The sequence below is a fragment of the Pseudomonas sp. Pse79 genome, from assembly GCF_024519615.1.
Classification (GTDB): domain Bacteria; phylum Pseudomonadota; class Gammaproteobacteria; order Pseudomonadales; family Pseudomonadaceae; genus Aquipseudomonas; species Aquipseudomonas veronii.
The window spans coordinates 218916-274369 of record NZ_JALJRR010000002.1 but is presented as its reverse complement, the minus strand read 5'-3'; the positions used below and the strand labels follow the sequence as shown (position 1 = coordinate 274369).

At 61.7% G+C, this 55454-nt stretch carries 54 protein-coding genes (1 of these 54 only partly in view); 21 read left to right on the top strand and 33 right to left on the bottom strand.

From position 1 onward, the window contains the following. Positions 1-978: the 5' portion of an L-cystine transporter gene (locus NR164_RS04410; RefSeq protein WP_046487851.1), read on the bottom strand. The gene continues 414 nt to the left of window position 1, outside the view; the window shows 978 of its 1392 coding nt (coding positions 1-978); it begins with the start codon at positions 976-978; the stop codon falls past the left edge of the window. 241 nt (positions 979-1219) lie between these two features. Here NR164_RS04410 and NR164_RS04405 point away from each other — a divergent pair, with 241 nt between their 5' ends. Beyond that, positions 1220-2281, top strand: a complete 1062-nt coding sequence (locus NR164_RS04405) for a hypothetical protein (protein WP_046381742.1) — start codon at positions 1220-1222, stop codon at positions 2279-2281. A 139-nt stretch (positions 2282-2420) separates the two neighbouring features. Here the strand turns inward: NR164_RS04405 and ilvD are convergent, their stop codons facing one another. From ilvD to NR164_RS04380, 5 genes are all read right to left on the bottom strand, one after another. Further along, on the bottom strand, positions 2421-4262 hold the full coding sequence (gene ilvD / locus NR164_RS04400; protein ID WP_046381743.1) for a dihydroxy-acid dehydratase: 1842 nt from the start codon (positions 4260-4262) through the stop codon (positions 2421-2423). Positions 4263-4487: 225 nt separating this feature from the next. Further along, positions 4488-5696, bottom strand: a complete 1209-nt coding sequence (locus tag NR164_RS04395; RefSeq protein ID WP_256822348.1) for an MFS transporter — start codon at positions 5694-5696, stop codon at positions 4488-4490. Next, entirely contained in the window at positions 5689-6654 is a 966-nt protein-coding gene (locus NR164_RS04390; protein ID WP_256822347.1) for a diiron oxygenase, read from the bottom strand. Before NR164_RS04390 ends, NR164_RS04395 begins: the two co-directional genes overlap by 8 nt. A 5-nt stretch (positions 6655-6659) precedes the next feature. Further along, positions 6660-7736 (bottom strand): SagB family peptide dehydrogenase, encoded by a 1077-nt coding sequence (locus NR164_RS04385; RefSeq protein ID WP_256822346.1) that lies wholly within the window; start codon positions 7734-7736, stop codon positions 6660-6662. 407 nt (positions 7737-8143) lie between these two features. Further along, complete coding sequence (locus NR164_RS04380; RefSeq protein WP_046381745.1) at positions 8144-9340, bottom strand: class I SAM-dependent rRNA methyltransferase; 1197 nt, start codon at positions 9338-9340, stop codon at positions 8144-8146. Positions 9341-9580: 240 nt separating this feature from the next. Between NR164_RS04380 and NR164_RS04375 the strand changes: the two genes are divergently transcribed. After that, on the top strand, positions 9581-10393 hold the full coding sequence (locus NR164_RS04375) for an HDOD domain-containing protein (protein WP_169884649.1): 813 nt from the start codon (positions 9581-9583) through the stop codon (positions 10391-10393). Between the two features lie 21 nt (positions 10394-10414). Further along, the gene (mutM, locus tag NR164_RS04370; protein WP_017845033.1) at positions 10415-11227 is read left to right on the top strand and encodes a bifunctional DNA-formamidopyrimidine glycosylase/DNA-(apurinic or apyrimidinic site) lyase; all 813 of its coding nucleotides are present in this window, start codon (positions 10415-10417) and stop codon (positions 11225-11227) included. A gap of 122 nt (positions 11228-11349) precedes the next feature. On the opposite strand, the gene NR164_RS04365 is transcribed toward mutM, so the two are convergent. The 5 genes from NR164_RS04365 to NR164_RS04345 form a co-directional block, all read right to left on the bottom strand. Continuing rightward, a complete protein-coding gene (locus NR164_RS04365) occupies positions 11350-11601 on the bottom strand; it encodes a YfhL family 4Fe-4S dicluster ferredoxin (RefSeq protein WP_010564414.1) in 252 nt (83 codons plus the stop codon). 103 nt (positions 11602-11704) lie between these two features. After that, positions 11705-12184 (bottom strand): pantetheine-phosphate adenylyltransferase, encoded by a 480-nt coding sequence (coaD, locus tag NR164_RS04360; RefSeq protein ID WP_003176711.1) that lies wholly within the window; start codon positions 12182-12184, stop codon positions 11705-11707. A gap of 103 nt (positions 12185-12287) precedes the next feature. After that, entirely contained in the window at positions 12288-13883 is a 1596-nt protein-coding gene (locus NR164_RS04355; RefSeq protein ID WP_046381747.1) for a GMC family oxidoreductase, read from the bottom strand. A gap of 36 nt (positions 13884-13919) precedes the next feature. Continuing rightward, on the bottom strand, positions 13920-14465 hold the full coding sequence (locus NR164_RS04350) for a twin-arginine translocation pathway signal protein (RefSeq protein WP_108524869.1): 546 nt from the start codon (positions 14463-14465) through the stop codon (positions 13920-13922). 28 nt (positions 14466-14493) lie between these two features. Continuing rightward, positions 14494-15921 (bottom strand): coniferyl aldehyde dehydrogenase, encoded by a 1428-nt coding sequence (locus NR164_RS04345; RefSeq protein ID WP_256822345.1) that lies wholly within the window; start codon positions 15919-15921, stop codon positions 14494-14496. 146 nt (positions 15922-16067) lie between these two features. On the opposite strand from NR164_RS04345, the gene NR164_RS04340 reads away from it, so the two are divergent. Next, complete coding sequence (locus NR164_RS04340) at positions 16068-16739, top strand: TetR/AcrR family transcriptional regulator (protein WP_017845029.1); 672 nt, start codon at positions 16068-16070, stop codon at positions 16737-16739. Positions 16740-16772: 33 nt separating this feature from the next. Continuing rightward, entirely contained in the window at positions 16773-17627 is an 855-nt protein-coding gene (locus NR164_RS04335) for a sulfurtransferase (protein ID WP_017845028.1), read from the top strand. A 27-nt stretch (positions 17628-17654) separates the two neighbouring features. Here NR164_RS04335 and NR164_RS04330 read toward each other — a convergent pair whose 3' ends face one another. The 4 genes from NR164_RS04330 to NR164_RS04315 all read right to left on the bottom strand — a co-directional run bounded on the left by NR164_RS04330 (position 17655) and on the right by NR164_RS04315 (position 22168). After that, positions 17655-18650 (bottom strand): hydrolase, encoded by a 996-nt coding sequence (locus NR164_RS04330; RefSeq protein WP_046381750.1) that lies wholly within the window; start codon positions 18648-18650, stop codon positions 17655-17657. Positions 18651-18712: 62 nt separating this feature from the next. Then, positions 18713-19330 (bottom strand): 16S rRNA (guanine(966)-N(2))-methyltransferase RsmD, encoded by a 618-nt coding sequence (gene rsmD / locus NR164_RS04325; protein WP_017845026.1) that lies wholly within the window; start codon positions 19328-19330, stop codon positions 18713-18715. Then, entirely contained in the window at positions 19330-20820 is a 1491-nt protein-coding gene (locus NR164_RS04320) for a pitrilysin family protein (RefSeq protein WP_046381751.1), read from the bottom strand. The genes rsmD and NR164_RS04320 overlap by 1 nt, the downstream gene beginning before the upstream one ends. Next, a complete protein-coding gene (locus NR164_RS04315; protein ID WP_232590983.1) occupies positions 20813-22168 on the bottom strand; it encodes a pitrilysin family protein in 1356 nt (451 codons plus the stop codon). Before NR164_RS04315 ends, NR164_RS04320 begins: the two co-directional genes overlap by 8 nt. A 341-nt stretch (positions 22169-22509) precedes the next feature. On the opposite strand from NR164_RS04315, the gene ftsY reads away from it, so the two are divergent. The 4 genes from ftsY (at position 22510) to rpoH (ending at position 26485) form a co-directional block, all read left to right on the top strand. Next, a complete protein-coding gene (gene ftsY / locus NR164_RS04310) occupies positions 22510-23814 on the top strand; it encodes a signal recognition particle-docking protein FtsY (RefSeq protein WP_079444873.1) in 1305 nt (434 codons plus the stop codon). Next, complete coding sequence (gene ftsE, locus NR164_RS04305; RefSeq protein WP_017476533.1) at positions 23811-24482, top strand: cell division ATP-binding protein FtsE; 672 nt, start codon at positions 23811-23813, stop codon at positions 24480-24482. The genes ftsY and ftsE overlap by 4 nt, the downstream gene beginning before the upstream one ends. Further along, positions 24479-25501, top strand: a complete 1023-nt coding sequence (gene ftsX / locus NR164_RS04300) for a permease-like cell division protein FtsX (RefSeq protein WP_256822344.1) — start codon at positions 24479-24481, stop codon at positions 25499-25501. The genes ftsE and ftsX overlap by 4 nt, the downstream gene beginning before the upstream one ends. A 129-nt stretch (positions 25502-25630) precedes the next feature. Beyond that, positions 25631-26485: an RNA polymerase sigma factor RpoH gene (gene rpoH / locus NR164_RS04295; RefSeq protein ID WP_017845020.1), complete on the top strand. Its 855-nt coding sequence runs from the start codon at positions 25631-25633 to the stop codon at positions 26483-26485. Between the two features lie 124 nt (positions 26486-26609). On the opposite strand, the gene mtgA is transcribed toward rpoH, so the two are convergent. Continuing rightward, positions 26610-27332, bottom strand: a complete 723-nt coding sequence (gene mtgA / locus NR164_RS04290; RefSeq protein ID WP_046487827.1) for a monofunctional biosynthetic peptidoglycan transglycosylase — start codon at positions 27330-27332, stop codon at positions 26610-26612. Positions 27333-27406: 74 nt separating this feature from the next. On the opposite strand from mtgA, the gene NR164_RS04285 reads away from it, so the two are divergent. The 4 genes from NR164_RS04285 (at position 27407) to trmB (ending at position 29668) form a co-directional block, all read left to right on the top strand. After that, complete coding sequence (locus tag NR164_RS04285) at positions 27407-27787, top strand: DUF423 domain-containing protein (protein ID WP_017845018.1); 381 nt, start codon at positions 27407-27409, stop codon at positions 27785-27787. Positions 27788-27872: 85 nt separating this feature from the next. Then, positions 27873-28073, top strand: a complete 201-nt coding sequence (gene thiS / locus NR164_RS04280; protein WP_046381754.1) for a sulfur carrier protein ThiS — start codon at positions 27873-27875, stop codon at positions 28071-28073. 65 nt (positions 28074-28138) lie between these two features. Beyond that, positions 28139-28933 carry a thiazole synthase gene (locus tag NR164_RS04275; protein ID WP_256822343.1) on the top strand — a complete coding sequence of 265 codons (795 nt, stop codon included), beginning with the start codon at positions 28139-28141 and terminating at the stop codon, positions 28931-28933. Positions 28934-28942: 9 nt separating this feature from the next. Then, complete coding sequence (gene trmB / locus NR164_RS04270) at positions 28943-29668, top strand: tRNA (guanosine(46)-N7)-methyltransferase TrmB (protein ID WP_017845015.1); 726 nt, start codon at positions 28943-28945, stop codon at positions 29666-29668. Positions 29669-29811: 143 nt separating this feature from the next. Here the strand turns inward: trmB and NR164_RS04265 are convergent, their stop codons facing one another. From NR164_RS04265 to NR164_RS04225, 9 genes are all read right to left on the bottom strand, one after another. Further along, complete coding sequence (locus NR164_RS04265; RefSeq protein ID WP_003176691.1) at positions 29812-30135, bottom strand: DUF3392 domain-containing protein; 324 nt, start codon at positions 30133-30135, stop codon at positions 29812-29814. 19 nt (positions 30136-30154) lie between these two features. Further along, complete coding sequence (hemW, locus tag NR164_RS04260; RefSeq protein WP_046381755.1) at positions 30155-31357, bottom strand: radical SAM family heme chaperone HemW; 1203 nt, start codon at positions 31355-31357, stop codon at positions 30155-30157. Beyond that, entirely contained in the window at positions 31354-31950 is a 597-nt protein-coding gene (rdgB, locus tag NR164_RS04255) for an RdgB/HAM1 family non-canonical purine NTP pyrophosphatase (protein ID WP_026139793.1), read from the bottom strand. Before rdgB ends, hemW begins: the two co-directional genes overlap by 4 nt. Then, positions 31947-32381 (bottom strand): DUF4426 domain-containing protein, encoded by a 435-nt coding sequence (locus NR164_RS04250; RefSeq protein ID WP_046381756.1) that lies wholly within the window; start codon positions 32379-32381, stop codon positions 31947-31949. The genes rdgB and NR164_RS04250 overlap by 4 nt, the downstream gene beginning before the upstream one ends. A gap of 21 nt (positions 32382-32402) precedes the next feature. Continuing rightward, positions 32403-33023, bottom strand: coding sequence for a methionine biosynthesis protein MetW (metW, locus tag NR164_RS04245; RefSeq protein WP_017845011.1), 621 nt, complete (start codon positions 33021-33023; stop codon positions 32403-32405). A gap of 7 nt (positions 33024-33030) precedes the next feature. Further along, positions 33031-34170 (bottom strand): homoserine O-acetyltransferase, encoded by a 1140-nt coding sequence (locus NR164_RS04240; RefSeq protein ID WP_046381757.1) that lies wholly within the window; start codon positions 34168-34170, stop codon positions 33031-33033. A gap of 104 nt (positions 34171-34274) precedes the next feature. Beyond that, entirely contained in the window at positions 34275-34862 is a 588-nt protein-coding gene (locus tag NR164_RS04235; RefSeq protein ID WP_017845009.1) for a YggT family protein, read from the bottom strand. Between the two features lie 39 nt (positions 34863-34901). Then, complete coding sequence (proC, locus tag NR164_RS04230; RefSeq protein ID WP_017845008.1) at positions 34902-35720, bottom strand: pyrroline-5-carboxylate reductase; 819 nt, start codon at positions 35718-35720, stop codon at positions 34902-34904. A 33-nt stretch (positions 35721-35753) separates the two neighbouring features. Then, the gene (locus NR164_RS04225) at positions 35754-36440 is read right to left on the bottom strand and encodes a YggS family pyridoxal phosphate-dependent enzyme (protein ID WP_017845007.1); all 687 of its coding nucleotides are present in this window, start codon (positions 36438-36440) and stop codon (positions 35754-35756) included. Positions 36441-36497: 57 nt separating this feature from the next. Between NR164_RS04225 and NR164_RS04220 the strand changes: the two genes are divergently transcribed. Next, entirely contained in the window at positions 36498-37532 is a 1035-nt protein-coding gene (locus NR164_RS04220; RefSeq protein ID WP_256822342.1) for a type IV pilus twitching motility protein PilT, read from the top strand. Between the two features lie 75 nt (positions 37533-37607). On the opposite strand, the gene NR164_RS04215 is transcribed toward NR164_RS04220, so the two are convergent. Then, positions 37608-38243 carry a C40 family peptidase gene (locus tag NR164_RS04215; protein ID WP_046381760.1) on the bottom strand — a complete coding sequence of 212 codons (636 nt, stop codon included), beginning with the start codon at positions 38241-38243 and terminating at the stop codon, positions 37608-37610. Between the two features lie 250 nt (positions 38244-38493). On the opposite strand from NR164_RS04215, the gene NR164_RS04210 reads away from it, so the two are divergent. Further along, on the top strand, positions 38494-38922 hold the full coding sequence (locus NR164_RS04210) for a TM2 domain-containing protein (RefSeq protein ID WP_017845004.1): 429 nt from the start codon (positions 38494-38496) through the stop codon (positions 38920-38922). Positions 38923-39063: 141 nt separating this feature from the next. Here the strand turns inward: NR164_RS04210 and NR164_RS04205 are convergent, their stop codons facing one another. From NR164_RS04205 to gshB, 7 genes are all read right to left on the bottom strand, one after another. Next, complete coding sequence (locus NR164_RS04205) at positions 39064-40335, bottom strand: dihydroorotase (protein ID WP_057003953.1); 1272 nt, start codon at positions 40333-40335, stop codon at positions 39064-39066. After that, the gene (locus tag NR164_RS04200; protein ID WP_017845002.1) at positions 40332-41336 is read right to left on the bottom strand and encodes an aspartate carbamoyltransferase catalytic subunit; all 1005 of its coding nucleotides are present in this window, start codon (positions 41334-41336) and stop codon (positions 40332-40334) included. The genes NR164_RS04205 and NR164_RS04200 overlap by 4 nt, the downstream gene beginning before the upstream one ends. A 24-nt stretch (positions 41337-41360) precedes the next feature. Further along, positions 41361-41867 (bottom strand): bifunctional pyr operon transcriptional regulator/uracil phosphoribosyltransferase PyrR, encoded by a 507-nt coding sequence (pyrR, locus tag NR164_RS04195; RefSeq protein WP_017845001.1) that lies wholly within the window; start codon positions 41865-41867, stop codon positions 41361-41363. An 84-nt stretch (positions 41868-41951) separates the two neighbouring features. After that, the gene (gene ruvX / locus NR164_RS04190) at positions 41952-42389 is read right to left on the bottom strand and encodes a Holliday junction resolvase RuvX (RefSeq protein ID WP_256822341.1); all 438 of its coding nucleotides are present in this window, start codon (positions 42387-42389) and stop codon (positions 41952-41954) included. Continuing rightward, positions 42389-42958, bottom strand: coding sequence for a YqgE/AlgH family protein (locus NR164_RS04185; protein ID WP_017845000.1), 570 nt, complete (start codon positions 42956-42958; stop codon positions 42389-42391). Before NR164_RS04185 ends, ruvX begins: the two co-directional genes overlap by 1 nt. Before the next feature lie 197 nt (positions 42959-43155). Next, complete coding sequence (locus NR164_RS04180; protein WP_256822340.1) at positions 43156-44061, bottom strand: energy transducer TonB; 906 nt, start codon at positions 44059-44061, stop codon at positions 43156-43158. Positions 44062-44138: 77 nt separating this feature from the next. Further along, complete coding sequence (gshB, locus tag NR164_RS04175) at positions 44139-45092, bottom strand: glutathione synthase (protein WP_017844998.1); 954 nt, start codon at positions 45090-45092, stop codon at positions 44139-44141. Positions 45093-45331: 239 nt separating this feature from the next. On the opposite strand from gshB, the gene pilG reads away from it, so the two are divergent. The 6 genes from pilG (at position 45332) to NR164_RS04145 (ending at position 55190) form a co-directional block, all read left to right on the top strand. Continuing rightward, on the top strand, positions 45332-45739 hold the full coding sequence (gene pilG / locus NR164_RS04170) for a twitching motility response regulator PilG (protein ID WP_010564379.1): 408 nt from the start codon (positions 45332-45334) through the stop codon (positions 45737-45739). Positions 45740-45785: 46 nt separating this feature from the next. Next, complete coding sequence (pilH, locus tag NR164_RS04165) at positions 45786-46151, top strand: twitching motility response regulator PilH (RefSeq protein WP_017844997.1); 366 nt, start codon at positions 45786-45788, stop codon at positions 46149-46151. Positions 46152-46163: 12 nt separating this feature from the next. Then, positions 46164-46688 carry a chemotaxis protein CheW gene (locus NR164_RS04160; protein ID WP_046381763.1) on the top strand — a complete coding sequence of 175 codons (525 nt, stop codon included), beginning with the start codon at positions 46164-46166 and terminating at the stop codon, positions 46686-46688. Then, a complete protein-coding gene (locus NR164_RS04155; protein ID WP_046381764.1) occupies positions 46685-48736 on the top strand; it encodes a methyl-accepting chemotaxis protein in 2052 nt (683 codons plus the stop codon). The genes NR164_RS04160 and NR164_RS04155 overlap by 4 nt, the downstream gene beginning before the upstream one ends. Before the next feature lie 186 nt (positions 48737-48922). Further along, on the top strand, positions 48923-54742 hold the full coding sequence (locus NR164_RS04150) for an Hpt domain-containing protein (protein ID WP_079444868.1): 5820 nt from the start codon (positions 48923-48925) through the stop codon (positions 54740-54742). Continuing rightward, positions 54735-55190 carry a chemotaxis protein CheW gene (locus NR164_RS04145; protein WP_017844993.1) on the top strand — a complete coding sequence of 152 codons (456 nt, stop codon included), beginning with the start codon at positions 54735-54737 and terminating at the stop codon, positions 55188-55190. The genes NR164_RS04150 and NR164_RS04145 overlap by 8 nt, the downstream gene beginning before the upstream one ends. The last annotated feature ends 264 nt before the right edge of the window (positions 55191-55454 follow it).

Below are 55454 nucleotides of genomic sequence, written 5' to 3'. Positions count from 1 at the left end.
GATGCCCAGGCGGCGGGTCTGCGCTTCGATACTCAGCGGGATCGCCGCCGCGCTGGAGCGGCTGGTGAAGGCGAACGTCAGCACCGGCCAGACCTTGCGCAAGAAGCGCAGCGGGTTGATCCCGGCCAGCGACAGCAGCAGGCCATGCACCACGAACATCAGCCCCAGCGCCAGGTACGAGACCACGACAAAACTGCCGAGCTTGATGATGTCTTGCAGGTTGGAGCCGGCGACCACCTTGGTCATCAGCGCCAATACGCCGTAGGGCGTGAGCTTCATCACCAGGCGCACCAGGCGCATCACCCAGGCTTGCAGGGTGTCGATGGCGTTGAGCACTTTCTGGCCCTTTTCCACGTCATCCTTGAGCAGTTGCAGCGCGGCCACGCCGAGGAAGGCGGCGAAGATCACCACGCTGATGATCGAGGTCGGCTTGGCGCGGGCCAGGTCGGCAAACGGATTCGCTGGCACGAACGACAACAGCAACTGCGGGATATTCAGGTCGGCGACCTTGCCCGCGTAGTCGTTCTGGATCACTTGCAGGCGCGCCATTTCCTGGGTGCCGGCCACCAGGCCTTCGGCGGTGAGGCCGAACAGGTTGGTCAGGCCGATGCCGATCAGCGCCGCAATCGCGGTGGTGAACAGTAGGGTGCCGATGGTCAGGAAGCTGATCTTGCCCAGGGACGCGGCGTTGTGCAGACGTGCCACGGCGCTGAGGATCGAAGCGAACACCAGCGGGATCACGATCATTTGCAGCAACTGCACATAACCGTTACCGACCAGATCGAACCAGCCGATAGAGGCTTTGAGGACCGGGTTGCCATCGCCGTAAATGGCGTGCAAGGCCGTACCGAACGCCACGCCGAGTATCAGGGCGAACAGGACCTTCTTGGCGAGGCTCCAGTTCGTTCGACGGGTTTGTGCCAGGCCCAGCAACAGGGCCACGAACACCAGTAAGTTGAGAATCAGGGGCAGATTCATTGAAGCTCCGTTGAGAGTGTTGCCAATCGCGTGAGCCTGCGATTGCGAACCGGGAAGCCTAACAGCTTGATATATATTGATTTAATACCAATATGGAATGGTGTCTGTCGTTTTTGGAATAAGTAGTTGGCGCTCAGGCACATGGCAATGGCGGAATCAGAACGCAAGCGGTCGCGACCGGGCGAAAACTGTCACAGGGATTTGTTAGCGTCGATGTCTTTCACTCAGGGAGACAACGCCTATGAAGCTCGCGCCGAAACTACTGGTATCCGCCGCATTCTGCCTCGCACTTGCCGGCCAGGCGTTCGCCGCCACCGAGTTGAAACACTGGCCGGCCCCGGCCGCCAAGCAACTGAACGAAATGATCGCCGCCAACGCCAACAAGGGTAACTTCGCGGTGTTCGACATGGACAACACCAGCTACCGCTACGACCTCGAAGAGTCCCTGCTGCCCTACATGGAAAACAAGGGCCTGATCACCCGCGACAGCCTCGACCCATCGCTCAAGCTTATGCCCTTCAAAGACACCGCCGAGCATAAGGAAAGTCTGTTCAGTTACTACTATCGCCTCTGCGAAGTGGACGACATGGTCTGCTACCCGTGGGTGGCCCAGGTGTTTGCAGGTTTTACCCTCAAGGAGCTCAAGGTCCAGGTCGATGAGTTGATGGCCTCCGGCAAGCCAGTGCCGGTCAGCTATTTCGAAGGCGACGCGGTGAAGAACTCCGAAGTCCAGCCGCCGAAAGTCTTCACCGGTCAGGCTGAGCTGTACAACAAACTGATGGAAAACGGCATCGAGGTGTATGTGATGACCGCCGCGTCGGAAGAGCTGGTACGCATGGTCGCTGCCGATCCGAAGTACGGCTACAACGTCAAACCGCAGAACGTCATCGGCGTGAGCACCCTGCTCAAGGACCGCAAGACCGGCGAACTGACCACCGCACGCAAGCAGATCACTGCCGGCAAATACGACGAAAAAGCCAACCTCGGTCTGGAATTGACCCCCTACCTGTGGACCCCGGCGACCTGGATGGCCGGCAAGCACGCCGCGATCCTGACCTACATCGACGAATGGAAAAAACCGGTGATCGTCGGCGGCGATACGCCCACCAGCGACGGCTACATGCTGTTCCACGATGTGGACGTGGCCAAGGGCGGCATTCACCTGTGGGTCAACCGCAAAGACAAGTACATGACCCAGCTCAACGGCATGATGGCCAAACACGCGGCCGCCCAGGCCAAGGAAGGCTTGCCGGTGACGGCGGACAAGAACTGGGTGATCGTCAAGCCGGATGAGATCCAGTAACAGGCTGAACACGGTCAAAAAATGTGGGAGGGGCGAATCGTCGCACCGCCCCTCCCACATGTTGATCTCCAGTGTTTTGGAGAATTGCTCCAGGCAAAAAAATGCCCCGCACTTGGCGGGGCATTTTCATGGGCGGGCCTTACAGCCCGTCCAGCATCGCCTTGTTACGCACCGCACCCTTGTCGGCACTGGTCGCCAGCAACGCATAAGCCTTCAACGCGGTAGTGACTTTGCGCGGACGCTTCTCCACCGGCTTCCAGCCCTTCTTGTCCTGCTCGACCCGGCGCGCGGCCAGTTCTTCGTCGCTGATCAACAGGTTGATCGAGCGGTTCGGAATGTCGATCAGTACCTTGTCGCCGTCCTGTACCAGGCCAATCGCGCCGCCGGCAGCGGCTTCAGGCGAAGCATGGCCGATGGACAGGCCCGAGGTGCCGCCGGAGAAACGGCCGTCGGTCAGCAGCGCGCAGGCTTTGCCCAGGCCCTTGGATTTCAGGTACGAAGTTGGGTAGAGCATCTCCTGCATACCCGGGCCGCCTTTCGGGCCTTCGTAGCGGATGATCACGATGTCGCCTTCTTTGACTTCGTCGGCGAGGATGCCGCGTACCGAGCTGTCCTGGCTTTCGTAGATCTTGGCGCGACCTTCGAAGACGTGGATCGACTCATCCACACCGGCGGTTTTCACCACGCAGCCGTCGAGGGCGATGTTGCCGTACAGCACGGCCAGGCCGCCTTCTTTCGAATAGGCGTGCTCGACACTGCGGATGCAGCCGTTTTCACGGTCGACGTCGAGGGTGTCCCAACGGGTCGACTGGCTGAACGCGGTCTGGGTCGGGATGCCCGCCGGGCCGGCCTTGAAGAAGGTGTGTACGGCTTCGTCGTCAGTCTGGGTGATGTCCCACTTGGCGATGCCTTCGGCGAGGGACTTGCTGTGTACGGTCGGCAGGTCGGTGTGCAGCAGGCCGCCGCGCGCCAGGGAACCTAAGATCGAGAAGATCCCGCCGGCGCGGTGCACGTCTTCCATGTGGTACTTCTGGATGTTCGGCGCGACTTTGCACAGTTGCGGCACGTGGCGGGACAGACGGTCGATGTCGCGCAGGTCGAAATCGATCTCGGCTTCCTGGGCCGCGGCCAGCAAGTGCAGGATAGTGTTGGTGGAACCGCCCATGGCGATGTCCAGGGTCATGGCGTTTTCGAACGCCTTGAAGTTGGCGATATTGCGCGGCAACACCGACTCATCGTTCTCGCCATAGTAGCGTTTGCACAGCTCGACGATGGTGCGGCCGGCCTGCAGGAACAGTTGCTCGCGGTCGCTGTGGGTGGCCAGCGTGGAACCGTTGCCCGGCAAGGCCAGGCCCAGGGCTTCCACCAGGCAGTTCATCGAGTTGGCGGTGAACATGCCGGAGCATGAACCGCAGGTCGGGCAGGCGCTGCGCTCGTATTCCGCGACCTTCTCGTCAGAAGCGCTGGAATCGGCGGCGATGACCATGGCATCGACCAGGTCGAGGCCGTGGGAGGCGAGTTTGGTCTTGCCGGCTTCCATCGGGCCGCCGGAGACGAAGATCACCGGGACGTTCAGGCGCAAGGCGGCCATCAGCATGCCGGGGGTGATCTTGTCGCAGTTCGAGATGCACACGATGGCGTCGGCGCAGTGGGCGTTGACCATGTACTCCACGGAGTCGGCGATGATCTCGCGGCTCGGCAGGGAATACAGCATGCCGTCATGGCCCATGGCGATGCCGTCGTCCACGGCGATGGTGTTGAATTCTTTGGCGACACCGCCGGCGCGTTCGATCTCGCGGGCGACCAGTTGGCCCAGGTCCTTGAGGTGGACGTGGCCGGGGACGAACTGTGTGAACGAGTTGGCAATCGCGATGATCGGCTTCTTGAAGTCGTCATCTTTCATCCCCGTGGCACGCCACAGTGCGCGGGCGCCGGCCATGTTGCGGCCGTGGGTGGATGTTTTCGAGCGGTAATCAGGCATTGGAGCACTCCGGGCGGCTAATCAGGTACTTAAGGGGAGTGAGCTTCTATTGACGTCAGGAACACTCAGAAATAGCCGTGTGTCCGGAAGTTGCCGCTCGCGTCGCGGGATCGCCGCACGCCTGGGCCTTGAGCTCATAAACCCGCCGGGGATGACTGGCGATGAATAGGGCCGATTCTACACCGCTGGCGGCTGGAGGGAATGGTTGGGCGTGTATTGGCGGCGTCAACCGACGTCCAATAGTTGCTGGCGACGTGAAATCAATGAGTTCAACACGAGAGCCGTTGTACTCAGCAGCAAAAAAGTCAATGCCAGGGTCATTTGCAAGTTAATCGTGCTTATGTTGATCAATGCGCTAATCAATCCACCCAGTATAAAAATTAAAGTGTTCCCAGCCGATGCCGCCGTACCGGCACTTTCCGGGAACACGTCCATGGCTTTAGAGGTCGCGATGGGCCGACAAATGGTCGTGCCAGTCGTGCAGATAATCATTGGCACCAATACCGTCACCGTTGAAAGCTCAAACACGCGGGACAGAAAAAGCATCAACAGTCCGGAGCAAAAAATCAGGGCCAAACCGAAAATGATCTGAGTCGTGGGCGCGAGCCAATTAGAGAGTATGCGAGCCACAATGCCGCCAGTCACGTAAGCCGCGCCGTAAAGCAGTAAGGTTAGGGAGAACTCATAGGTGGACAGCTTCAGCTGATCCATGAATATGAGCGGTGATATGACAATGAATGAAAAATGACAGGCGAAAGCAATGGCTGCAATTAGCCAGTAACCGACGAAACTTCCGCTGCTCAGTACCCGCTGATAAGCGCGGACGATATTTTGGTTCGGATGTGGCGTTGTAGGATGACCATCCAGAAAAAAGTACGCTTTTAATAAAGCGCCAACGGCCAATGTAATAAAAAGAAAAAAGCTGCCAGGCCAATCAAGAAACTGTTGCAGTAGGCTGCCGAGTAGCGGTGATAGGGAGATAAAAATTCCGCTGGCTGTAATCATCAAGATGCGTAACCGATCCCTCTCTTTACCTTCAAACATATCCTGAACCAAGGCCTGTGACAGCACGAAACAGCCGCAGCCTATGGCTTGAATCATCCTGAATATCAGAAACCATGTGTATTCGTTCGAGAACACACAACCGGTTGCCCCGATGATTGATACAACCATCCCTCCAATCAACAAGCTCTTACGCCCAAGGGTATCTGAGAGTGGACCGATTAAAAGTTGTGATAGGGAAATGCCGATTGCAAAAAGGCTGATGGAGAACGCAATGTCTGCAGGCTTACTCTGAAAGTGCGCAGCCAATGCAGGAAAGGATGGGAGTAGGACATCCAGGGGGAAAACACCGAGTAACACCATCGTCATTAATAGAATGACCGCAGATCTACGCTTTTTTTTGCCTTCGATAGATGTAGATGCATCATTCATCTAAAAGTCTCCTATTAGAGAACATCTGTCGGATTTCAGGTTGTTTGAAGCAGTCGGCTCTTTTCAATGCTTGAAGCGTCGAACTAGCACCTGAGCGCGTGCGAAGAATATGAGCCTGTGGGTCCGCCATCGTAATCAGTATTTGCTGAACAGCGGTCTTGCTCAATTGCACGCTGCGTAAACTTCGTTCGAGCCATTTTTGATCAGATTCAAAGAAAATAAAAAGAATCTCTAAGAGCTGTCTTGCGGACGAGAGACGTACTTCGTCGCTCATTTGAAACCACAAATAATGAAATACCTCGCTAAAATAACGGCTGTGTCTTGCTTCGTCAGCCAGATGGTCACTGAGCATCTCCTGAACGCTGCATACCAGCGTATTTTGACAAACCTCACGCAGATCTTTAGCAATGATCGTTTCCGATACGAAGCCAATTAGAAACCATGTGAGTGCTCTCGGCTTATCCGGGGTTCTGTCGATAAGATGATTGAGCCGCGTTATTCGTCTGTGCGTGGTCGGTCGGTCAGTCATTCCGTAGAAGTCAATAACTTGCTCGGCAAGCTGATTGGAAAATAGCGCATGGTAACCTTCATCAGTATAGAGTTGCAGAGCAGCTGTTTTCATACGCGGCGGTATTGTAAAATCGAGCTCATCATGAATGATTACTTCGACGGAGCGATTAACAATTCGGTGCTCAAGTACTGTTGTGTAGTGAAGGAAATTTACTAGGTGATTAGCGCAAAGACGTTTAGTGATGGCCGGATCGGCTGAGCTGATTTCCGGATGACTGAGGTAAGGAAGGAGAGCGGGGGGAAACCAATCTTGTGATTCCAGTTGTTTTTCTATGTCCGTAGGCAATTTATAGTGGTGATCACTGGTGCGTACCGATGCGTGAGTATTCCACTCTCCAAGAGTGAAGCGGTTCTTCCATATGCCAGGGTCGATGAGCGGCTCGATCATGAATTCTACCCTCGGTTGTTCAACAGTGATTTCAGTTCTTTGCACATTACTTGTCCGTCGCTTTTACCGCACCCAACAAAAAATAAGGCTTGTTCAGGGTTGTTTTCTTCAATATTTAACAATGATTCGACCTGATGGTCTGTCAGCGCGCCAGTCAACCAAGTGCTCAGTCCCAGCGCGGTCGCGACTAATTGAAAGGTTTGTGAGATATGACCTGCTTCGACATAGGCCATCCGATAAGCTCGCGAGTGTTCATATTTCCACCACAGTTTGTCGAATCGGCAAGTGATGAAAAGACCCGCTGGAAGATTGTTGATGAAGTGCTGTCCTGATAGCACATGTCCTAATGACTGATTAATCTGTGGGTTAACGAGGCTCAGCGTGTGCTCCGCTGCGTTATAAGCGTAGATTCCGGGTTGCAAGCCCTCTATATTTTGAGCATACAGAAAACCTTCGCATGCGTTTAATCCTCCGCCGGATGGGCTGCTTCTTCGTGCCTCAAGGCCTTGCGCGACGCTTTCATCAATATTGTTTATTCTTTCTTTTAAATAGCCTAAGCATAGGTAAAGGATCGTACTTATGGCCTGTAAAGGTACAGGTTCGCCCGTGAAGGTGCGGCAGGTTTTTCGGATAAACAAAACATGTTGAAGTGAGTGCTCTGGCAGTTTAAGTGGCGTTGGTAGGCGAATTAAAGGGGGGTCAACGTGCTTGATGGATGTTCGGGCTAGAGGAGGAGGGATGGCTAGTGTTTTCTTACAGTGTTCAAGATAGATACTCGCCCATTCAGCAGCGTTTTCGGGTACGTGGCTACAAGGAATGTTCTTGGTGCCAATATGAAAGATTTTTGATAGTTCATCCCAGCCCCAAATAAGGCGCTCGGGTGCGCGGGTTGTCAATATTCCTGCTGCGAATAATTGAGCGTCTATTGGGCTTGAGTTATCAAAGTTGTCTGGGTTGTTTATCAGTTCGGTGAGCCGTATTGAGTAGGCTAGGTTTAACTCGAACTGTTTATGGCTTTTATAGTTCCACACTACCGTGGCCGGTGTTTGGGGAAGAATGAATATATAAGGGGCTATTTGCATTGCCATGCCTTCCATTTTTTCTGAAAGCGCTGGGTAGCCGGCACTCCCCAGCGTTTCATTTTCTTAGCGGGCTTTCGGTGCTACTACGAAAGCTAAGTTGGCAATGTGAGAAGTTTCCAGATTGATTGTTTTCATTTTTGGATCTCCTTGATTTAGCTTGTTGATTTAGCTTGATTTGAGTTAAATATCACCGACGAAGGTGATAATTAAAATCATAGGAGTTAATTATGGATTTTCAAGAAAAAACTGCGTAAGACTCTTCGGGTTTTTTTGTCGGAGTGGTACTACAAAATGATGCGGGTTCTTCGTTTTATGTTTAATTGACGGCCATTGAAAGACTGTCGATCGTGATGATTTTAGGTAATGAAGTTGGGGATTCCATGTGGAATCCCCATTTCTGATGTCGATCAGCTATTCGGCAACAACCGGCACGTAATGCTCTTGATGTACCGCGTCTCAACAATCGCCGGGTGCACCGGATGATCCGGGCCCTGGCCGCCGCGTTCAAGCATCTGGATGTTGCGGTCCAGGTGGCGGGCGCTGGTCAGCAGGATGTTCTGCAGGTCGTCTTCCGGCAGGTGCATCGAGCACGAGGCGCTGACCAGGATGCCGTCCTTGCTGAGCAGGCGCATGGCTTGCTCGTTGAGGCGGCGGTAGGCGCCTTCGCCGTTTTTCATGTCTTTTTTGCGTTTGATGAAGGCCGGTGGGTCGGCGACGATCACGTCGAAGCGTTCTTCGCTGGCTTTCAGCTCTTTGAGGGCTTCGAAGACGTCGCCTTCGATGCAGGTCATTTTCTCGGCGACGCCGTTCAGCGCGGCGTTGCGCTCTACACCGTCGAGGGCGAAGGCCGAGGCGTCGACGCAGAACACTTCAGTGGCGCCGAAGGCCGCGGCTTGCACGCCCCAGCCGCCGATGTAGCTGTACAGATCGAGGACGCGCTTGCCTTTGGCATACGGGGCCAGGCGTGCGCGGTTCATGCGGTGGTCGTAGAACCAGCCGGTTTTCTGGCCCTGGATCACCGGGGCTTCGAATTTCACGCCGTTTTCTTCCAGCGCGACCCACTCCGGCACCAGGCCGAACACGGTTTCGACGTAGCGGTTGAGGCCTTCGGCGTCGCGCGCGGCGGAGTCGTTCTTGAACAGAATGCCGCTCGGCTTGAGCACTTGGGTCAGGGCGGCGATCACGTCTTCTTTATGCGCTTCCATGGTCGCCGAGGCGATCTGTACCACCAGGATGTCGCCAAAACGGTCGACCACCAGGCCCGGCAGCAGGTCGGAATCGCCGTAGACCAGGCGGTAGAACGGCTTGTCGAACAGGCGGTCGCGCAGGGACAGGGCGACGTTCAGGCGGTGTACCAGCAGCGACTTGTCCAAAGGCAACTTGATGTCACGCGACAGCAGGCGCGCGCAGATCAGGTTGTTCGGGCTCATGGCCACGATGCCCAGGGTCTTGCCGCCGGCCGCTTCGAGGATGGCCTGGTCGCCCGCCTGGAAGCCGTGAAGTGGGGTGGCGGCCACGTCGATTTCGTTGCTGTAGACCCACAGGTGGCCGTTGCGCAAACGACGATCGGCGTTGGCTTTGAGACGCAGGCTTGGCAGGGACATGACGTCGCTCCGGAAAAAAGAGCGGGAGTATACCGTGTTGCATTACATTTCGTGGCTTGGCCTGATGGGTTGCAGGGGGCGCGCGTGCTGTGGCGTCCATTTGATAGGAGTGCCATTTGGTTTTTTGAGGTGTCGGTCAGCTTCCCATCGGGGTTAGAATCCCCCTCTCGCCCAGAGTGTGTACTTATGTCCCAAGAGCTTTCCGCCGAACAGATCCAGCAGGCCCTGCAAGGCATCAGTGTGCCGCCTCAGCCGCAAATCATGGTGGATTTGCAGATGGAACAGTACATGCCCGACCCGGACCTGGAAGTGATCGCGCGGTTGATTTCCCAGGACCCGGGCCTGTCCGGCGCGCTGCTGAAGATCGTCAACTCGTCGTATTACGGCCTGAGCAACAAGATCGCCTCGATCCAGCGCGCCGTTAACCTGCTGGGTAGCCGTTCGATCATCAACCTGATCAACGCCCTGTCGATCAAGGGCGAGATGAGCGACGACACCATCGTCACCCTCAACCGTTTCTGGGACACCGCCCAGGACGTGGCCATGACCTGCCTCACCCTGGCCAAGCGCACCGGCGCCCAGGCGGTGGACGAAGCCTATGCCCTGGGGCTGTTCCACGATTGCGGCGTACCGCTGATGCTCAAGCGCTTCCCCAATTACATGGTGGTGCTCGAAGAGTCCTACGCCAATGCCGGTGCCGACTGCCGAGTGGTCGACACCGAAAACAATGCGTTCAACACCAACCATGCGGTGGTCGGCTATTACACCGCCAAGTCCTGGCGCCTGCCGGAGCATGTGACCGACGCCATTGCCAACCATCACAACGCCCTGGCGATCTTCAGCGATGAGTCGCCGCGCAATCCGCAACTCAAGAACCTGCTGGCGATCCTGAAAATGGCCGAGCACATCTGCTCGTCGTACCGGGTGTTGGGCAACCAGCCGGTCGACTATGAGTGGGACGCGATTGGCCATCTGGTGCTGGACTACGTGGGCCTGTCGGACTACGACTTCGAAAGCATGAAATTGTCGATCCGCGAACTGGGCGCGCACTGACCCTTACCTCACGAGGCACACATGCCCGAGTTACCAGAAGTCGAAACCACTCGGCGCGGGATTGCGCCGCACCTGGAAGGCCAGCGGGTCAGCCGCGTCGTGGTGCGCGAGCGACGCCTGCGCTGGCCGATCCCGGAAGACCTCGATGTACGCCTGTCCGGGCAGCGCATCGTGCTGGTGGAGCGGCGGGCCAAGTACCTGTTGATCAACGCCGAAGTGGGCACCCTGATCAGTCACCTGGGCATGTCGGGCAACCTGCGCCTGGTGGAAGTCGGCCTGCCGGCGGCCAAGCATGAGCATGTGGACATCGAGCTGGAGTCGGGCCTGGCCCTGCGCTACACCGACCCTCGGCGTTTTGGCGCGATGCTCTGGAGCCAGGACCCGCATAACCACGAACTGCTGATCCGCCTGGGGCCGGAGCCGTTGACCGACCTGTTCGATGGCGAACGCCTGTTCAAACTGTCCCGTGGGCGTTCGATGGCGGTCAAGCCGTTCATCATGGACAACGCGGTGGTGGTGGGCGTGGGCAATATCTATGCGACCGAAGCGCTGTTCGCGGCGGGGATCGATCCGCGCCGCGAGGCCGGTGGCATTTCACGCGGGCGCTATCTGAAGCTGGCGATCGAGATCAAGCGCATTCTGGCGGCCGCCATCGAGCGCGGCGGCACCACCTTGCGCGACTTTATCGGCGGCGACGGGCAGCCGGGGTATTTCCAGCAGGAACTGTTCGTCTACGGCCGGGGCGGCGAGGCGTGCAAGGTCTGCGGGAGCGAGTTGCGCAATGTGGTGCTGGGGCAGCGGGCGAGTGTGTTTTGCCCTAAGTGCCAGAGCTGATTGCTGTGTGATGGCGGATATCGCCATCGGGGGCAAGCCCCCTCCCACATTTGAATGTATTCACACATCAACGTGTGGGAGGGGGCTTGCCCCCGATGAGGCCCTCACAGACGCCACCAGGCTCAAGCCTTACCGGTAATCTTCCGGTATTTCTCCATCAACTGCGCTTCAGTCTCCGGATGGGCTTCATCCAGTGGAATGCAATCCACCGGGCACACCTGCTGGCACTGCGGTTCGTCGTAGTGGCCGACGCACTGGGTGCAGAGGTTGGGGTCGATCACGTAGATCTCTTCGCCTTGGGAAATCGCGGCGTTCGGGCACTCGGGTTCGCAGACGTCGCAGTTGATGCAATCGTCGGTGATGATCAAGGACATGGAAACTCCTGCCAGGGCAGTCAGCCAAGGCATCTGGAAAACTAATGCGCGCAATTGTGCCGCATTGGCGCCCGCAGTGCGAGCGGGCGCCGAGTGAGCGGTCTTACTTCTTGAAGCGCAGGGTCAGCGCATCAGCCACGGCCGGATGCACGAACTTGGTGATATCCCCGCCCAGGGCCGCGATTTCACGGACCAACGTCGAGGAAATGAACGAATAACGCTCCGACGGCGTGAGGAACAGGCTTTCCACGTCCGGCGCCAGTTGGCGGTTCATGTTGGCCAACTGGAATTCGTATTCGAAGTCCGATACCGCGCGCAGGCCGCGCAGGAACACATTGGCGTTCTGCTCTTTGGCGAAATGTGCCAGCAGCGTCGAGAAACCCACCACTTCGACGTTGGGCAGGTGCTTGGTGACCTCGCGCGCCAGCTCCACGCGCTGTTCCAGGGGAAACAGCGGGTTTTTCTTGGGGCTGGCAGCGACCGCGATGATCACATGGTCGAACAAGCGCGAGGCGCGTTCGACCAGATCGCCATGGCCTTTGGTAATCGGGTCGAAGGTACCTGGGTACAACACTCGGTTCATCGCGTCGTCCTGGCGGAGTCCGTTGGGGAACCGGATGGTATCGCAGCCGTCCCGGTCGGCCAAGTCGACTTATGCAGATAGACCCGCGAAATACCCTGTTTTTTCATGCCGTTTTCAGACGTTCGGCCAATGCGCTCGCCAGTTGCGCGGTCAATCCGTACACCGACAACTGCGGGTTGGCGCCAATGCTGGTGGGGAACAGCGAACCATCGTGGATCGACAGGTTGCGCAACTGGTGATGGCGACCGAGGCTGTCGGCCACCGCATTTTTCGGCTCTTCGCCCATGGCGCAGCCGCCCATCACGTGGGCGCTGCCCAGGCAGGTGCGGTGCAATTCCAGGTTGAGGCCGTCGATCAGGCTGCGTGCTTCGGCCAGGGTCTTCACGTAGCGCGCATCGTGATGCAGCGGCTTGACCGACTTGGCGCCCGCCGCGAACTGGATCTCGGCCATGCTGTGGAACGCGCGGCGCAGGCCGTCCCAGGCGTAAGGCGACACCTGGTAATCGAGCACCGGTGTGCCGTCGCCGCGCAGTTCCACGCTGCCGCCGGGGCTGTCGGGGTGGAAGCCGTCGCGCAGCAGGGCGAGCATTGCGTGGGTATGTGGCAATTGGCTCATGTCCAGGGCGTTCTGGGTGCCGTAGCCGCCGAGCAGCGTACTGGCCAGCGCCGGGTGCAGCGGCGGCGCTTCGAGCTTGTACGACATTCTGCCGGTGGTGCCGTCCAGCCATTGGAAGTGATCGGAATAGATCGACTGCGGCGCGCCATAGAACGGGTTGATCACCTCGTCGAACAGCGCCGCGGAGAAGTTCACCAAATGCAAAAAGGTGCGCTTGCCCAGCCGCGAATGCGGGTCGGGGGCGGCCGAGCGCATCAGCAGCGCCGGGCTGTTGATGCCGCCGCCGGCCAGCACGTAATGCCTGGCCTTGACCGTGATCTTGCGTCCAGTCGGCGCCACGCAGCGTTCGTCCATGGCCACGCATTCCAGGCTATTGATGCGGTCGCCGCTGTAGACCAGGCGTTCGGCGCGGGCCAGGTACAGCAGCTCGCCGCCTTTCTCCAGGGTGGAGGGGATGGTGGTCACCAGCATCGACTGCTTGGCGTTGACCGGGCAACCCATGCCGCAATAACCCAGGTTGAAGCAGCCGCGCACGTTGCGCGGGATCACATGCCAGCTGTAGCCCAACTGTTCGCAGCCTTTGCGGATCACGTCGTTGTTGGCGTTGGGCGGCATGGCCCAGGGAGCGATGCCCAGGCGCTGTTCCATTTTTTCGAACCATGGCGCCATGTCCGCGCTGCTGTGGCCCTTGACCGCATATTCGCTGGCCCAGTGGCTGAGGGTGGCGTCCGGGGTGCGGAAGCTGGAGGTCCAGTTGATCAGCGTGGTGCCGCCCACGGCCCGGCCTTGCAAGATGGTGATGGCGCCGTCCTTGCTCATGCGGCCGATGCCTTCTTGATACAGGCTGGCGTAGGCCTCGTCTTCGAGCAGCTTGAAATCGCTGCTGGTCTTGAGCGGGCCTTCTTCGATCAGCAGCACTTTGTAGCCGGCGGCGCTGAGGATTTCGGCAGTGGTGCCGCCGCCGGCACCGCTGCCGATGATCGCTACGTCGGCTTCCAGCGTCAGGTCGCGGTCGAGGGCGGCGCCATTGTGGGTTTTCCAGCCGCGGGCCAGGCCGTCGCGGAACAGATCGGGTACAGGCATCGGGGTCGTCTCTTGTTTTTATTGGGGGGATGCGAATCAGATCTTCGGCGGCCCGGGGTAGCCGCAATGGGCCCAGGACGCCGGCCGGAAGTACCAGGCCATGATCACCAGCTTGAGCAACGAACCCTGGCCCATGCGCAGCAGGTTCAGGTAGCTGTTTTCCCAGCGGTGCAGGAAGTTGCGGATCTGTTCGCCACTGGCGTTTTCCCAACTGCCCCAGACCCCGGTCAGTGGGCCGCGGGTGATGCCCATGCCCAGCACGTCGAACAATTGCTGGGTCAGCTTGAACATCTCCGGCGACAGGTGCTGCAGGCTGTAGTCGAGTTTTTTCAGGGTGTCTTCAATCCCGCTGGCGACTTCCTGGGCGCTGGCCACGCCTTCCAGCAGCACCGGGATCACCGCGCGCAGAAACGGCAAGTCACTGCTGCGCAACAGGGCAAAGCCGCTGGCCGGAGTGCTGCTGGAGCAACCGCTGAGGCTGGCACCCAGCCCGGCGGTGGCCAGGAAGGCGCTGGCGCACAGGCCGATTTTCAGGACGCCGCGCCGCGACAGCGCGGGTGAATCAGTCAGGCTTGGGTTCATTGTTATGGTTATCCCGAGGGTGGCGGTATCAGCGGATAAACAGCTTCTGGATCAGCTTCTGGATCGATTTGCCGTAAGGCGGGTAGATCAACTTCGCGGCGTTCAGGCGCTGCTTGACCAGCACGCCCTTGGCCTTGCTGAACGTGAGGAACCCTTCATGACCGTGGTAGTGGCCCATGCCTGATGGGCCGATGCCGCCGAAAGGCATGTCGTCCTGAGCCACATGCAGCAGCGTGTCGTTCAGGCATACGCCGCCGGAGTGGGTTTCGTGGAGTACGCGGTTCTGTTCGCGCTTGTTGTAGCCGAAGTAGTACAGGGCCAGTGGGCGAGGCCGCTGATTGATGTAGGCAAAGGCTTGGTCGATGCCGCGATAAGGCACGATCGGCAGCACCGGGCCGAAGATTTCGTCCTGCATCACCGTCATTTCATCGCTGACATTCAACAGCAGGCTGTGGGCCATGCGGCGTGCCTGGCCCTGGTCGTACAGAGGGATCAGGGTGGCGCCCTTGTCGGTGGCGTCCTTCACGTAGGCGTTGAGCCGGGCCAGTTGCCGTTCGTTGATGATGGCGGTGTAGTCCGGGTTGTTGGCCAGAGTCGGGTAAAAACCACGAAGCGCCTTGCTGTAGGCCTCGACGAAACCCTCGACGCGATCTTCCGGCACCAGCACGTAGTCCGGCGCCACGCAGGTTTGCCCGGCGTTCAGGGCCTTGCCGAAGGCGATGCGTTCGGCGGCGTCCTTGAGGGGCACATCGGCGGAAACGATCGCCGGCGATTTGCCGCCCAGTTCCAGCGTGACCGGAGTCAGATGCTCGGCCGCCGCGCGCATCACATGTTTACCGATGCTGGTGGCGCCGGTGAACAGCAGATGATCGAAGCGCAGCCTGGAAAACGCCATGCCGACGTCGGCCTCGCCCAGCACCACGCACACCAGGTCTTCGGGGAAGACCTTCGCCAGCAGGGTCTTGAGCAGTTCGCCGGTGGCCGGGGTCGATTCGCTGAGTTTGAGCATCACCCGGTTGCCCGCGGCCAACGCACCCACCAATGGCCCGATGGCCAGGTACAGCGGGTAGTTCCAGGGCACGATCACCCCGACCACGCCCAGCGGTTGGTAGATGACTTTGGCCGAGGCGGGCTGGAAGGCAATGCCTACAGCACGGCGGGAAGGTTTCATCCAGCCACTGAGGTGTTTGCTCGCATAGTGAATGCCATGCAGGCTGGGCATCAGTTCGGCGAACAGGGTTTCGTCGGCGCTGCGATGGCTGAAGTCCTGGCTGATCGCGTCGATCAGCGCCTGGCGTTCGTCGCTGAGCACTTCGCGCAAGGCCCTGAGCCATTGCTGGCGTTGCGCGGCCGGCGGCATCGGGTTGGCGGCATAGGCGCGGCGTTGGGCGTCGAACAGGCCCTGAAGTTGATCCAGTGTCTGGGAATCTTGCGGGTAGGCAACGTTGGCAGACATGGTGCAGTTCCGGATTGTTATTGGTCCGCCTGGATTTTTAGAGTTATTGCTCTAAATTGTCAAATGGCATTGCAGCCACAACTGGATTTATCCCGGCAAGGTTAGGCCGTAAGATGGTCGATCACGTGTACAGAAGCTGATCCCCTATGGCACCACGAGTAAAGACCAGCGAGCGCATTGTGCAAACCAGCCTGGAGCTTTTTAACCAGCAGGGCGAGCGCAGTGTCAGCACCAACCATATCGCCGCCCATATGGAAATTTCGCCGGGCAACCTGTACTACCACTTCCCCAACAAGCAGGCGATCATCGCCGTGTTGTTTCGCGAATACGAAGCCTTGGTCGACAGTTTCCTGCGCCCGCCCCAGGGTCGCACCATGGTGGTGGAGGACAAGCGCTTCTACCTGCAGGCGGTCCTGGCTGGTATGTGGCGCTACCGTTTCCTGCACCGTGACCTCGAACACCTGCTGGAGAGCGACCCGGAACTGGCCACCGGCTACCGGCGCTTTTCCCAGCGTTGCCTGATTCAGGGTGGCGCCATTTACCGAGGGTTTGTCGATGCCGGCATTCTCAATATGGATCCGGTGCAAACCGAGGCGCTGACCCTCAACGCCTGGATCATCCTCACCTCCTGGGTGCGGTTTTTGTGTACCACCAATGAAAAATCCACGCATCTGAGCGCCGAAGCGATCAAGCGCGGGGTGTATCAGGTGCTGGTGCTGGAAGCGGGGTTTGTGACGCCGCAGGCCAAAGCGGCGGTGGATGCACTGTTCAAAGAGTTTTACGTGCCGTTGAACCAGGCACTGGAAGAAGTGAAGTAGGATCTTTCCCGAATTTGTTCACAGGAGTCTGTCATGCCACTTGCCCAACTGATCAGCCCCCAGCAACTGGCCGAGCGCCAACAGCGCGGCGCTCTGGTGATACTAGACTGCCGCTTTGCCCTGGAAGACCCGGACTACGGAATGTGCAGCTACGCCGAAGGGCATATCGAAGGCGCGCAATATGCTGACCTGGAGCGCCATCTCAGTGGGCCGGTGACCAAGGGCGTGACCGGGCGTCACCCGTTGCCGCAGGCGCAGACGCTCGCCGAGCAACTGCGTGCCTGGGGCATCAATGCCGATACCGATGTGGTGCTCTACGACGACGGCCCGGGTGTTTATGCCGCCCGCACCTGGTGGTCGCTGGCGTGGCTGGGCAAGCGTGATGGCGTGTTTATCCTGGACGGTGGCTTGAAGGCCTGGCACGCGGCCGGCTTCCCGTTAAGCCTGGATGCGCCGGTGATCGAGCGCGGCACCTTTGTCGGCACGCCGGACAATCGCCTGTTGCTGGATGCCAAGCAGCTGCAAAAACGCCTGGGCCAACCAGGCCTGACCCTGATCGACGCCCGCGCCCAGCCGCGCTTTCGCGGCGATGTCGAGCCTATCGACCCGATTGCCGGGCACATTCCCGGCGCGCAATGTGCGGCGTTCACCGAAAACCTGGGCAGCGATGGGCGTTTCCTGCCGGCCGAGCAGCTCAAGCAGCGCTTCGCCGCCCAGTTGCAAGGCCGTTCGCCGGATGAGTTGGTGGCGTATTGCGGTTCGGGCGTGACGGCATGCCATAACCTGTTCGCCCTGAGCCTGGCGGGTTACCCGTTGGGCAAGTTGTATGCGGGCTCGTGGAGCGAGTGGATTACTGATCCAACGCGGGAAATCGCGACGGGCGACTGAGTTGTCCTGCGTGTAAACCCACCTTGTTTAACGGGGTTGTGTCAGCAGCCATTGCGGAATCCGCCGCTCCAGGTAGTAACCGGGGCGCTTCAGCGAACCGTCGACAAACCCCACATGCCCACCCTTGGCCAGCAATTCGAACTCGGTGCAATCCGACAACTCGCTGGCTTCGGGCAGGCTATGGGCGAAGACAAACGGGTCATCGGCCGCCTGGATGATCAGGGTCGGCGTGCGGATATCGCCCAGGTAGTAACGGCTCGACGCGCGGCGGTAATAGTCTTCGGCACTGAGGAAACCATGCAGCGGCGCGGTGACCCGGCCGTCGAAGTCCCAGAACGTGTGCATCTTCTCCAGAGACCCGAGTGCCTCCAGGGCCTTGAGCCCTTCAGCACGACCATCCTGTAAAAAGCGGCTTTGCTTGACGCGGATATACGCCACCATCTCGCGCATGAAGTGCTTTTGGTACACCCGCGAAAAGCCCAGGCCGATGCGATCGGCGCACTGATCCAGACGAAACGGCACCGACACCGCCGCCGCGCCTTGCAGCCCCGAATTCGCGCCGGTTTCGCCCAAATGCTTGAGCAGCACGTTGCCCCCCAGGGAATAACCCACCGCATACAACGGCGCCAACGGCCGCTTGGCGCGCAGATGGGCAATCGCTGCCGCCAGGTCTTCGCTGGCGCCCGAGTGGTAGCTGCGCGCCAACAGGTTCGGCTCGCCCGAGCATCCGCGCCAGTTCAAGGCCGCACTGGCCCAGCCCTGGGCAGCGAGGGCTTTTTGCAGGCCGGCCACGTAAGGCGAGTTGGACGAGCCGGTCAGCCCATGCAGTACCAGCACCAACGGCGCTTGCGCGTCATGAGGGCCATGCCAGTCGAGGTCGAGAAAGTCGCCGTCGTCCAGCCACAGGCGTTCGCGTGGGCGTTCGAGGTGCGTGGTCGGGCGCCACAGCGGCCCCCACAACGTTTGCAGATGAGGGTTGCCGAGGCCGAAGGCGGGTTTGAACAGGTCTGAAGAGGGGGTCATGACACTCTCTGTGGCACGCGGACTCACTGTGGCGAGCGAGCTTGCTCGCCACAAAAGCCCGTTCAGGCCGAGGGCTGTACCGAACGTTGCCACAATGCGTAATACACCCGCCCGGATTTCTGTTCCCGGTGCAGGCGCCAGCTGCCGGGCAGGCCCAGGCTGGATGGCGCACTTTCGCTTTCAGTGTAGATCCACGAGTCCGGCGCCAGCCATTGGCGCTCTTCCAGCAACGCGCACACGGTCGGCAGCAGGTTCTGGTTGAACGGCGGGTCGAGGAACACCACGTCGTATTCGCTGGCGGCCTGGGTTTCCAGGTAGCGCAACGCGTCGGCGGTCTGCACCTGGCCGTTGGTGCAACGCAGGGTGCCCAGGTGCTCCTTGAGGCTGGACACCGCCACATTGCTGGCATCCAGCGCCTGTGCCTGGGCCGCGCCACGGGACAGCGCCTCGAGGAACAGCGCGCCGCTGCCGGCAAACGGGTCGAGTACCTTGGCCCCGGCGATGTAGGGTGCCAGCCAGTTGAACAGGGTTTCACGCACGCGATCTGGCGTTGGGCGCAGGCCCACGACGTCGGGGAAGCTGAGCTTGCGGCTGCCCCATTCACCGCCAATGATGCGCAGTTGGCCCACACCGTTATGCACGTTGTGGACAGGTTTTTTCGGGCGAGATGAACTGGCCATTAATGCTCCGGAACCCCGAGCGGCTGCTCGGCAGGTTTATCAGTGGGGGGCGGTAGTGGCTTTTGCGCAGTCGTCGGGCCGGCGGTCACGATGACCATCTTGTCGGCGCTCAGGTGTTTGTTCAAAGCCGCTTTGACCTGTTCTACGGTCAGGGCCTGGGATTGTTTCATGAAATCTTCCAGATAGCTCAGCGGCAGGTTGTAGAAACCCATGGCGCCCAGCTGCCCGACGATATCGGCGTTGCTCGCGGTGGACAGCGGGAAGCTGCCGCTCAGCTCGCGCTTGGCGTCATCCAGCTCCTTTTGCGTCGGGCCGGTCTTGAGGTAGTCGGCCAGCACGTCTTCCACCAGGCGCAGGGTGCCGCCGCTCATTTCCGCGCGGGTCTGCAGGTTGATCATGAACGGACCGCGCACTTGCATCGGCGAGAAACCGGAGTAGACGCCGTAGGTCAGGCCGCGCTTCTCGCGCACTTCACTCATCAAGCGGGTGCCGAAGCCCCCGCCGCCGAGGATCTGGTTGCCCAGGGACAGGGCGGCGTAGTCCGGGTCGGCGCGATCGATGCCCAGTTGCGCGAACAACAGGTGCGTCTGTTTGGACGGGAACTCGATATGGCTCAAACCGGCCTTGGGCTCAGTCGGCTGGGCGATCTTCGCCAGGGCCGGGCCTTTGGGCAGCGAGGCCGAGACCTTGGCAGTCATGGCTTCGGCCTCGGCGCGGGTCAGGTCGCCCACCACGGCAATCACAGCGTTACCCGCGGCATACGCCTTGGCGTGGAATGCCTGCAACTGCGCCTGGGTGATTGTCGGAACGCTCTCGGCCGTGCCTTCGCTCGGGTGAGCATACGGGTGGTCGCCGTACAGGCGCTTGAACAGCTCCAGGCTCGCCAGTTTGCCGGGGTTCTGCTTCTGATACTCAAAGCCGGCGAGGATCTGGTTCTTGATGCGCGCCAGGGAGTCGGCGGGGAAGGTCGGTTTGCCGATCACCTGGTCAAACAGCGCCAGGGCGGCGTCGCGCTTGTCGCTGTCGCTCAGGCCGCGCAGGGACACCAGCGCCATGTCGCGGTAAGCGCCATTGCCGAAGTCCGCGCCGAGGCCTTCAAAGCCGCTGGCGATCTGGCTCACATTCTTGCCCGGCACGCCTTCGTTGAGCATGGCGTTGGTCATCAGCGCCACGCCGGGGACGTTGCCGTCCTGGCTGCTGCCGGCGGCGAACAGGATACGCATGTCGAACATCGGCAGTTCGTGGGCTTCGACGAACAGCACCTTGGCGCCTTCGGCGGTGTTCCAGGTCTGCACGTCGAGCTTGCGGTTGGTCGGCGCCTTGCCGTCCAGTTCCGCCAGGGATTGCAGTGTGTGGGTCGACTGGGCTTTTTCCAGCGCCGGGCTGGCGACGGATTCGCTTGGGCGCAGGAAATACACCGCGCTCGCCGCGATCAGGGTGACGGCGATCAGGCCGGGCAGGATCAGGCGGCTGCTTTTGCGATCACTCATGAGCGTTCTCCTCAGGCAGGACATGGGCGACGCTGAGACGTTCGCGGGTGAAATAGGTACGTGCGGCCTTCTGGATATCGTCCGGGGTCACGCTTTGCAGGTCGGCCAGTTCGGTGTCCATCAGTTTCCAGGACAGGCCGACGGTTTCCAGGGAACCGATGGCGGTCGCCTGGCTGGTGATCGAGTCGCGCTGGTAGACCAGGCCGGCAATGACCTGGGCGCGGATACGCTCCAGCTCCTCGGCGGTCGGCGGCTTGGCTTTGAGTTCTTCCAGCAGGCGCCACAGGCCGGCTTCGGCTTGTGCGATGGTCTTTTTCTTCTGCTGGTTCGGTGTGGCGCTCAGGGTGAACAGGCTGTCACCGCGGGTGTAGGCGTCGTAGTTGGTGGAGGCGGAGGAGACCAGCTCTTCACCGCGTTCGAGCCGTTCCGAAATGCGCGCGCTGTAGCCGCCGTCGAGCAGGGCCGAGATCAGGCGCAGGGCTTGTACCGAGCGTTTGTCTGGCGCGGTGGCCAGGCCGGGCACGTTGAAGCCCAGGATCACGCTCGGCAGTTGGGTCTGCACATGCATCGTCAGCAGGCGCTCACCGGGCTCGGCCAGTTCCAGCGGGATCTTCGCCGGAGGCACGTCACGCTTGGGGATCGGGCCGAAGTAGCGCTGGGCCAGGTTCTTCACCTCGTCCGGGGTCACGTCGCCGACCACCACCAGGGTGGCGTTGTTCGGCACGTACCAGGACTGGTACCAGTGGCGCAGTTCTTCGACCTTCATGCGGTCGAGGTCGGCCATCCAGCCGATGGTTGGCGTGTGGTAGCCGCTGGCCGGGAAGGCCATGGCCTTGAAGCGCTCGAAGGCCTTGGACATCGGGTTGTCGTCGGTGCGCAGGCGGCGTTCTTCCTTGATCACTTCGATCTCGCGGCTGAACTCGTCGGCTGGCAGGCGCAGGCTGGCCATGCGGTCGGCTTCGAGTTCGAAGGCGACACCCAGGCGATCACGCGCCAGCACTTGGTAGTAGGCGGTGTAGTCGTCGCTGGTGAAGGCGTTCTCTTCGGCGCCCAGGTCGCGCAGGATCAGCGAGGCTTCGCCGGGGCCGACCTTGGAACTGCCCTTGAACATCATGTGTTCCAGAGCGTGGGACAAACCGGTCTGGCCCGGGGTTTCGTAGCTCGAACCGACTTTGTACCAGACCTGGGAAACCACCACCGGCGCGCGATGGTCTTCGCGCACGACCACTTTGAGGCCGTTATCCAGGGTGAATTCATGGGTGGGTTGTGGGTCGGCAGCCAAGGCTGAGAGGGGCAGACAAACTGTGCTGAGCAGCAGGCCTGCGGCGCGGCGGGCTAGAGCATTCATTCGTTTTTAAACCTGTTGGGCTGCCCGCTTGGTCTTAGCGTCGGCGGGCGAGGAGGTGCTAGGATACTGATCCGATTTGGGGACGGCCACTGCGGTCGTCATACCGTTCTGGATTCAGTTGTAGGAATTTTGAAGTTTGCTACGGTTTTCCCCGACAATCTTCAGCTTTTCGCCGATGTTATCGCTTCAATTCCATATTGAATCGATTTGTTGAGGCCTTTATTTACGCCTTACAAAATGTTGCGCATGAACGAGCGAGCGTTAAAGCAGTCTGTTCTGCATCGAATTTTTATTTACCGAGGCGCCCTTGGCGCGTCGCTACCTTGAGATAGCCGTCCTCCATGTTTGGTTCCAACGACGACAAGAAGAGCCCAGCTGCGGCTGGCGAGAAAAAAGGCCTGTTCGGATGGCTGCGCAAAAAGCCGCAGGAAACCGTCGTCGAACAGCCGCAGGTTCAATCTGAGCCGACCCCTGAGCCCTTGGTAGGTGCCGAACCGACCGCGCCGGTGGCGCAAGCCGAGCCTGAGCACAAACCGTGGCTGGCACTGCCGGTGGCCGAAGAGCCCGTGGCACTGGTCGAAGATGTGCAGGCCGAGCATGTGACGCCGCCGATTCCGCAGGTTGAGCCGGTGGCGGTCGAGCCGACTCCCGCGCCTGTTGTGGCCGCGGCGCCCGCCGTGATCGCGCCGTCGCCCGTGGTTGCCGCCGAACCGAGCAAAACCGGGTTCTTCGCCCGCCTCAAGCAAGGCCTGAGCAAAACCAGCGCGACCATCGGCGAAGGCATGGCCAGCCTGTTCCTGGGCCGGAAGACCATCGATGACGAACTGCTGGAAGACATCGAAACCCGTCTGCTGACCGCCGACGTGGGTGTCGAAGCCACCGCCGTGATCATCCAGAGCCTGACCCAGAAGGTCGCGCGCAAGCAGTTGACCGACGCCGATGCGCTGTACAAATCCCTGCAGGCCGAGCTGGCCGCGATGCTCAAGCCGGTCGAAGCGCCGTTGGTGATTACTCCGAAGAAGCCGTTCGTGATCCTGGTAGTCGGCGTCAATGGCGCCGGCAAGACCACCACCATCGGCAAACTGGCCAAGAAGCTGCAGTTGGAAGGCAAGAAAGTCATGCTCGCCGCCGGCGACACCTTCCGCGCCGCCGCCGTCGAGCAACTGCAGGTCTGGGGCGAGCGCAACAAGATCCCGGTCATCGCCCAGCACACCGGCGCCGATTCCGCTTCGGTGATCTTCGACGCCGTGCAAGCCGCCAAGGCCCGCAACATTGATGTGCTGATCGCCGATACCGCCGGTCGCCTGCACACCAAAGACAACCTGATGGAAGAGCTGAAGAAAGTGCGCCGGGTGATCGGCAAGCTCGACGGCGAGGCTCCGCACGAAGTCTTGCTGGTGCTCGACGCCGGTACTGGTCAGAACGCCATCAGCCAGGCCAAACAATTCCACCAGACGGTGCAACTGACCGGCCTGGCATTGACTAAGCTCGACGGCACGGCCAAGGGCGGCGTGATCTTCGCCCTGGCCAAGCAGTTCGGGTTGCCGATTCGGTATATCGGCGTCGGTGAAGGTATCGACGACCTGCGCACCTTTGAAGCCGAACCCTTTGTCCAGGCACTGTTTGCCGAGCGGGAGCGTTCATGATTCGATTCGAACAGGTCGGTAAACGCTATGCCAATGGGCATGTCGGCTTGCATGAGCTGAGTTTTCGAGTGCGTCGCGGCGAATTCTTGTTTGTCACCGGCCATTCGGGTGCCGGCAAAAGTACCCTGTTGCGCCTGCTGCTGGCCATGGAACGCCCGACCACCGGCAAGCTGCTGCTGGCCGGCCAGGATCTGGCCACCATCAGCAATGCGCAGATTCCGTTCCTGCGCCGCCAGATCGGCGTGGTGTTCCAGAACCACCAGTTGCTGTTCGATCGCACGGTGTTCAATAACATTGCGTTGCCGTTGCAGATCCTTGGGCTGTCCAAGGCCGAAATCATCAAGCGCGTGGACTCGGCGCTGGAGCGCGTGGCGTTGTCGGACAAGACCGACCTCTACCCCGGCGACCTGTCCACCGGCCAGCAACAGCGTGTCGGCATCGCCCGCGCCATCGTCCACCGCCCGGCCTTGCTGCTGGCGGACGAACCCACCGGTAACCTCGACCCGCGCCTGGCGGCCGAGATCATGGGCGTGTTCGAAGACATCAACCGCCTGGGCACCAGCGTGCTGATCGCCAGTCACGACCTGGCACTGATCGCGCGCATGCGCCATCGCATGCTGACCCTGCAACGCGGTCGCCTGATCGGCGACGGGGAGGCTGGCGTATGAGTGCGACACGCAGCCCCAAGGTTTCCGAGCGCGTGGCGCCGAAACCGGCCGACCCGCAACCGAAAAAGAAAAAACACGACGAAGACGACGGCCCGGATTTCGCCACGCTGCTGCGTGCCTGGATCGAAAGCCATCGTGCCAGCCTGCTCGACAGCCTGCGTCGCCTGGGCAAGCAACCGATCGGCAGCTTTTTCACCTGCCTGGTGATGGCCGTGGCCTTGAGCCTGCCCATGGGCTTGTCGCTGCTGCTTAATAATGTGGAGCGCCTGGGCGGTTCCTGGCAGCGCGCCGCGCAGATTTCGCTGTACCTGAACCTGGATGCCAGCGCCAAAGACGGCGAAGCCCTGCGCGAAGAGATCAAGAACCTGCCGGGCGTGGCGGATGCCGAGTACATCAGCCGCGATCAGGCCCTCGAGGAATTCCAGCAACAGTCCGGCCTGGGCGAGGCGCTCAAGGAGCTGCCGCAGAACCCGCTGCCGGGCGTGGTGCTGGTGACGCCGAATGAAGTCGACAAACCGGCCCTGGAGGCCCTGCGACAAAAACTCGCAGAGATGCCCAAGGTGCAACAGGCGCAACTTGATCTAGTCTGGGTAGAGCGCCTGGCGGCGATTCTCAAGCTGGGCGACCGCTTTGTGTTCGGCCTGACGGTGTTGTTGGTGTCTGCATTACTTTTGGTGATAGGTAATACCATTCGTCTTCATATTGAAAACCGTCGCACCGAGATAGAAGTGATTAAACTGGTCGGCGGCACGGACAGCTATGTGCGTCGTCCTTTTCTGTACATGGGCGCGCTTTATGGCTTCGGTGCGGGGATTTTGTCCTGGGGCTTGTTGGCGTTCGGCCTGAACTGGCTGAACGACGCGGTCATCGGGCTTGCCGGCTTGTACGGCAGTGATTTCGCCCTGGCCGGGGTGCCGGTCGCCGATGGTCTGTCGCTCTTGCTTGGCGCGGTCTTGTTGGGGTATATCGGTGCGTGGATTGCGGTCGCACGGCATTTACGTGAGCTGGCACCGAAGTAGTTAATGTCAGATTAATGTGGTTTCGTTTGTATTGACCGTATCAGTGGTTTAGGGAACTTGTCCTACGGTTCCCGGTCAATTTTCGCAGTGCTGAACTGCACGAGTTATGTGAGTCGGAGGTTTTTTCGTATGACCACTTCTTTGCAACCTGTTTATGCCTTGGTCCCGGGTGCGAACCTGGAGGCCTATGTGCACACGGTCAACAGCATTCCATTGCTGACGCCGGAGCAGGAGCGTGAACTGGCCGAGAGTCTCTACTATGAGCAGGATTTGGGGGCGGCTCGGCAGATGGTGCTCGCCCACCTGCGTTTTGTCGTACATATCGCCCGTAGCTATAGCGGCTACGGCCTGGCCCAGGCTGACCTGATCCAGGAAGGCAACGTCGGCCTGATGAAGGCAGTGAAGCGCTTCAACCCGGAAATGGGTGTGCGCCTGGTGTCGTTCGCCGTTCACTGGATCAAGGCGGAAATCCACGAGTTCATCCTGCGCAACTGGCGCATCGTGAAAGTCGCGACCACCAAGGCCCAGCGCAAGCTGTTCTTCAACCTGCGCAGCCAGAAAAAACGCCTGGCGTGGCTGAACAACGAAGAAGTCCACCGCGTGGCCGAAAGCCTCGGTGTGGAGCCGCGTGAAGTGCGCGAGATGGAAAGCCGCCTGACCGGCCATGACATGGCCTTCGACCCGGCCGCTGAAGCGGACGACGACAGCGCCTTCCAATCGCCGGCCAACTACCTGGAAGACCACCGGTACGACCCGGCGCGTCAACTGGAAGACGCCGACTGGAGCGACAACTCCAACCACAACCTGCACGAAGCGCTGGAAGTGCTGGACGACCGCAGCCGTGACATCCTCTACCAGCGCTGGCTGGCCGAAGAAAAAGCCACGCTGCACGACCTGGCGCAGAAGTACAACGTGTCGGCCGAGCGGATTCGTCAGCTTGAGAAAAGCGCGATGAACAAGCTGAAGCTGTCGATCGCCGCTTAAAACTGTGGGAGGGGCGGTGCGACGATTCGACTTGCCCCCGATAGCTGAGTGTCAGTCGACATCAAGGTGACTGATCCATTGCTATCGGGGGCAAGCCCCCTCCCACATTTATTTCTGTGTTGTGTCAGTCGGACCAAGGCGCCTTGCGCGAATTGTTCAACTCAACCAGATAGCCATCCCCACCCAATTGGCTCATCTGCTGGCGAATCCATGCCGCCCGCCGTGCCACATAGGCCGTTGGATGGCTGGCGCTCCATACCCGTGGATTGGGTAGCACCGCCGCCAGGTAGCTGGCCTGCTGCCGAGAAAGCGCCTTGGCACTCACCCCGAAGTGATGCTGCGCCGCCGCTTGCGCACCGAACACCCCTTCGTCCCATTCCACGCTGTTGAGGTACACCTCAAGGATCCGCTGCTTGGGCCACAGCACCTCGATCAGCCCGGTAAACCAGGCCTCCAGGCCCTTGCGCAGATAACTGCGGCCGGACCACAGGAACAGGTTCTTCGATACCTGCTGGCTCAGCGTACTGGCGCCGCGGATCGAGCCGCCGCGCTCGTTGTGCAGGAGCGCCGCCTGGATCGCGCCGAAATCGAAGCCCCAATGTTGTGGGAAACGCTGGTCTTCACCCGCCATCACCGCCACTTTGAGGTCGTTGGAGATCTCATCCCACGGCACCCAGGTGCGCTGCAGGTCAATCGGTTCGCCGTCAAACCAGGATTCGATCTTGCGCTCCACCATCAGCGCCGTGAACGGCGGCGGTACGACACGAAACAGCAGCACCAGCAACACGCTGCCGATGGCAAACCATTTCACGGCTTTGAGAAAACGACTGAAGAGGACACGCAGCATAGAGATGGCTTGGCCGAACCCGTTGAGCGGGCCATTATACAGACCCTGCCCAATGAGTCTGACTGGAGTTCCTCATGCTGCGTGGCTTTCTGATGCTGGCTGCTTTTTTCGGCTTCACCGGTGTCGCCCTCGGTGCGTTCGCTGCCCACGGCTTGAAAAACCGCCTGAGCGCCGAGTACCTGGCGATTTTCCATACCGGCGTGACCTACCAACTGGTCCACACCCTGGCGCTGTTCGGCGTGGCGTTGCTCGCGGCGCACCTGCCGGGCCGCCTGGTCACGTGGGCGGGCGTGTCGTTCGTCGTCGGCATCCTGCTGTTCTCCGGCAGCCTGTACGTGCTGACGATGACTGGCATCAGCAAGCTCGGCATCATCACGCCGTTCGGTGGCCTGGCGTTTCTGCTCGGTTGGTTCCTCCTGGGGCTGGCGGCGTGGCGCTTGCAGCAGGCGGCCTGAAGCGCGCTGCTGATCAAAGGGTCTTGGGCCAGCTACGCCAATCGGGCTAGAATGCTTGCCCCTAAAAACGATGGCGGCCCATGGCATGCACATTCAGTTGAACGGCGAACCCTTTGAACTGCCCGACGGTGAAACCGTTGCGGCCCTGCTGACCCGTCTGGACCTGACCGGGCGTCGCGTCGCAGTGGAGCTCAACCAGGATATCGTCCCGCGTAGCCAACACGTCGAGACTGCGCTCACCGAAGGTGACCAGGTCGAAGTGGTCCACGCCATCGGCGGCGGCTAGTCGTCCGGCGCCCAGGCGCGCCACCCCGGATTCTGCAGAACCTCACCCCACCTCGAGGATTTCCCATGAGCATCGTTCGTAGCGACAAGCCCTTCGTCCTGGCCGGTCGTACCTACCAGTCCCGTCTGCTGGTAGGCACCGGCAAGTATCGCGATATGGAAGAAACCCGCCTGGCCATCGAAGCCTCGGGCGCCGAGATCGTGACCGTGGCCGTGCGCCGCACCAACATCGGCCAGAACCCGGGCGAACCGAACCTGCTGGATATCCTGCCGCCGGACCGCTACACCATCCTGCCGAACACCGCCGGCTGCTACGACGCCATCGAAGCTGTGCGTACCTGCCGCCTGGCCCGTGAGCTGCTCGACGGCCACAACCTGGTGAAGCTGGAAGTGCTGGCCGACCAGAAAACCCTGTTCCCCAACGTGATCGAAACCCTCAAGGCCGCCGAAATCCTGGTCAAGGAAGGCTTCGACGTGATGGTCTACACCAGCGATGACCCGATCATCGCTCGCCAACTGGCCGAAATCGGCTGCATCGCCGTGATGCCGCTGGCCGGCCTGATCGGCACTGGCCTTGGGATCTGTAACCCGTACAACCTGCAGATCATCCTCGAAGAAGCCAAGATCCCGGTGCTGGTGGATGCGGGCGTGGGCACTGCCTCCGACGCGACCATCGCCATGGAACTGGGCTGCGAAGCGGTGCTGATGAATTCGGCCATCGCCAATGCCCAACAGCCGATCATGATGGCCGAAGCCATGAAACACGCCATCGTCGCGGGCCGCCTGGCCTACCTCGCCGGGCGCATGCCGAAAAAACTCTACGCCAGCGCCTCCTCGCCGCTGGATGGTCTGATCAAGTAAGAGCCATTGATGACTGAATCAAACGAAACGCCGAACACCGTGGAACAGGGCGACGAGTCCAAGCACCGCCGCATCAAGAGCTTTGTGATGCGCGCCGGTCGCATGACCGAAGGCCAGCAAAAGGGCCTGGAGCAAGGCACGCCGCTGTTCGTCCTGCCCCTGGCCGACGCGCCGGTGGACTATGACCAAGTGTTCGGCCGTTCGGCCCCGCGCTCCCTGGAAATCGGCTTCGGCATGGGCCACTCCCTGCTGGAAATGGCTGCAGCCGCGCCGGAACAGGATTTCATCGGTGTGGAAGTCCATCGCCCAGGTGTCGGCGCGCTGCTCAATGGCGTGCTGACTCAGGGTTTGACCAACCTGCGGGTCTACGACTGCGACGCGATTGAAGTGCTCAACCGCTGCATCGCCGACAACAGCCTCGATCGCCTGATGCTGTTTTTCCCCGACCCATGGCACAAAAGCCGTCACCACAAGCGCCGCATCGTCCAGGCGTCTTTCGCGGAGCTGGTGCGCAGCAAGCTGAAAGTCGGCGGTATCCTGCACATGGCCACCGACTGGGAGCCCTATGCGGAATACATGCTGGAAGTGATGAACGTCGCCCCTGGCTACCGCAACCTGGCCGAAGACGGCAAATGCGTACCACGCCCGGCCGAGCGCCCGATCACCAAGTTCGAACGCCGCGGCGAGCGGTTGGGGCATGGGGTGTGGGATTTGAAGTTCGAGAAAGTCGACTGATCAGCCAGTAACTTGGAATGCGGTCAAAAAATGTGGGAGGGGGCTTGCCCTCGATAGCGGTGGGTCAGTCATAGAGTGGTTGACTGACACTCTGCTATCGGGGGCAAGCCCCCTCCCACATTGTTTTGTATCTGGCTTTAAATTCAGCGGCGGTCGGCGACGACGCCGATCAATACCAGCACCACCACCAATACCGGCGCCAGGCTGTAGTTATTGAACTGGCTCAGCCCCCGTACAATCCACGGCGTGGCGTAGATCAGCGCCGCGCCGCTGCCGATCATGCACAGCAGGGCCATCAACGGTACGCGCAAGGCGCCGGCGATGCTGCCCAGGCGGGCTTCGACCCAGCCTTTGATATCGGCGCCGAACAGCACCAACAGGCAGCCGACGAGGGCCAGGGAGATTTCCGACAGGTTGCTGCGGCTCCAGCGGGATACGGTGGCGAGCAGGTCGAGTACCAAATCCATTCGATTTCCTTAAGAGCGATCAGCTCAAAAACTTCTGCAACAGGTCATTGAGAAAGAGTTGCCCGCGGTCAGTCGCCGCCAGGCGTGACGGTTCGACCTGCATTAAGCCACTTTGTTCTGCCTCGGTGCGGCCTTGCGCGAGGCTTGCCAGCGCCAGCCCGGTGCGTTCGGCGTAGAGCTTGGCGTCGACGCCTTCGGTGAGGCGCAGGGCGTTCATCAGGAACTCGAACGGCAGCTCTTCGTTGGTCAGCGCGTTCGTGCCGGCCAGGAAGCTTTTGGCCGGGTTGAGGTAGTCCTTCGGTGCGCGGGTCTTCCAGGTGCGGACGATGCGCCCGTCCGGGTGGCTGAGCTTGCCATGGGCGCCGGCACCGATGCCGATGAAGTCGCCGAAGCTCCAGTAGTTGAGGTTATGTCGCGCCGCTCGCCCCGGTTGCGCATAGGCCGAGACTTCATATTGCGCGTAACCGTGTTCGGCCAGCAGCGCCTGGCCGGCTTCCTGGATATCCCACAGGGTGTCGTCTTCCGGCAGCGTCGGCGGCTGGTTCCAGAATACGGTGTTGGGCTCCAGGGTCAGTTGGTACCACGACAAATGGGTCGGTTTGAGCGCGATGGCCTGGCGCAGGTCGCTCAGGGCGTCGTCCAGGGACTGATCGGGCAAGCCATGCATCAGGTCCAGGTTGAAGTTGTCGAACCCGGCCTGGCGCGCCATGCCGGCGGCGCGCACGGCTTCATCGCCGTTGTGGATACGGCCCAGGGCCGCGAGTTTTTCCTGCTGGAAGCTCTGGATGCCGATGGACAGGCGGTTGATCCCCAGCTTGCGGTACGCCACGAACTTCTCTTGCTCGAACGTTCCCGGGTTGGCTTCCAGGGTGATCTCGATGTCGTCGGCAAACGGGATGCGCGCTTCCACGCCCTTGAGCAGACGGCCCAGCGCGGCGGCACTGAACAGGCTCGGCGTGCCGCCACCGAAGAAGATCGAACTCAGTTCCCTGCCATAAACCGCGTGCAGGTCCTGATCGAGGTCGGCCAGCAGCGCATCGACGTACTCTTCTTCCGGCAACACGGGGCTGGCGGTGTGGGAGTTGAAGTCGCAATAAGGGCATTTGCGCACGCACCACGGGATGTGGATGTACAGCGCCAGGGGCGGCAGATGGGGCAGGGCCGCCCGTGGTGTTTGCGCGCCGCCGTGGATCAGCGGCTGCGCGGAGGTGTTCTGGGTCATTTCAAGCCCAGGCGCTGGCGCAGCAAAGCCATGGCGCGGGCGCGGTGGCTGATCTGGTTTTTGTCGGCCGGGCTCAGTTCGGCGCTGGAGACATCGCGCTCCGGCACCCAGAACAGCGGGTCGTAGCCAAACCCATGCGCGCCGCTGGCCGCATGCAGGATGCGCCCGTGCCACAGGCCTTCGCAGAGGATCGGCAACGGATCGTCGGCATGTCGCACCAGGGCCAGCACGCAGACGAACTGCGCGCCACGCTCGGCATCCGGCACGTCCTTGAGCACGTCGAGCAGCTTGGCGTTGTTCGCCGCGTCGCCTTTGCCGTCGGCATAGCGCGCCGAATAGATACCGGGGGCGCCGCCGAGGAAGTCCACCGCCAGGCCCGAGTCGTCCGCCAGCGCCGGCAGGCCGGACAGGCGCGCGGCATTGCGCGCCTTGAGGATGGCGTTCTCGACGAACGACAGGCCCGTTTCTTCGGGCTCGACCTGGCTGAACTCGCCGATCGAGCGCAGTTGCACGGACTCGCCGAGCATGGCCTGGAGTTCTTTGAGTTTGCCGGCGTTATGGCTGGCCAGCACGAGTTGAGTCAGGTTCATCAGTCCGCCGGAAACAGTTCCTGGTTGAATTGGAAACCATGGGCCTTGCCGCCGGTTTCAACGTTGATGGTGAAAACCCGCACTTCCTGTTGCGGCACGTTGTAGGGCGCGAGGTAATAGATCGCACCTTTTTCGGTAATCTGCTTGAACGTCAGGATTTCGCTCCTGCCGCTCAGGTCTTTGATCGTGCCGGTCACTTGCGCGGCCACGGGCGTCACGCCCTTGATCACGGTCACGTTGATCAAGCCCTTGTTCTTGCTGCGTACCACGCCGACAGCCTGGGCCGTATCGGGTTGCAGGAAGCTGGAGGTGAAGGTGTTGTAGTGTACGGTGATATCGCCAAATTCCTTCTGGCGCTTACTGTCGATGGCATCGGCGGCCATGGCGCTGACGCCCAGGCACGCGGTGAGTAGAAATACAGCCAGGCGTCTCATATTCGTCTTCCTCGAAAATAGTTAGACGGCGATCTTGTGGTCTGTCAGGCCCGGGCTGCTGACCCGGTAAATCCCGATTTCACCCAACAGGTTGGGCCATAGTTTACTCGCCCAGCCGTGGCGGTGCTGTTGATCGACGGCAAGGCGGTTGATCACCTTGGCTTCCCGCTCGCCACACAGGGCTTCGAAGTCTTCGAAGGTGCAAAAGTGGATGTTCGGCGTGTTGTACCACGTGTACGGCAGGAAATCCGACACCGGCATGCGGCCCTTGGTGGCCAGGTACCAGCGGCAGCGCCAGTGACCGAAGTTGGGGAAGGTGATGATGCACTGGCGGCCGACGCGCAGCATTTCGTCGAGGATGCGGTCCGGGTAATGCACCGCCTGCAGGGCCTGGGTCATCACCACGACGTCGAAGCTGTTGCTGGCAAAGTTGCCCAGGCCCTTGTCCAGGTCCTGCTCGATCACGTTGATGCCCTTGGCCACGCACTCGGCGATGTTGTCCGGGTCGTTTTCCAGGCCATAGCCGGTGACTTGCTTGTTGTCGCGCAGCCAGCTCAGCAGTTCGCCATTGCCGCAGCCAAGGTCGAGCACGCGGCTGCCGGCGGGTATCCAGTCTTGGATGATTTCCAGGTCGGCTCTCATGGCGTTCTCACAGAGTTATGCGGTTCATGTAGTTACTGAACGCCTGCAGATAACGAGGAATCGGGATCAGGAAGGCGTCGTGGCCTTGCGGAGCATCGATTTCCAGGTAGCAGACGTCTTTCTTCGCCGCCATCAAGGCATCCACCAGTTCCCGCGAGCGGGCCGGCGAGAAGCGCCAGTCGGTGGTGAACGACATCACGCAGAACTTGGCCGACGCGCCCTCGAAGGTTTTCGCCAGGTCGTCGTCGAAGTTGGCGGCCGGGTCGAAGTAGTCCAGGGCCTTGGTCATCAGCAGGTAGGTGTTGGCGTCAAACCGCCCGGAGAACTCTTCGCCCTGATAACGCAGGTAGCTTTCCACCTGGAACTCGACGCTGTGGAAGTCGTAGTTGAGTTTCTCGCTCTTGAGGCCGCGGCCGAATTTCTCGCCCATGGAATCGTCGGACAGGTAGGTGATATGCCCAACCATCCGCGCCAGCATCAAGCCGCGCTTGGGGATCACGCCGGCTTCCTGGAACGAGCCGCCGTGGAAGTCCGGGTCGGTCAGGATCGCCTGGCGCGCCACTTCGTTGAAGGCGATGTTCTGCGCCGACAACTTGGGGGCCGAGGCGATGGCCAGGCAATGGCGCACGCGATCGGGGTAAGTGATGGTCCATTGCAGGGCCTGCATGCCGCCGAGGCTGCCGCCGATCACGGCGGCCCATTGCTGGATGCCCAGCCGGTCGGCCAGGCGCGCCTGGCTGTGGACCCAGTCTTCCACGGTCAGCACCGGGAAGTCGGCGCCGAAGGGCTTGCCGGTTTCCGGGTTGAGGCTGCTGGGGCCGGTCGAGCCGTTGCAGCCGCCGAGGTTGTTCAGGCTGACCACAAAGAACTTGTTGGTATCGATGGGCTTGCCGGGGCCGATGCAGCTGTCCCACCAGCCGGGCTTGCGCTCGTCGACGCTGTGGAAGCCCGCGGCGTGATGATGGCCGGACAAGGCGTGGCAGATCAGCACGGCGTTGCTCGCCGTGGCGTTCAACTGGCCGTAGGTTTCATAGATCAGGTCGTAGGCTGGCAGCGAACGTCCGCAGGCCAGGGCCAGCGGTTCGCTGAAGTGCGCCATTTGGGGCACGACCAGTCCAACAGAATCGGGGGGAAAGGCAGCTGGCATCGACCCTGCTCTCGTTTAAATGAGGCGTAAGTCTAAAGACCGCTGCCCCTAGCGGCAAGCAAAGGCCGGAGGTTATCCGGCCCTGACACGCAAGCGGGGCCGAATCAGATCAGCCCGAACAGCTCTTTGGGCATGAACGCATAGAACGCCAGGCGCGGGATCACCCAGCTTTGCAGGAGCTGGATCGCGATAAATGCGAAGATCGGCGAGATGTCCAGACCGCCCAGGTTGGGGATCAACCGGCGGAACGGCGCCAGCACCGGTTCGGTGATCTGCGCGACCAGCTCGGCCCCAGGGCTGCGGCTGCCGGGTGCGACCCACGAGAGGATCACGCTGATGATCATCGACCAGAAGAGGATCTTCAAAAACAGCGAGAAAACCCCGATCAGCGCCCATGGCAGCAGCAGGAGGGTCAAGGCCTGGTAGCCGTTGAGCATCAGGATCACCGCGAACAGCAGGATCTGCAGCAGCAGCGCCAGCACCAGCGAGGACATGTCCAGCCCGAACAGGCTCGGGATCACCCGGCGCAGGGGCTTGAGCAGCGGCTGGGTGGCCTTCACCACGAACTGGCACAGCGGGTTGTAGAAGTTCGCCCGCACCAGTTGCAGGATAAAGCGCATCAGCACGATCAGCAGGTACAGGCTGCCCAGGGTCTGGATGATGAAAATGGCAGCGTCATTGATTCCGAGCATGTTCGATTCCTATCTAGTCCAGTTGCAGGTTGGGGACGACTATTTGCCCAGTTGCTCGGCCATCTCGGCCGAACGATGTGCCGCGGCACCCAGTGCTTTTTCCACCAGGGCTTCGAAGCCCCCGGCCTGGAACGATTCAATGGCGGCTTGCGTGGTGCCGCCGGGGGAGGTCACGCGGCGGCGCAGTTCGGCGGCATCCACGTCGCTGGTCACGGCCATCTGCGCGGCGCCCAGGGCGGTTTGCGCGGCCAGTTGCTCGGCGATGTCCCGGCTCAGGCCCAGTTTCACGCCGGCGGCGGTCATGGCTTCGATCAGCAGGAAGAAGTAGGCAGGGCCGCTGCCGGAGACGGCGGTCACCGCGTCCAGTTGCTCTTCCTGTTCCAGCCACAGGGCGATGCCCACGGCGGACAGCAGTTCCTGGGCCTGGTCGCGCTGTTCGGCGCTCACCTGGGCGGTGGCATACAAACCGCTCACGCCTTTGCGCAGCAGCGCCGGGGTGTTGGGCATGCAGCGCACGATGGGCTGGGCGCCGAGCCAGCGGTTCATGCTGGCGCAGGTGATGCCGGCGGCGATGGACACCACCAACTGGTGCGGCTGCAGGCTCGGGCGCAGGCTTTCGCACACGGCCTTCATGGCTTGCGGCTTGACCGCCAGCACGATCACGTCGACGCCCTGGATGGCCTCGGCGTTGTCGGCGAAGGTGTCGATACCGTGTTCGGCGCTGACGCGGGCGCGGGTTTCGGCGCCCGGATCGCTGGCGCGGATCTGTTGGGCTTGCAGGCCCTTGGCCCGCAGGCCGCCGATCAGGCTGGCCGCCATGTTGCCGGCGCCGATAAAGGCAATACGCGTGTTGCTCATGACAGGTCCTTATTCAGTGGGAAGTCGGCCATTTCACGGCTGACCGTAGTCGCGGGCGCCAAACAGAGCGGTACCGATCCGCACCCAGGTGGCGCCTTGGGCGATGGCCGACTCGAGGTCGTGGCTCATGCCCATGGAAAGTGTGTCGAGCGGCAGGTTCAAACTGGCCTGCAGGTCGCGGACGGCGGCGAACGCTGCATCCTGTGCGGCGCGGTCTTCGGTCGGTTCAGGGATCGCCATCAAACCGCGCAACTTCAAGCGCGGCAGGGCGCTGATCGCGTTGGCCAGCGCCGGCAGGTCGGCGGGCGTGCAGCCGGACTTGCTGGCTTCGCCACTGACGTTGACCTGGATGCAGATGTTCAGCGGCGCCAGGTCGGCCGGGCGTTGTTCGGACAAGCGTTGTGCGATTTTCAGGCGGTCCACGGAATGCACCCAAGCGAAGTTCTCGGCGATCGCGCGAGTCTTGTTCGATTGAATGGGGCCGATGAAGTGCCAACTCAAGGGCAGGTCGGTTAATTCGGCCTGTTTGCCCAAGGCTTCCTGCAGGTAGTTTTCGCCGAAATCGCACATCCCGGCGGCATAGGCTTCGCGCACGGCTTGCGCGGGCTTGGTCTTGCTCACGGCCAGCAGGTGGATGCTGTTTGCGTCACGTTGCACGGCGTCGGCTGCGGCGCGGATGCGCTGGCGAACCTGGCCAATGTTGTCTGCTATCGTCGACATTCAAGATGCGCCCGTGGATATGGAGTCCGCGGCATTCTACTGGAAATGGAAAGCCCTATGGATATCACTGAATTACTCACGCACAGCGTGCGCCGGGGCGCCTCCGACCTGCACCTGTCGGCCGGCCTCGCACCGATGCTGCGGATGGATGGCGAGGTCTGGTCCCTGGATGGGCCAGTGCTGTCACCCACGCACGTGGCGGATTTGCTCAGCCCTTTGCTCAACCAGTACCAACAAAAGGATTTCGAAACATCTCTTGAAACGGATTTCGCCTTCGAACTGCCCGGTGTCGGGCGATTCCGGGTGAATGTGTTCCAGCAGGCGCGTGGCATGGGCGCGGTGTTTCGCAACATCCCCGCCCAGGTCCAGAGCCTGGAAAACCTCGGGTTGGGCGCGGTGTTCCAACGTATCGCCCAACTGCCGCGCGGCCTGGTGCTGGTGACCGGGCCCACGGGTTCGGGCAAGTCGACCACCCTGGCGGCGCTGATCGATCACCTCAACCAGCACCGGCGCCAGCACATCCTCACCTTGGAAGACCCCATCGAGTTCATCCACCAGCCCTGCCGGGCCTTGATCAACCAGCGCCAGGTGCACCGCGACACCCACAGTTTTTCGGCGGCCTTGCGTTCGGCACTGCGGCAAGACCCGGATGTGATCCTGGTGGGTGAACTGCGTGACCTGGAAACCATCCGCCTGGCGCTGACGGCGGCTGAGACCGGGCATCTGGTCTTCGGCACCCTGCACACCGCATCGGCGGCCAAGACCGTGGATCGCCTGGTGGACGTGTTTCCGGCGGGAGAAAAGCCGATGGTCCGCTCGATGCTCTCGGAGTCGCTGCAGGCGGTGGTGTCCCAGGTGTTGGTCAAGAAGGTCGGCGGCGGGCGCGTGGCGGCCCATGAAATCATGCTGTGTACGCCCGCCATTCGCAATTTGATCCGCGAAGACAAGGTGGCGCAGATCGTCTCGGCGATTCAGACCGGTGGCGCATCGGGGATGCAGACGTTGGATATGCGCTTGAAGGCCTTGGTCACGCAGGGCGTGATCAGCCGGGAGGCGGCGCGGGAGAAGGCGAGGGTGCCGACAGACATATGAGATCTTGTGGGCAATGAAATCAAATGAGGGAGGGGGCAAGCCCCTCCCACATGGGTACTGTATTCCAGCGTCAGATCAGCGTTGGACGATCCGCAGGTTGTTCTGTTCTTTCGGCAGAACCCGCTTGGCGATCACGTAGTTCTTGTCCCAGAACGGCTTCTTCAGGGTATCGATGCTGACCGACTTGCCACGGCGCGGTGCGTGGATAAAGCGGTCGTTGCCCAGGTAGATGGCAACGTGGTTAACCCGGCGGCTCTTCAATTTGAAGAACAGCAGGTCGCCCGGCTTCAAGTCCTTGCGGTCAACCTTCTGGCCGTGGCCGGCGGCCATAGCGTTGGAGGTGCGTGGCAAATCCACCGCGGCAACGTCGTTGAACGCATATTTTACCAGGCCGCTGCAGTCGAACCCTTTACTTGGGCTGCTGCCGCCCCAACGATAAGGTGTACCGAGCACATTCACGGCGCGGCTGAGGACGGTGCTGCTTTGCTTGGTGTTACCCGCCATCAGGCCGGGTGTTGCCTTACCGTGGGCCTTGCTCAGTTGAGTCGGGCGGCTGACGGTGGGCTTTACGGATTTGGCCGTGCTGGGTGTGCTGTGGACTTTAGGGGTGAAACCGTTGACGTTAGGAAGTCGTTGCTCACGATTGGTGGCGTGGGCGGCCAGTGGCATTAATAGGCAAATGGTTAGCCATGTCTTGAAAAATGGTCGCATTAGGCGTGGCTCTTATGGGTTTGCGCGCAACTTTATAACAGCTTTTTGTGTCGTTCTCAGGCCGTTTGTCGACTGAACCTTGGGGTCAAACTCAGGAAATACGCGACGAATCGCCGCAATTGTCCTACACAAGTCAGGTGGCATCAGGCTTTCAGGGGAGCGAAGATACCATCGGCCATACGTCGGGCGCATGTAAAAAAGTCACAAAGAAAGTGAAAAAATTTATCTATCGCAGCAAAAGAGGTACGCCATGAACACCTATCGACAGGATGTTTCGCAGCAAGACACCCACAGCAAGGTGATCGGTTACCTGCTCTGGATTTTTGGTTTTACCGGGGCGCATCGCTTCTATTACGGCAAACCCGTCACCGGGACGATCTGGTTTTTCACGTTGGGCTTGCTGGGTATTGGCTGGCTGATCGACTTGTTCCTGATTCCGGCGATGGACCGTGAAGCCGACCTGCGTTTTACCGCCGGCCCGATCGAATACAACGTGGCCTGGATTCTGTTGGCGTTTCTCGGGGTGTTCGGTGTACACCGGATGTACCAGGGCAAATGGATCACCGGCCTGCTGTACCTGCTGACCGGCGGCCTGTTCCTGGTGGGGGTGTTGTATGACTTCTGGACGTTGAATACGCAGATATCGATCCGTAACGCCGAGCTAAGAGGCGGGCGCTGATCTCTCAAGCTCTATAGAGAACCCAATGTGGGAGGGGGCTTGCCCCCGATGGCGGTGGACCAGTCAGCTTATCTGTAGCTGACCCACTGCTATCGGGGGCAAGCCCCCTCCCACATTGACTGTGCTCACTCCAGACTTGTATCAGGCCTGGTAGCTGATGCGTCCGTCCACCAGGGTGTAGCGCACGCTCGCCGGCAGGCTATGGCCGATGAACGGGCAGTTTTCGCCCTTGGACAGCCAGTGCTCACCGGCAATCGTCGAGCTGGCTGGATCGAACAGCACCAGGTCTGCCGCCGCCCCCACCGCCAACTTGCCCGCCGGCAGGCGCAAGGCTTCGGCAGGGCCTGCACTCAGGCGCGCCAGCAGCGTCGGCAGGTCGAGCAAGCCATCCTCCACCAGCGTCATCGCCAACGGCAGCAACAGCTCGACGCTGCTGATACCCGGCTCGGTCGCGCCGAACGGTGCCAGCTTGGCATCGCGCTCGTGGGGCTGGTGATGGCTGGAAATCGCCGACACCACACCGGACTTCACCGCCGCACGCAAACCCTCGCGGTCGGCACGGGTGCGCAGCGGCGGTTGTACGTGATACAGGCTGGAGAAGTCGATCAGCGCCTCGTCCGTCAGGATCAACTGATACAGCGCCACGTCCGCCGTCACCGGCAAGCCGCGGGCCTGGGCCTGGGCGATCAGGGCCACGCCGCGGGCGCTGGTCAGTTGGCTGAAGTGCGCGCGCACGCCGCTTTGTTCCACCAGCAGCAGATCGCGGGCCAGGGCCACGGTTTCCGCGGTCTCCGGGATGCCCGGCAGGCCGAGGAAGCTGGCCACGGCGCCTTCATGGGCCAGGCCGCCTTCGGCCAGGTCGCGGTCCTGGGAGTGGAAGATCACCGTCAGGTCGAAGGTGGCCGCGTATTCCAGGGCACGGCACAGCGTGCGGGTGCTGCGGAAACTCTCCAGGCCGTTGCCGAAGGCCACGCAACCGGCATCGCGCAGCGCAATCAGTTCGGCCAGTTGCTCGCCTTCCAGGCCTTTGCTCAGGGCGCCGATGGGGAACACTTTGCAATTGCCGGCTTCGCGGGCGCGGTCGAGGATCAGCTCGGCCACGGCTGAGGTGTCCAGCACCGGCTTGGTGTGCGGCGGGCAGCACAGGCTGGTGACGCCACCGGCGGCGGCGGCGCGGGTTTCGCTGGTGATGTTGCCTTTGCGGCTGTAACCCGGCTCGCGCAGGGCGACGTTCAGGTCGACCAGGCCAGGCGCGGCCACCAGGCCCTTGGCGTCGAGGGTCTCACTGGCGCTGAAGCCAGCGGGCGCAGCGCCGATGGCGATGATCTTGCCGGCTTCCAGATGAAGATCGGTGACTTGATCCAGGCCACTGGCCGGATCAATGACGCGGGCGCCGAGAATGCTGAGCTTCACTGGGCCTTCTCCTGCTCGAATTGACGTTGCGCGGTTTGCCCGCTCATGGCCATGGACAGCACCGCCATGCGTATGGCGATGCCGTAGGTCACCTGGTTGAGAATCACCGACTGGTTGCCGTCGGCCACCGCCGATTCGATCTCCACCCCTCGGTTGATCGGCCCCGGGTGCATCACGATGGCATCCGGCTTGGCTCCGGCCAGGCGCGTGGTGGTCAGGCCGAACAGGCGGTAGAACTCGCCTTCGCTCGGCAACAGGCCACCGGACATGCGTTCGCGTTGCAGGCGCAGCATGATCACGACGTCCACATCCTTGAGGCCTTCGGTCATGTCGGTGTAGACCTTCACGCCGTATTGCTCGATGCCGATCGGCAGCAGGGTTTTCGGTGCGATCACGCGGATATCCGGGCAACCCAGGGTTTTCAGGGCCAGCATGTTCGAGCGCGCTACCCGCGAGTGCAGGATGTCGCCGACGATGGCCACCGAAAGGTTTTCAAAGCTGCCTTTGTGCCGACGGATGGTGAGCATGTCGAGCATGCCCTGGGTCGGGTGGGCGTGACGGCCGTCGCCGCCGTTGATGATCGCCACCTGCGGGCAGACGTGCTCGGCGATGAAGTGCGCGGCGCCGGAGTCGCCGTGGCGCACCACGAACATGTCGGCGGCCATCGCTTCAAGGTTGCGCAGGGTGTCGAGCAGGGTCTCGCCCTTGCTCGCCGACGAGGTCGACACGTTCAGTGTGATCACGTCGGCCGACAGGCGCTGGGCCGCCAGTTCGAAGGTAGTGCGGGTGCGCGTGGAGTTCTCGAAGAACACATTGCAGATGGTCTTGCCGCGCAGCAGCGGGACCTTCTTCACCGCGCGGCCACCGACTTCGAGGAACGAGTCGGCGGTGTCGAGGATTTCGGTGAGCAGTTCACGGGGCAAACCGTCGAGGGACAAGAAGTGTTGCAGCTGGCCCTGAGCATTGAGCTGCAGCGGGCGCTTGGCATCTAGAGGCGTCATCGCGGGGACTCTTTACAAGGCGGGTTAAAGGGCAAGGTCTTGCAGTTCGAGTACGAGCGGCGTGGGACCGGACAATTTTACCCGCTGCTGGGCTGAAAGCGACAGGGTCGCGCCGACCACATCCGGGCTGATCGGCAGCTCGCCGGCGTCCAGGTCCAGCAGGCAGACCAGCGTCACGCTGGCGGGGCGGCCGTAGTCGAACAGCTCGTTCAGCGCGGCACGGACGGTGCGGCCGCTCATCAGCACGTCGTCGATCAGCACCAGGTGCTGGCCTTCGATTTCGAACGGCAGGGCCGACGGGCGCACTTGCGGGTGCAGGCCGTTCTGGCTGAAGTCGTCGCGGTAGAAGGACACATCCAGCGTACCCAGCGGCGAATCGTTGCCCAGCTCTTGCAGCAGCGCCTGGGCCACCCACACGCCACCCGTGCGAATGCCGATGAAGCGCGGCTCGCTGATGCCACGGTGTTTCAGGTGGGCCTTGAGGCGAATCGCCATCTGGCTGATCAGTTCGGCGGGGTTTGGCAGGCTCATGGTCGCTCCTTCAAGGCCTTGCGCGGCAGGGTTTGCCAGCAAGGACCGGGCTCAAACGTAAAAAGACGCGGCAAGCCGCGTCAGTCAGGATTCAAATAACGCGGTGTTTTCATCCAGCCAACCCTGCAACAGCAAGGCCGCGGCGATGGCGTCCACCGGGTTGTCGCGGTAGCTGCCTTTCTGCCCGCCACGGTCGCGGCGCTCACCCTTGGCTTCGAAGGTCGTCAGGCGCTCATCGTGGGTATAAAAAGGCAGGTTGTAGCGGCCGTTGAGGCGGCGCGCGAACTTTTCGGCGCGCAGGCACATGTCGCTGGGGGTGCCGTCCATGTTCAAGGGCAGGCCGACCACCGCCGCGTCGGGCTTCCACTCCTTGATCAGGGCTTCGACCTGGTTCCAGTCCGGTATGCCGTTCTGGGCTTTCAAGGTACACAGCTCGCGGGCCTGGCCAGTGATGACCTGGCCGACAGCGACGCCGATCTGTTTGGTGCCGTAGTCAAAACCGAGGATCAGACGCAAGGCCATCAGGCGTGCCCCGCCTGGCTGGTCAGCAGGCTGAGGTTGACCCGCAGCTTGGCCGCGGCCGCGTCCAGGCGCAGCTCGGCGGCAGTGTTGAACAGAATGTCGGCATCGTAGGGGCAGGTCAGCCAGGCGTTACTGGCCAGCTCGGCCTCCAGTTGCCCGGCTTCCCAGCCAGCGTAGCCGAGGGTGATCACACTCTGTTCGGGGCCGACGCCGTCGGCGATGGCGAACAACACGTCCTGGGATGTGGACAGCGACACGCCGTCGAGGTCCACCGTGGCCTGGAACTTCGGCCCGGTCGGGTGCAGCACAAAGCCGCGATCGGTCTGCACCGGCCCGCCGATATAGATCGGCACGCCCTGGCAGCGGGCTGGCGGGTCGATCTCCGGGCGCAGTTGCTCGAGGATATCGGCCAGGTTCAGCTCTTGCGGGCGGTTCACCACCAACCCCATGGCACCATTGGCCGTGTGCTCGACAATGTAGGTCAAGGTCTGCGCAAAGTTCGGGTCGGCCATATGGGGCATGGCGATCAGGAATTGGTGCTTGAGGTAGGTCGGGCTGACATTTTTCATGTCCGCTAGTGTGGCGTTGGAGGGGCGAACTGACAAGCTGGGAGTGATCCGAATACAGCGCCGTCGCCTTTTCTGTAGGAGCGAGCTTGCTCGCGAAAAACGCCAACGATAACGAAGTGCTCCAGGTAGAACCGCGTCGCTCTCAAGTTTTTCGCGAGCAAGCTCGCTCCTACAGTGATTGGTGTTGATTGGGGTTATCAGTTGCTGGACAGGCGATCGCCCTTGGCAAACCGCCAGGTGCGGATGATTTCCAGGCGGTCCACGTCATTCAGGTCGCCGCTGAACGGCGCAAAGGGCGCGGCCAGGCGCACGATGCGCTGGGCGGCCTGGTCCAGCAGCGGCTGGCCGGACGATTCGAGTACCTGCACTTCATATAACGTGCCGTCGCGGTTGATCGACACCAGCAAGCGCAAATTGCCGTAGATCTGCTGGCGGCGGGCCTCGTCCGGGTAGTTGAGGTTGCCGATGCGCTCGACCTTCTTGCGCCACTCGTCCTTATACCAGGCGCCTTTGTCGCGCATGGTGGACGCCGCGTTCAGGCGGTAGATGCGCGGGCGCTTGGCGTACAGCTGTTGCTCATTGGCCAGTTCGGCTTCGAGGCTGGATATCTGGTCGGAGAGCTGCGAGCTGTCGAAGGTCGGCGCCGGCTTGACGGGCTCGGGTCGCGGTTCGGTCTTGGTTTTCTCGCGCTGGGTCGCGGCTTTTTGCGGTTTCGGCGCGATGGTGGTCACCACAGGCTTGGGCGCGGCCTGGGGGACTTCGGGCTTGGGCGTCGGTGGCGGGGAGACTTTATTTACCTTGTTGTCCTGGAACGGCGCCACTTCGGTGGTCTTGGGCACGGCTTTCTTGTCCAGCGTGCCGCTGCCCTGCTGATTGTCCTGGGCGAGAAAATCGGCCTTCTCGGGCTTCTTTTCGCTCTTGAACGTGGCGAGGGTGATTTCCAGGGTCTTGGTGATTTGCTTGGGTTCGACCATGGTGAAACCCACGCCGAGGATCAGCGCCAGGTGGATCAATGCCGCGAGAAACAGGGTAAATCCGAGCCGATCAGCCGGGCGCACGCCGCTGGGGGAGGGTTCGAAGGGCAGATCGGACGGGAGTGTCATGACAAGAAAACCAACATCGCGTGTTTCACAGGTGGCGCATGATAACGCAATGTTGGCGGGTGTCCGGCTGTTCTATGTCACTTGGCTTGTAGCTTGCGCTCAATCGCGGCCATCAGCATTTCGCCGATGTTCGTGCCAAATGCATTGTCGATCTCGCGAATACAGGTCGGGCTGGTGACGTTGATTTCGGTGAGGTGTTCACCAATTACGTCGAGGCCTACGAACAGCAAACCTTTTTCCCGCAGGGTCGGGCCGACCTGGGAAGCAATCCAGCGGTCCTTGTCCGACAAAGGCCGGGCTTCGCCACGACCGCCGGCCGCCAGGTTGCCGCGGGTCTCGCCGGCTGCCGGGATGCGCGCCAGGCAATAATCCACCGGTTCGCCGTCGATCATCAGGATGCGCTTGTCGCCGTCCTTGATCGCCGGCAGATAAGCCTGGCCCATGATCTGCTGGGTGCCCAGGGCGGTCAGGGTTTCGAGGATCACCGACAGGTTCGGGTCGCCAGCGCGGTGGCGGAAGATCGAGGTGCCGCCCATGCCGTCCAGCGGTTTGAGGATCACATCGCCGTGCTTGGCGGCGAATTCGCGCAGCACATCGGCGCGGCGGCTGACCACGGTCGGCGGCGTGCAGTGCGGGAACAGCGTGGCGAACAGCTTCTCATTGCAGTCGCGCAGGCTCTGCGGCTTGTTGACGATCAGCACGCCAGCGCGCTCGGCCTGCTCCAGCAGGTAGGTGGAGTAGACGAATTCCATGTCGAACGGCGGGTCCTTGCGCATCAGGATCACGTCCAGGTCGCTCAGGGGGCTGTCGATTTCGTCTTGCAGCTCGAACCACTTTTCAGGGTTGGCGAACACCTCGAGCGGACGCATCCGCGCACGCGCCTCGCCGTCGCCCTGGTAAAGGTCGCGCTGTTCCATATAGAACAGGCTCCAGCCGCGGGCCTGGGCGGCCAGGAGCATGGCCAGCGAGCTGTCCTTTTTATAGGAAATGCTGGCGATAGGGTCCATGACAATGCCGACGCGAACGCTCATGGGGGATTTCCTCTAGCAAATTAGGGCGCATAAAAGTGGCGTCAGAGTGGCGCTGCGACTGTTGTGGGTCAAGGAAAAACCACCTGGCGGGTCGCTCGATAGATTGCTCCACGAGACTGTGCTAAAAAGACTGCCACGGCGCAGCAGCCCCTGAATTCCAAGGCTTGTGACGCTCATCCTGGGCAGTATCAGGCCGTACACACCGAAAACCGATTCGCTGTGGCGATGGTAGAGCAGATATGGAACAGCATTCCAACGCCTTGAGAGTGATGGTGATCGACGATTCGAAAACGATCCGCCGCACCGCCGAAACCCTGTTGAAGAACGTGGGCTGCGATGTCATCACGGCCATCGATGGTTTCGATGCCCTGGCCCGGATTGTGGATCATCACCCGCACATTATCTTTGTCGACATCATGATGCCGCGCCTGGATGGCTATCAGACGTGCGCCCTGGTGAAGAACAACCCGGCGTTCAAGTCGATCCCGGTGATCATGCTGTCTTCCAAGGACGGCCTGTTCGACAAGGCCAAGGGGCGTATCGTCGGTGTCGATCAGTTTTTGACCAAGCCTTTCAGCAAGGAAGAACTGCTGGGCGCGATCAAGGCCTACGTGCCGGGTTTCGCCGCAGTAGAACAAGCACACTGACGCAACCTCACAAGGGCGTGCGTCTTCCAATGTAGTGGGGAAAACCATGGCACGTGTTCTGATCGTCGACGATTCGCCGACCGAAATGTACAAACTGACCGGCATGCTGGAAAAGCACGGTCATCAGGTCTTGAAAGCGGAAAACGGTGCCGACGGCGTGGCCCTGGCCCGCCAGGAAAAGCCCGACGCGGTCTTGATGGACATCGTGATGCCGGGCCTCAATGGCTTCCAGGCCACCCGCCAGCTGTCCAAGGAGCGGGAAACCAATGGCATCCCGATCATCATCATCACCACCAAGGACCAGGAAACCGACAAAATCTGGGGCGCGCGCCAGGGCGCCAAGGATTACCTGACCAAGCCGGTGGACGAAGCCACGCTGATCGCCACCCTGAACAAGGTCTTGGCCCGCTGACGGCACGCCATCATGACCGAGTCGCTAACCGCCTTCGAGCTGCTGCTGGACATCGACCGCCGCTGTCGCCTGCTGGCCGCTGACCTGCCGTCCCAGGAAACCCGCCTGCAAGGCTGGAGCGGGATCGGCTTTCGCGTGGGCGAACAGTGGTTTGTCGCGCCCATGCGCGAAGTCGCCGAAGTGCTGCATGAGCCGCGCTGCACTTTAATGCCCGGGGTCAAGACCTGGATCAGAGGAGTCGCTAACCTGCGTGGGCGCCTGCTGCCGGTGATGGATCTCGGTGGGTTCCTCGGCCATGCGCTGTCCAAGGCAGACAAGCAGCGGCGGGTATTGGTCGTGGAATACCAGGACATATTTATCGGGCTGCTGGTGGACGAGGTGGTGGGTATGCAGCATTTCGCACAAGACGCCTTGTTGCCCAGCGCCACCCCCGGCGTGCCCTTTATCAGTGGCCGGTTCGACGCTGATCAGCAGTGGCAGGTCTTCAGCCCCTTCGCTCTGGCCCAGGCCCCTGGCTTCATGGATGTTGCCGCATGACCACCGCTACCACACCCAAACCCCAGGCAGGCTCACGCAGCCGCTCGCAGATCATCGTGCTGTTTATTGCGCTGATCGTGTTCATCATGTTGCTGTTCGCCAACTTCGCGTACCTCAACACCCAGTCCACCTACGACAAGCAGTACATCGGCCACGCCGGCGAGTTGCGGGTGCTGTCCCAGCGTATCGCCAAGAACGCCACCGAAGCCGCCGCCGGCAAGGCCGCGGCGTTCAAGTTGCTGGCGGAGGCGCGCAATGACTTTGCCCGGCGCTGGGGTTACCTGAAAAAGGGCGACCCGGACACCGGCCTGCCCGCCGCGCCCAGTGCGGTACGTGCAGAGATGCGGGCGGTGCAGACCGATTGGGAAGCGCTGCTGAAAAACACCGACGCGATCCTCGCCAGCGAACAGACCGTGCTGTCGTTGCATCAAGTTGCCGCGACCCTGGCCGAAACCGTGCCGCAACTGCAGATGGAATCGGAAAAGGTCGTGGATATTCTGCTGCAACGCGGCGCCCCGGCCAGCCAGGTGGCCTTGGCCCAGCGCCAGTCGCTGCTGGCCGAGCGGATCCTGGGGGCGGTCAACACCGTGCTGGCCGGTGACGAAACTGCCGCGCAGGCCGCCGATGCCTTTGGCCGCGATGCCAACCGCTTCGGCCAGGTGCTCACCGGCATGCTCCAGGGCAACCCCGGGCTGCGCATCACCCAGGTCGAGGACCACGACGCACGGGCGCGCCTGGCGGAAATCGCCGAACTGTTCGAGTTTGTCTCCGGCTCCGTGGACGAGATCCTCGAAACCTCGCCGCAACTGTTCCAGGTCCGGGCCTCGGCGAGCAATATTTTCAACCTCTCGCAAACCCTGCTCGATGAAGCCTCGCACCTGGCCACCGGCTTTGAAAACCTCGCCGGCGGGCGCAGCTTCGACACGATCGGCGGCTATGTGCTGGGCTTGCTGGCGCTGGCCTCGATCATCCTGATCGGCCTGGTGATGGTCCGCGCCACCAACCAGCAACTGCGGGAAACCGCCGAGAAGAACGAGCGCAACCAGAACGCGATCATGCGCCTGCTGGATGAAATCGAAGACCTGGCCGACGGCGACCTCACCGTGACGGCCTCGGTGACTGAAGACTTCACCGGCACCATCGCCGACTCCATCAACTATTCCGTGGACCAACTGCGCGACCTTGTCGCTACCATCAACCTCACCGCCGGCCAGGTCGCCGGCGCGGTGCAGGACACCCAGGCCACCGCCATGCACCTGGCGCAGGCCTCGGAGCATCAGGCCCAGCAGATCGCCGAGGCCTCCACCGCGATCAAGCAGATGGCCCAGTCGATCGATCAGGTGTCGGCGAACGCCGCTGAATCCTCGGCGGTGGCCGAGCGCTCGGTGGAAATCGCCAACAAGGGCAATGAAGTGGTGCACAACACCATCCACGGCATGGACAACATTCGCGAGCAGATCCAGGACACCGCCAAGCGCATCAAGCGCCTGGGCGAGTCGTCCCAGGAGATCGGCGACATTGTCAGCCTGATCGATGACATCGCCGACCAGACCAACATCCTTGCGCTCAACGCCGCGATCCAGGCAAGCATGGCCGGGGATGCCGGGCGCGGCTTCGCGGTGGTTGCCGATGAAGTGCAACGCCTGGCCGAACGCTCCTCGGCGGCCACGCGGCAGATCGAAACCCTGGTGCGGGCGATCCAGGCCGACACCAACGAAGCCGTCATCTCGATGGAACAGACCACCACTGAAGTGGTGCGCGGCGCACGGCTGGCCCAGGACGCCGGGGTGGCGCTGGAAGAGATCGAAGGCGTGTCGAAAACCCTGGCGGCGCTGATCCAGAGTATTTCCAACGCGGCGCAGCAACAGACGTCGTCGGCGGGGCAGATCTCGCTGACCATGAACGTCATCCAGCAGATCACCAGCCAGACCTCATCGGGCTCGACCGCCACCGCCGAGAGCATCGGCAACCTGGCGAAAATGGCCAGCCAGTTGCGCCGCTCAGTATCGGGCTTCACCTTGCCGGCTGCTAAGCAGGCTGATGATTGAAATGCAATCCAAATGTGGGAGGGAGCTTGCTCCCGATGGCAGTGGGTCAGTCAATGAATCAGGTGACTGATACACCGTCATCGGGAGCAAGCCCCCTCCACATGTGATCTCGCTCTTTGTTTCAAGAACACCAGCAACCTTTGTTTCAAGAACACCAGCAACTCATGAATTCTAAGCGGAGCAGTTATGGTTGATCGGCACGACTACGTGGCCCTCGAATGGGTCAAGGGCGACATTGCCGAAACCCTGAAACAGGCCCGTTCGGCGCTGGACGCGTTTGTCGAAACCACCGACAACGACACCCTCGGCGACTGCCTGGCGTGCATCCATCAAGTGCATGGCGCTTTGCAAATGGTCGAGTTCTACGGCGCGGCGCTGCTCGCCGAAGAAATCGAAGCCCTGGCTCTGGCCCTGCAGGCCGGGCGCGTCAGCCAGCGCGATGAAAGCATCCGCCTGCTACAACAAGCCCTCGGCCAATTGCCGCTGTACCTGGACCGCATCCACAGCGCGCGCCGCGACTTGCCGCTGGTGGTGTTGCCGCTGCTCAACGACCTGCGCAGTGCGCGCGGCGAAAGCCTGTTGTCCGAAACCAGCCTGTTCAGCCCGCAACTGCTGTCGATTGCGCCGTTGTCCGAAGAAACGCTGGCGCAACGTGCGCCGCCCGACCTGAACGAGCAGGTGCGCCAGTGGCACCTGCTGCTGCAACAAGCCCTGGCCGGGTTGCTGCGCGAAGATCACGGCCCGAGCAACCTGGAAGACATGGCGCGGGTCTTCGCCCGCCTCGAAGCGCTGTGCCAGGGCGCGCCGCTGTTGCCGCTGTGGCAAGTCACCTCGGCGCTGGTCGAGGGCATGTTGACCGGCGTGATCGCCAACAGCCCGGCGCTGCGCAGCCTGCTCAAGGCCAGCGACAAGCAACTCAAGCGCCTGCTCGTCCAGGGCATTGGCGGCATCAACCAGCCGGCGCCGGATGAACTGCTCAAGAGCCTGCTGTTCTACGTCGCCAAAGTCACCCGGCCAACGCCGCGCATGCAAAGCCTGAAAGAACGCTATGGCCTCGATGAAGCCTTGCCCGACAGCGCCGTGGTCGATGCCGAACGGGCGCGCCTGGCCGGGCCGGACCGCAATGCGATGGGCTCGGTGCTCGGCGCGTTGTGCGAGGAGCTGGTGCGGGTCAAGGAACGCCTCGACCTGTTCGTGCGCAGCGACCGTCAACACACCAGCGACCTCGATGCGCTGTTGGCGCCGCTGCGGCAAATCGCCGATACCCTCGCGGTGCTGGGCTTTGGCCAGCCGCGCAAAGTCATCATCGACCAGCTTGCGGTGGTGTTGAGCCTGGCCCAGGGCCAGCGCGAACCCAACGATGCGGTGCTGATGGATGTCGCTGGCGCGTTGCTCTACGTCGAAGCCACGCTGGCCGGGATGGCGGGCACGGTCGAGCCGGAAAACCGCGAAGAAAGCCGCCTGCCCACCACCGACCTGACGCAGATTCATCAGTTGGTGATCCGCGAGTCCTGCCAGTGCCTCAAGCAAGCCAAAGAGCTGGTGATCGACTGCATCGACGCCCAGTGGGAGCGCCAGCGCCTGGAGTCCCTGCCGGAGCTGTTGAGCCAGGTGCGCGGCGCCCTGGCGATGATTCCACTGCCACGCGCAGCGAGCCTGATGCGCGGTTGCACCGATTACGTCGATGAACAACTGATGATCAACGACGCAGTGCCGTCCGCAGAGCAGCTGGAGCATTTCGCCGACGTGATCAGCGGCCTGGAGTACTACCTGGAACGCATGCTCCAAGACCCTGACGCCGCTGGCGAACGGGTGCTGGAGCTGGCCACCCGGGGCCTGGCCGCGCTGGGTTACCTGCCTGCCGAAAAGCCCTGGCGCCAGGCGCTGGTGGCGCCGGATGGTGCGCTGTCGAGCGAGAGCACGCCGAGCCAGTCCCAGTTCGACGCGCTGGCCAATCCCGCTTCGCGCTTGAACCCGCCCGCCCTGCAACGCCCCGGCAGCCTGCTGCCGCCGCCGGCCGGTGAAGAGCCGATCGACGACGAACTGCGTGAAGTGTTCCTCGAAGAGACCGCCGAAGTCCTCGAGGTGCTGCACCACCATCTACCGAGCGGCGTCGATAAAACCGCCCTCGGCGAAATGCGCCGTGCCTTCCACACCCTCAAAGGCAGCGGCCGCATGGTGCGGGCCCTGGTGCTGGCGGAACTGGCCTGGGCCGTCGAGAACCTGCTCAACCGCGTGCTGGAGCGTAGCGTGGCCGCCGGCCCCGAGGTGCAACAGGTGCTGGATGAAGCAGTGGCCCTGCTGCCGGAACTGATCGCCGACTTCGCCGCCGGTGCCCAGCGCCAGCGGGACGCGGTCGACGCCCTGGCCGCGCGCGCCCACGCGTTGGCCAGCGGCACTGCCGTGGCGGCTGCCGAACCCCATGACCCGATGCTGCTGGAGATCTTCCGCAACGAAGTCCAGAGCCACCTCGACAGCCTCAACCATTTCCTGCGCCAGGCCGCCGAGCATGTGCCGCTGCAAGTCAGCGATGAGCTGCAACGCGCCTTGCACACCCTCAAAGGCAGCGCTTACATGGCCGGCGTGCTGCCGATCGCCGAACTGGCGCGCCCGCTCGATCACCTGACCCGCGAGTACAAGGCCCACCGCCTGCCGTTGGACCTGGATGAAGTGGAACTGCTGCTGGAGGCCGAGGGCCTGTTCCAACGGGGCTTGCGCCAGTTGAACGGCGACCCGCTGATGCCGATCCAAGGGGCCGCCGACCTGATCGGTCGCACCCAAAGCCTGCTCGATCAGCAGCTTCAAGCCCAGCTCGAAGCGCCGAGCACTGGGCTGCGGATCAAGCGTGATCCGCAACTGATCAACAACTTCCTGGCCCAGGGCATGGACATCCTGCTCGACGCCGAAAGCCTGCTGCGCCGCTGGCAACAACACCCCGGCGAACGCCAGGAACTGACCGCGCTGCTGGATGAATTGACCACCCTGGGGCAGGGCGCGCATCTCGCCGACCTGCACGCCATCGACGAACTGTGCGAAGCCCTGCTCGACCTTTACGGCGCCGTGGAAGAAAGCAGCCTGGCGGTCAGCGAGCGGTTTTTTCAGGAGGCCGAACAGGCCCACGAAGCGCTGATCAACATGCTCGACGAACTGGCCGCCGGCCAGGAAATCAGCCCGGCCCCGACGCGCATGCAAGCCTTGCGCGAGCTGCTGGATGGCGCCCTCGATCCGTCCGCCACCGGCCTGATCAAAAGCGACGGCAGCCGTGCGCTGAGCATCTCCGAACTGGGCGCCGCGACGGCCCGGCTGGATCGGCACGCGGTGGTAGATGATGAGATCGTCGAGATCTTCCTCGAAGAAGCCGTGGATATCCTCGACAGCGCCGGGCAATCCCTCAAGCGCTGGTTGCTGGAACCCGAGGGCGTAGCGCCGTTGACCTCGTTGCAGCGCGATATGCACACCCTCAAGGGCGGCGCGCGCATGGCCGAAATCGGGCCGGTCGGCGACCTTGCCTACGAGCTGGAAGGCCTTTACGAAGGCCTGGCGGACCGCCGCTACAGCTATTCCGGCGAGCTGTCCCAGGTACTGATGTCCAGTCATGAGCACTTGGCGTTGCAGTTGGACCAGTTGCAAGAGCATCAGGCGCTGAGCGATTCCAGTGAGTTGATCGCCAAAGTCCGGGCGTTGCGCCACAGCGGTTCGCCCACGGCGCCGGTCGCGGCCGCGCATACCTTGGGCATCGACCCTGAATTGCTGGATATCTTCCTCGAAGAAGCCGCCGATATTCTCGACAGCTCGGGCGCGGCGTTGCTGCGCTGGCAGGCTGAGCCCCATAACCGCCAGGAAGTCGAAACCCTGCTGCGCGACCTGCACACCCTCAAGGGCGGTGCGCGCATGGTCGAGATCGGCCCGATCGGCGACTTGGCCCATGAGCTGGAGTTTCTCTACGAAGGCTTGTCCTCCGGTTTGCTCGTGGCGTCCTCTGAGTTGTTCGCCTTGCTGCAAGGTTGTCACGACCGCCTGGCGCAGATGATCGATGCGGTGGCGGCGGGCTTGCCGGTGGGCTCGGTGGACAAACTCATCGAGCGCATCAAGAGCCTGGTCCACCCCAGCGATGAGCCGGTGGCGGCGGTGGCGTTGGTGACAGGCAAGGCCGAAGCGGCTGTCGAACCGACGGCCGACATGGTGAAAATCTCCGCCGACCTGCTGGACGACCTGGTCAACCTGGCCGGTGAAACCTCGATCTTCCGTGGCCGAATCGAACAGCAGGTCAACGACGCGCAGGTTGCCCTCAACGAGGTGGAAACCACCCTCGAGCGCATGCGCGACCAACTGCGTCGGCTCGACAGCGAAACCCAGGGCCGCCTCTTCAGCCGTCAGCAGGCCGAAGCCGAGCGCTTGGACTATGACGAGTTCGACCCGCTGGAAATGGACCGTCATTCACAGTTGCAGCAACTGTCCCGGGCGTTGTTCGAGTCTGCTTCCGACTTGCTCGACCTCAAGGAAACCCTCGAACGCCGCAACCAGGATGCCCACGACCTGTTGCAGCAACAAGCGCGCATCAACACCGAATTGCAAGAAGGCCTGATGCGAACGCGCATGGTGCCCTTTGAACGCATGCTGCCGCGCCTCAAGCGCATCGTGCGCCAGGTCGCGCAGGAGTTGGGCAAGGACGTGGAATTCGTGGTCGGCAATGCCGAGGGCGAGATGGACCGCAACGTGCTGGAGCGCATGGTCGCGCCGCTGGAACATATGCTGCGCAACGCCGTCGACCACGGCCTGGAGTCCCGCGAGGCGCGGCTGCTGGCCGGCAAGCCCGAGAAGGGCCGCGTCACCCTGGACCTGACCCACGAAGGCGGCGATATCGTCTTCGACCTGCGCGACGACGGTGCCGGCGTGTCTCTCGATGCGGTACGGCGCAAGGCGATCAAGCGCGGCCTGCTCGCCGCTGATCAAGAGATCAGCGACCATGACGTGTTGCAGTTCATCCTGCAGCCGGGGTTCTCCACCGCGGAAAAGATCACCCAGATTTCCGGGCGTGGCGTGGGCATGGACGTGGTGCATGAAGAAGTGCGCCAGCTTGGCGGCTCGATGTTTATCGATTCGATACCGGGGGCGGGCGTGCATTTTCGTATTCGCCTGCCGTTCACCGTGTCGGTCAACCGTGCGCTGATGGTGCAGTGTGCGGACGATCAATACGCGATGCCGCTCAACACCATCGAAGGCCTGGTGCGCGTGTTGCCCCATGAGCTGGAAGGGCACTATCAACTGGACCCGCCACGTTATGAATACGCTGGTCAGCGCTATGAGCTGTTTTACCTCGGCGACCTGCTGCACACGGTCGCCCGCCCGAAACTGCTGGGCCAGTACCAACCGTTACCCGTGCTGTTGGTGCAGTACAACGAACGGCACGTGGCGGTGCAGGTGGACAGCATGGCGGGGAGCCGGGAAATCGTGGTCAAGGGCCTGGGGCCGCAGTTTGCCGGGGTGAAGGGGCTCTCCGGGGCGACCATTCTCGGCGATGGCCGTGTGGTCTTGATCATCGACCTGCTCGCCCACATCCGCGCCCGGCAACCGGCCTTGCCGGCCCAGGTGGTGGACGTCCCGCTGCTGCTCAACGCGCCGCTGAAAAAGCGCCCGCTGCTGGTGCTGGTGGTGGACGACTCGGTCACCGTGCGCAAAGTCACCAGCCGCCTGCTCGAGCGCAACGGCATGAACGTCCTCACCGCCAAGGACGGCATCGACGCCATGGCCGTGCTGGAAGAACACACCCCGGACCTGATGCTGCTGGACATCGAAATGCCGCGCATGGACGGTTTCGAAGTGGCCATCCAGGTGCGCAACGACCCACGGCTGATGCGCTTGCCGATCATCATGATCACCTCCCGCACCGGCCAGAAACACCGCGACCGTGCCATGGCCATCGGCGTCAACGACTACCTCGGCAAGCCGTATCAGGAGTCGGTGCTGCTGGAAAGCATCGCCTATTGGAGCAAGTCCCATGCTTGACCACCGCACCAGCCAACTCACCGGCCTGCTCCTGCCCCTCGCCGACCGCCACCTGGTGCTGCCCAACGTCGCCATCGCTGAACTGATCGACTTCCAGCGCGGCGAACCGGCCAGCGACGCACCGCCCTGGTACCTGCGGCAAGTGACCTGGCGCGACCGGCAATTGCCGCTGATCAGCTTCGAAGCGGCCTGCGGTGAAGCCAGCGTGACCGGCGAGCGCTCGCGCATCGTCGTGCTGAACGCCCTGGGCGGGCGGCCGTCATTGAAGTTCATTGCGATGGTGATCCAGGGGATTCCCCGCTCGTACAAACTCGATAGCCAGTTGAGCTACGTGGATGTGCCGCTGTGCCCGCTGGAACTGGCGGCGGTGCAGGTGGGGGAGCATGTGGCAAAAGTGCCGGATTTGATGGGGTTAGAAGCCCTGCTGGTTGAATCCGGCCTGGCCTGAACATAAGCCTTGCGATGATCCCGATGTGGGAGGGGCTTGCTCCCACACAGGTTGGCGTTGAGCGCACTGATGTCAGAATTGAATGTTGTTTATGTAGGCAAGTTCTTTGCCTGGATTGGACAGGTTTTCCGGCCTGAATGGGACTCCCTTTTGGGGACCGCTATTTAAAAGACACCACCGAACAAATGTGGGAGGGGGCTTGCCCCCGGTGGCGGTGTGTCAGTCTCAGTATCTGTAACTGAGCCACTGCCATCGGGGGCGAGC

Excerpts from the sequence above, each read along its gene's own strand:
- NR164_RS04150 (WP_079444868.1), top strand. The coding sequence starts at position 48,923 with ATGGTTGATCGGCACGACTACGTGGCCCTCGAATGGGTCAAGGGCGAC.
- NR164_RS04405 (WP_046381742.1), top strand. The coding sequence starts at position 1,220 with ATGAAGCTCGCGCCGAAACTACTGGTATCCGCCGCATTCTGCCTCGCA.
- ftsX (WP_256822344.1), top strand. The coding sequence starts at position 24,479 with ATGAGTGCGACACGCAGCCCCAAGGTTTCCGAGCGCGTGGCGCCGAAA.
- NR164_RS04330 (WP_046381750.1), bottom strand. The coding sequence starts at position 18,650 with ATGACCCCCTCTTCAGACCTGTTCAAACCCGCCTTCGGCCTCGGCAAC.
- NR164_RS04235 (WP_017845009.1), bottom strand. The coding sequence starts at position 34,862 with ATGCTCGGAATCAATGACGCTGCCATTTTCATCATCCAGACCCTGGGC.
- coaD (WP_003176711.1), bottom strand. The coding sequence starts at position 12,184 with ATGAACCGAGTGTTGTACCCAGGTACCTTCGACCCGATTACCAAAGGC.
- NR164_RS04210 (WP_017845004.1), top strand. The coding sequence starts at position 38,494 with ATGAACACCTATCGACAGGATGTTTCGCAGCAAGACACCCACAGCAAG.
- NR164_RS04285 (WP_017845018.1), top strand. The coding sequence starts at position 27,407 with ATGCTGCGTGGCTTTCTGATGCTGGCTGCTTTTTTCGGCTTCACCGGT.
- NR164_RS04145 (WP_017844993.1), top strand. The coding sequence starts at position 54,735 with ATGCTTGACCACCGCACCAGCCAACTCACCGGCCTGCTCCTGCCCCTC.
- hemW (WP_046381755.1), bottom strand. The coding sequence starts at position 31,357 with ATGACCCAGAACACCTCCGCGCAGCCGCTGATCCACGGCGGCGCGCAA.
- NR164_RS04240 (WP_046381757.1), bottom strand. The coding sequence starts at position 34,170 with ATGCCAGCTGCCTTTCCCCCCGATTCTGTTGGACTGGTCGTGCCCCAA.
- proC (WP_017845008.1), bottom strand. The coding sequence starts at position 35,720 with ATGAGCAACACGCGTATTGCCTTTATCGGCGCCGGCAACATGGCGGCC.
- NR164_RS04345 (WP_256822345.1), bottom strand. The coding sequence starts at position 15,921 with ATGTCTGCCAACGTTGCCTACCCGCAAGATTCCCAGACACTGGATCAA.
- pyrR (WP_017845001.1), bottom strand. The coding sequence starts at position 41,867 with ATGAGCCTGCCAAACCCCGCCGAACTGATCAGCCAGATGGCGATTCGC.
- NR164_RS04200 (WP_017845002.1), bottom strand. The coding sequence starts at position 41,336 with ATGACGCCTCTAGATGCCAAGCGCCCGCTGCAGCTCAATGCTCAGGGC.
- NR164_RS04350 (WP_108524869.1), bottom strand. The coding sequence starts at position 14,465 with ATGAACCCAAGCCTGACTGATTCACCCGCGCTGTCGCGGCGCGGCGTC.
- gshB (WP_017844998.1), bottom strand. The coding sequence starts at position 45,092 with ATGAGCGTTCGCGTCGGCATTGTCATGGACCCTATCGCCAGCATTTCC.
- mtgA (WP_046487827.1), bottom strand. The coding sequence starts at position 27,332 with ATGCTGCGTGTCCTCTTCAGTCGTTTTCTCAAAGCCGTGAAATGGTTT.
- NR164_RS04265 (WP_003176691.1), bottom strand. The coding sequence starts at position 30,135 with ATGGATTTGGTACTCGACCTGCTCGCCACCGTATCCCGCTGGAGCCGC.
- NR164_RS04225 (WP_017845007.1), bottom strand. The coding sequence starts at position 36,440 with ATGTCGACGATAGCAGACAACATTGGCCAGGTTCGCCAGCGCATCCGC.
- NR164_RS04355 (WP_046381747.1), bottom strand. The coding sequence starts at position 13,883 with ATGCCTGTACCCGATCTGTTCCGCGACGGCCTGGCCCGCGGCTGGAAA.
- ruvX (WP_256822341.1), bottom strand. The coding sequence starts at position 42,389 with ATGGCCTTGCGTCTGATCCTCGGTTTTGACTACGGCACCAAACAGATC.
- NR164_RS04390 (WP_256822347.1), bottom strand. The coding sequence starts at position 6,654 with ATGATCGAGCCGCTCATCGACCCTGGCATATGGAAGAACCGCTTCACT.
- pilG (WP_010564379.1), top strand. The coding sequence starts at position 45,332 with ATGGAACAGCATTCCAACGCCTTGAGAGTGATGGTGATCGACGATTCG.
- ftsY (WP_079444873.1), top strand. The coding sequence starts at position 22,510 with ATGTTTGGTTCCAACGACGACAAGAAGAGCCCAGCTGCGGCTGGCGAG.
- NR164_RS04365 (WP_010564414.1), bottom strand. The coding sequence starts at position 11,601 with ATGTCCTTGATCATCACCGACGATTGCATCAACTGCGACGTCTGCGAA.
- NR164_RS04185 (WP_017845000.1), bottom strand. The coding sequence starts at position 42,958 with ATGAAAAATGTCAGCCCGACCTACCTCAAGCACCAATTCCTGATCGCC.
- NR164_RS04275 (WP_256822343.1), top strand. The coding sequence starts at position 28,139 with ATGAGCATCGTTCGTAGCGACAAGCCCTTCGTCCTGGCCGGTCGTACC.
- trmB (WP_017845015.1), top strand. The coding sequence starts at position 28,943 with ATGACTGAATCAAACGAAACGCCGAACACCGTGGAACAGGGCGACGAG.
- NR164_RS04315 (WP_232590983.1), bottom strand. The coding sequence starts at position 22,168 with ATGAATGCTCTAGCCCGCCGCGCCGCAGGCCTGCTGCTCAGCACAGTT.
- rpoH (WP_017845020.1), top strand. The coding sequence starts at position 25,631 with ATGACCACTTCTTTGCAACCTGTTTATGCCTTGGTCCCGGGTGCGAAC.
- NR164_RS04155 (WP_046381764.1), top strand. The coding sequence starts at position 46,685 with ATGACCACCGCTACCACACCCAAACCCCAGGCAGGCTCACGCAGCCGC.
- NR164_RS04250 (WP_046381756.1), bottom strand. The coding sequence starts at position 32,381 with ATGAGACGCCTGGCTGTATTTCTACTCACCGCGTGCCTGGGCGTCAGC.
- metW (WP_017845011.1), bottom strand. The coding sequence starts at position 33,023 with ATGAGAGCCGACCTGGAAATCATCCAAGACTGGATACCCGCCGGCAGC.
- mutM (WP_017845033.1), top strand. The coding sequence starts at position 10,415 with ATGCCCGAGTTACCAGAAGTCGAAACCACTCGGCGCGGGATTGCGCCG.
- NR164_RS04335 (WP_017845028.1), top strand. The coding sequence starts at position 16,773 with ATGCCACTTGCCCAACTGATCAGCCCCCAGCAACTGGCCGAGCGCCAA.
- thiS (WP_046381754.1), top strand. The coding sequence starts at position 27,873 with ATGCACATTCAGTTGAACGGCGAACCCTTTGAACTGCCCGACGGTGAA.
- NR164_RS04160 (WP_046381763.1), top strand. The coding sequence starts at position 46,164 with ATGACCGAGTCGCTAACCGCCTTCGAGCTGCTGCTGGACATCGACCGC.
- NR164_RS04380 (WP_046381745.1), bottom strand. The coding sequence starts at position 9,340 with ATGTCCCTGCCAAGCCTGCGTCTCAAAGCCAACGCCGATCGTCGTTTG.
- rsmD (WP_017845026.1), bottom strand. The coding sequence starts at position 19,330 with ATGGCCAGTTCATCTCGCCCGAAAAAACCTGTCCACAACGTGCATAAC.
- NR164_RS04385 (WP_256822346.1), bottom strand. The coding sequence starts at position 7,736 with ATGCAAATAGCCCCTTATATATTCATTCTTCCCCAAACACCGGCCACG.
- pilH (WP_017844997.1), top strand. The coding sequence starts at position 45,786 with ATGGCACGTGTTCTGATCGTCGACGATTCGCCGACCGAAATGTACAAA.
- ftsE (WP_017476533.1), top strand. The coding sequence starts at position 23,811 with ATGATTCGATTCGAACAGGTCGGTAAACGCTATGCCAATGGGCATGTC.
- NR164_RS04220 (WP_256822342.1), top strand. The coding sequence starts at position 36,498 with ATGGATATCACTGAATTACTCACGCACAGCGTGCGCCGGGGCGCCTCC.
- NR164_RS04340 (WP_017845029.1), top strand. The coding sequence starts at position 16,068 with ATGGCACCACGAGTAAAGACCAGCGAGCGCATTGTGCAAACCAGCCTG.
- NR164_RS04320 (WP_046381751.1), bottom strand. The coding sequence starts at position 20,820 with ATGAGTGATCGCAAAAGCAGCCGCCTGATCCTGCCCGGCCTGATCGCC.
- NR164_RS04395 (WP_256822348.1), bottom strand. The coding sequence starts at position 5,696 with ATGAATGATGCATCTACATCTATCGAAGGCAAAAAAAAGCGTAGATCT.
- ilvD (WP_046381743.1), bottom strand. The coding sequence starts at position 4,262 with ATGCCTGATTACCGCTCGAAAACATCCACCCACGGCCGCAACATGGCC.
- NR164_RS04215 (WP_046381760.1), bottom strand. The coding sequence starts at position 38,243 with ATGCGACCATTTTTCAAGACATGGCTAACCATTTGCCTATTAATGCCA.
- NR164_RS04180 (WP_256822340.1), bottom strand. The coding sequence starts at position 44,061 with ATGACACTCCCGTCCGATCTGCCCTTCGAACCCTCCCCCAGCGGCGTG.